Origin of the sequence: Roseateles saccharophilus (assembly GCF_031458095.1) — a bacterium.
Taxonomy (GTDB): Bacteria; Pseudomonadota; Gammaproteobacteria; order Burkholderiales; family Burkholderiaceae_C; genus Pelomonas; species Pelomonas saccharophila_A.
Map to the genome: position 1 here is coordinate 619681 of NZ_JAVDXU010000003.1, position 56134 is coordinate 675814.

At 69.6% G+C, this 56134-nt stretch carries 51 protein-coding genes (2 of these 51 running past the window's edge); 27 read left to right on the forward strand and 24 right to left on the reverse strand.

Annotation, left to right across the window (positions count from 1 at the left end):
- The 3 genes from pgm to garD form a co-directional block, all read right to left on the reverse strand.
- On the reverse strand, positions 1–865 hold the 5' portion of the coding sequence (pgm, locus tag J2X20_RS21800; protein ID WP_310269400.1) for a phosphoglucomutase (alpha-D-glucose-1,6-bisphosphate-dependent). 791 nt of this gene lie to the left of the window's left edge; 865 of the gene's 1656 nt are visible here — the first part of the coding sequence; the start codon lies at positions 863–865; the stop codon falls past the left edge of the window.
- A 70-nt stretch (positions 866–935) separates the two neighbouring features.
- Positions 936–2096: a hypothetical protein gene (locus J2X20_RS21805; RefSeq protein ID WP_310269402.1), complete on the reverse strand. Its 1161-nt coding sequence runs from the start codon at positions 2094–2096 to the stop codon at positions 936–938.
- Between the two features lie 20 nt (positions 2097–2116).
- Positions 2117–3706 carry a galactarate dehydratase gene (gene garD, locus J2X20_RS21810; RefSeq protein ID WP_310269405.1) on the reverse strand — a complete coding sequence of 530 codons (1590 nt, stop codon included), beginning with the start codon at positions 3704–3706 and terminating at the stop codon, positions 2117–2119.
- A gap of 117 nt (positions 3707–3823) precedes the next feature.
- On the opposite strand from garD, the gene J2X20_RS21815 reads away from it, so the two are divergent.
- The 7 genes from J2X20_RS21815 to J2X20_RS21845 all read left to right on the forward strand — a co-directional run bounded on the left by J2X20_RS21815 (position 3824) and on the right by J2X20_RS21845 (position 12056).
- Positions 3824–4549, forward strand: a complete 726-nt coding sequence (locus J2X20_RS21815) for a FadR/GntR family transcriptional regulator (protein WP_310269407.1) — start codon at positions 3824–3826, stop codon at positions 4547–4549.
- A 111-nt stretch (positions 4550–4660) separates the two neighbouring features.
- Complete coding sequence (gene kdgD, locus J2X20_RS21820; protein WP_310269410.1) at positions 4661–5572, forward strand: 5-dehydro-4-deoxyglucarate dehydratase; 912 nt, start codon at positions 4661–4663, stop codon at positions 5570–5572.
- 34 nt (positions 5573–5606) lie between these two features.
- On the forward strand, positions 5607–6566 hold the full coding sequence (locus J2X20_RS21825) for a Bug family tripartite tricarboxylate transporter substrate binding protein (RefSeq protein WP_310270007.1): 960 nt from the start codon (positions 5607–5609) through the stop codon (positions 6564–6566).
- Between the two features lie 114 nt (positions 6567–6680).
- A complete protein-coding gene (gudD, locus tag J2X20_RS21830; protein ID WP_310269413.1) occupies positions 6681–8009 on the forward strand; it encodes a glucarate dehydratase in 1329 nt (442 codons plus the stop codon).
- Positions 8010–8061: 52 nt separating this feature from the next.
- Entirely contained in the window at positions 8062–9045 is a 984-nt protein-coding gene (locus J2X20_RS21835) for a Bug family tripartite tricarboxylate transporter substrate binding protein (RefSeq protein ID WP_310269416.1), read from the forward strand.
- 143 nt (positions 9046–9188) lie between these two features.
- A complete protein-coding gene (locus J2X20_RS21840; protein ID WP_310269419.1) occupies positions 9189–10628 on the forward strand; it encodes an aldehyde dehydrogenase family protein in 1440 nt (479 codons plus the stop codon).
- Between the two features lie 63 nt (positions 10629–10691).
- A complete protein-coding gene (locus J2X20_RS21845; RefSeq protein ID WP_310269421.1) occupies positions 10692–12056 on the forward strand; it encodes an MFS transporter in 1365 nt (454 codons plus the stop codon).
- Here the strand turns inward: J2X20_RS21845 and pelA are convergent.
- Positions 12040–13335: a pectate lyase gene (gene pelA / locus J2X20_RS21850; RefSeq protein ID WP_310269424.1), complete on the reverse strand. Its 1296-nt coding sequence runs from the start codon at positions 13333–13335 to the stop codon at positions 12040–12042. The two genes, J2X20_RS21845 and pelA, sit on opposite strands and share 17 nt — an antisense overlap.
- A gap of 92 nt (positions 13336–13427) precedes the next feature.
- On the opposite strand from pelA, the gene J2X20_RS21855 reads away from it, so the two are divergent.
- Positions 13428–14795: a metallophosphoesterase family protein gene (locus J2X20_RS21855; RefSeq protein ID WP_310269426.1), complete on the forward strand. Its 1368-nt coding sequence runs from the start codon at positions 13428–13430 to the stop codon at positions 14793–14795.
- A gap of 191 nt (positions 14796–14986) precedes the next feature.
- Positions 14987–16426 carry a S41 family peptidase gene (locus J2X20_RS21860; protein WP_310269430.1) on the forward strand — a complete coding sequence of 480 codons (1440 nt, stop codon included), beginning with the start codon at positions 14987–14989 and terminating at the stop codon, positions 16424–16426.
- An 80-nt stretch (positions 16427–16506) separates the two neighbouring features.
- On the opposite strand, the gene J2X20_RS21865 is transcribed toward J2X20_RS21860, so the two are convergent.
- Entirely contained in the window at positions 16507–16896 is a 390-nt protein-coding gene (locus tag J2X20_RS21865; protein WP_310269433.1) for a nuclear transport factor 2 family protein, read from the reverse strand.
- Positions 16893–17360, reverse strand: a complete 468-nt coding sequence (locus J2X20_RS21870) for a VOC family protein (protein WP_310269436.1) — start codon at positions 17358–17360, stop codon at positions 16893–16895. Before J2X20_RS21870 ends, J2X20_RS21865 begins: the two co-directional genes overlap by 4 nt.
- Before the next feature lie 46 nt (positions 17361–17406).
- Here J2X20_RS21870 and J2X20_RS21875 point away from each other — a divergent pair, with 46 nt between their 5' ends.
- Positions 17407–18024, forward strand: a complete 618-nt coding sequence (locus tag J2X20_RS21875) for a TetR/AcrR family transcriptional regulator (RefSeq protein WP_310269438.1) — start codon at positions 17407–17409, stop codon at positions 18022–18024.
- Positions 18025–18034: 10 nt separating this feature from the next.
- On the opposite strand, the gene J2X20_RS21880 is transcribed toward J2X20_RS21875, so the two are convergent.
- A complete protein-coding gene (locus tag J2X20_RS21880) occupies positions 18035–19201 on the reverse strand; it encodes an MFS transporter (protein ID WP_310269441.1) in 1167 nt (388 codons plus the stop codon).
- Positions 19202–19274: 73 nt separating this feature from the next.
- On the opposite strand from J2X20_RS21880, the gene J2X20_RS21885 reads away from it, so the two are divergent.
- From J2X20_RS21885 to J2X20_RS21915, 7 genes are all read left to right on the forward strand, one after another.
- Positions 19275–20192 carry a LysR family transcriptional regulator gene (locus J2X20_RS21885; RefSeq protein WP_310269442.1) on the forward strand — a complete coding sequence of 306 codons (918 nt, stop codon included), beginning with the start codon at positions 19275–19277 and terminating at the stop codon, positions 20190–20192.
- Between the two features lie 15 nt (positions 20193–20207).
- Positions 20208–20957, forward strand: a complete 750-nt coding sequence (locus J2X20_RS21890) for a HesA/MoeB/ThiF family protein (protein ID WP_310269445.1) — start codon at positions 20208–20210, stop codon at positions 20955–20957.
- A 69-nt stretch (positions 20958–21026) separates the two neighbouring features.
- A complete protein-coding gene (locus J2X20_RS21895; RefSeq protein WP_310269448.1) occupies positions 21027–21911 on the forward strand; it encodes an LOG family protein in 885 nt (294 codons plus the stop codon).
- Complete coding sequence (gene rocF, locus J2X20_RS21900; RefSeq protein WP_310269451.1) at positions 21908–22828, forward strand: arginase; 921 nt, start codon at positions 21908–21910, stop codon at positions 22826–22828. Before J2X20_RS21895 ends, rocF begins: the two co-directional genes overlap by 4 nt.
- Before the next feature lie 10 nt (positions 22829–22838).
- A complete protein-coding gene (locus tag J2X20_RS21905) occupies positions 22839–23672 on the forward strand; it encodes a metallophosphoesterase (protein WP_310269452.1) in 834 nt (277 codons plus the stop codon).
- Positions 23673–23701: 29 nt separating this feature from the next.
- Positions 23702–25120 (forward strand): amidohydrolase family protein, encoded by a 1419-nt coding sequence (locus J2X20_RS21910; RefSeq protein ID WP_310269455.1) that lies wholly within the window; start codon positions 23702–23704, stop codon positions 25118–25120.
- Positions 25121–25127: 7 nt separating this feature from the next.
- Positions 25128–25664, forward strand: coding sequence for a hypothetical protein (locus J2X20_RS21915; protein WP_310269458.1), 537 nt, complete (start codon positions 25128–25130; stop codon positions 25662–25664).
- A gap of 165 nt (positions 25665–25829) precedes the next feature.
- Here the strand turns inward: J2X20_RS21915 and J2X20_RS21920 are convergent, their stop codons facing one another.
- The gene (locus tag J2X20_RS21920; protein ID WP_310269462.1) at positions 25830–26642 is read right to left on the reverse strand and encodes a DUF429 domain-containing protein; all 813 of its coding nucleotides are present in this window, start codon (positions 26640–26642) and stop codon (positions 25830–25832) included.
- Positions 26643–26680: 38 nt separating this feature from the next.
- On the opposite strand from J2X20_RS21920, the gene J2X20_RS21925 reads away from it, so the two are divergent.
- Positions 26681–28387, forward strand: coding sequence for a GGDEF domain-containing protein (locus J2X20_RS21925; protein WP_310269466.1), 1707 nt, complete (start codon positions 26681–26683; stop codon positions 28385–28387).
- Here J2X20_RS21925 and J2X20_RS21930 read toward each other — a convergent pair whose 3' ends face one another.
- Positions 28388–29311, reverse strand: coding sequence for a LysR family transcriptional regulator (locus tag J2X20_RS21930; RefSeq protein ID WP_310269469.1), 924 nt, complete (start codon positions 29309–29311; stop codon positions 28388–28390).
- Between the two features lie 102 nt (positions 29312–29413).
- Here J2X20_RS21930 and J2X20_RS21935 point away from each other — a divergent pair, with 102 nt between their 5' ends.
- Positions 29414–30073 carry an NAD(P)-dependent oxidoreductase gene (locus tag J2X20_RS21935; protein WP_310269472.1) on the forward strand — a complete coding sequence of 220 codons (660 nt, stop codon included), beginning with the start codon at positions 29414–29416 and terminating at the stop codon, positions 30071–30073.
- 190 nt (positions 30074–30263) lie between these two features.
- On the forward strand, positions 30264–31304 hold the full coding sequence (locus J2X20_RS21940) for an asparaginase (protein WP_310269476.1): 1041 nt from the start codon (positions 30264–30266) through the stop codon (positions 31302–31304).
- 12 nt (positions 31305–31316) lie between these two features.
- Here the strand turns inward: J2X20_RS21940 and J2X20_RS21945 are convergent, their stop codons facing one another.
- Positions 31317–31808, reverse strand: a complete 492-nt coding sequence (locus J2X20_RS21945; RefSeq protein WP_310269479.1) for a RodZ family helix-turn-helix domain-containing protein — start codon at positions 31806–31808, stop codon at positions 31317–31319.
- A gap of 229 nt (positions 31809–32037) precedes the next feature.
- Between J2X20_RS21945 and J2X20_RS21950 the strand changes: the two genes are divergently transcribed.
- From J2X20_RS21950 to J2X20_RS21965, 4 genes are all read left to right on the forward strand, one after another.
- A complete protein-coding gene (locus tag J2X20_RS21950) occupies positions 32038–32694 on the forward strand; it encodes a TetR/AcrR family transcriptional regulator (RefSeq protein ID WP_310269482.1) in 657 nt (218 codons plus the stop codon).
- Positions 32695–32939: 245 nt separating this feature from the next.
- Positions 32940–34388: an efflux transporter outer membrane subunit gene (locus J2X20_RS21955; RefSeq protein WP_310269485.1), complete on the forward strand. Its 1449-nt coding sequence runs from the start codon at positions 32940–32942 to the stop codon at positions 34386–34388.
- Between the two features lie 5 nt (positions 34389–34393).
- Complete coding sequence (locus J2X20_RS21960) at positions 34394–35494, forward strand: efflux RND transporter periplasmic adaptor subunit (protein ID WP_310269488.1); 1101 nt, start codon at positions 34394–34396, stop codon at positions 35492–35494.
- Positions 35495–35506: 12 nt separating this feature from the next.
- Complete coding sequence (locus J2X20_RS21965) at positions 35507–38593, forward strand: efflux RND transporter permease subunit (RefSeq protein WP_310269491.1); 3087 nt, start codon at positions 35507–35509, stop codon at positions 38591–38593.
- A gap of 3 nt (positions 38594–38596) precedes the next feature.
- On the opposite strand, the gene J2X20_RS21970 is transcribed toward J2X20_RS21965, so the two are convergent.
- The 7 genes from J2X20_RS21970 to hutC form a co-directional block, all read right to left on the reverse strand.
- On the reverse strand, positions 38597–38989 hold the full coding sequence (locus J2X20_RS21970; protein WP_310269495.1) for a cupin domain-containing protein: 393 nt from the start codon (positions 38987–38989) through the stop codon (positions 38597–38599).
- Positions 38990–39053: 64 nt separating this feature from the next.
- A complete protein-coding gene (locus tag J2X20_RS21975; RefSeq protein ID WP_310269498.1) occupies positions 39054–40610 on the reverse strand; it encodes a methyl-accepting chemotaxis protein in 1557 nt (518 codons plus the stop codon).
- A 60-nt stretch (positions 40611–40670) separates the two neighbouring features.
- A complete protein-coding gene (gene hutF / locus J2X20_RS21980; protein ID WP_310269501.1) occupies positions 40671–42041 on the reverse strand; it encodes a formimidoylglutamate deiminase in 1371 nt (456 codons plus the stop codon).
- Entirely contained in the window at positions 42029–42829 is an 801-nt protein-coding gene (hutG, locus tag J2X20_RS21985; protein ID WP_310269505.1) for an N-formylglutamate deformylase, read from the reverse strand. The genes hutF and hutG overlap by 13 nt, the downstream gene beginning before the upstream one ends.
- Positions 42826–44025 (reverse strand): imidazolonepropionase, encoded by a 1200-nt coding sequence (hutI, locus tag J2X20_RS21990; protein WP_310269508.1) that lies wholly within the window; start codon positions 44023–44025, stop codon positions 42826–42828. The genes hutG and hutI overlap by 4 nt, the downstream gene beginning before the upstream one ends.
- Complete coding sequence (locus tag J2X20_RS21995; RefSeq protein ID WP_310269513.1) at positions 44022–44558, reverse strand: HutD/Ves family protein; 537 nt, start codon at positions 44556–44558, stop codon at positions 44022–44024. The genes hutI and J2X20_RS21995 overlap by 4 nt, the downstream gene beginning before the upstream one ends.
- 69 nt (positions 44559–44627) lie before the next feature.
- The gene (gene hutC, locus J2X20_RS22000) at positions 44628–45347 is read right to left on the reverse strand and encodes a histidine utilization repressor (RefSeq protein ID WP_310269517.1); all 720 of its coding nucleotides are present in this window, start codon (positions 45345–45347) and stop codon (positions 44628–44630) included.
- A gap of 68 nt (positions 45348–45415) precedes the next feature.
- Here hutC and hutU point away from each other — a divergent pair, with 68 nt between their 5' ends.
- The 3 genes from hutU to J2X20_RS22015 are packed head-to-tail and all read left to right on the forward strand — an operon-like array spanning position 45416 to position 49840.
- Positions 45416–47092 carry a urocanate hydratase gene (hutU, locus tag J2X20_RS22005; protein WP_310269520.1) on the forward strand — a complete coding sequence of 559 codons (1677 nt, stop codon included), beginning with the start codon at positions 45416–45418 and terminating at the stop codon, positions 47090–47092.
- Positions 47089–48594 (forward strand): histidine ammonia-lyase, encoded by a 1506-nt coding sequence (gene hutH, locus J2X20_RS22010; RefSeq protein WP_310269524.1) that lies wholly within the window; start codon positions 47089–47091, stop codon positions 48592–48594. Before hutU ends, hutH begins: the two co-directional genes overlap by 4 nt.
- A 43-nt stretch (positions 48595–48637) precedes the next feature.
- Positions 48638–49840: an alpha/beta hydrolase gene (locus J2X20_RS22015; protein WP_310269527.1), complete on the forward strand. Its 1203-nt coding sequence runs from the start codon at positions 48638–48640 to the stop codon at positions 49838–49840.
- Here the strand turns inward: J2X20_RS22015 and clsB are convergent.
- The 7 genes from clsB to J2X20_RS22050 all read right to left on the reverse strand — a co-directional run.
- Positions 49834–51096: a cardiolipin synthase ClsB gene (clsB, locus tag J2X20_RS22020; protein ID WP_310269530.1), complete on the reverse strand. Its 1263-nt coding sequence runs from the start codon at positions 51094–51096 to the stop codon at positions 49834–49836. The two genes, J2X20_RS22015 and clsB, sit on opposite strands and share 7 nt — an antisense overlap.
- Positions 51093–51884, reverse strand: coding sequence for an endonuclease/exonuclease/phosphatase family protein (locus J2X20_RS22025; protein ID WP_310269533.1), 792 nt, complete (start codon positions 51882–51884; stop codon positions 51093–51095). Before J2X20_RS22025 ends, clsB begins: the two co-directional genes overlap by 4 nt.
- A gap of 79 nt (positions 51885–51963) precedes the next feature.
- Entirely contained in the window at positions 51964–52434 is a 471-nt protein-coding gene (nudB, locus tag J2X20_RS22030; protein ID WP_310269536.1) for a dihydroneopterin triphosphate diphosphatase, read from the reverse strand.
- Between the two features lie 20 nt (positions 52435–52454).
- Positions 52455–53252, reverse strand: coding sequence for a CsgG/HfaB family protein (locus tag J2X20_RS22035; protein WP_310269539.1), 798 nt, complete (start codon positions 53250–53252; stop codon positions 52455–52457).
- Between the two features lie 137 nt (positions 53253–53389).
- Positions 53390–55180, reverse strand: coding sequence for an aspartate--tRNA ligase (gene aspS, locus J2X20_RS22040; protein WP_310269542.1), 1791 nt, complete (start codon positions 55178–55180; stop codon positions 53390–53392).
- 96 nt (positions 55181–55276) lie between these two features.
- Positions 55277–55951: a DUF502 domain-containing protein gene (locus tag J2X20_RS22045; RefSeq protein WP_310269545.1), complete on the reverse strand. Its 675-nt coding sequence runs from the start codon at positions 55949–55951 to the stop codon at positions 55277–55279.
- A 10-nt stretch (positions 55952–55961) separates the two neighbouring features.
- Positions 55962–56134, reverse strand: partial view of an FmdB family zinc ribbon protein gene (locus J2X20_RS22050; protein WP_310269548.1) — the 3' portion only. 133 nt of this gene lie beyond the right edge of the window; the window shows 173 of its 306 coding nt (coding positions 134–306); its start codon lies beyond the right edge, outside the window — the gene reads right to left on this strand; its stop codon occupies positions 55962–55964.

The window sequence follows — 56134 nt, forward strand, 5'->3', positions numbered from 1 at the left end:
AGGGCGAGGAAGGGTCCATGCGGATCTGGCCGTCCCAGTCCAGCGTCATGAAGGCGAAGCGCGGGTCCACCACATTGCTGACGACGGTCAGCGCCAGGCCGTAGCGCTCGGCAATGGCCGGCCAGTAGTCCACGCCCGCGCCGCCCAGTGGGTCGACACCCAGGCGCAGGCCGGAGGCGCGGATGACATCGAGGTCGATGGCCTGGCCCAGTGCCGCCACGTACTGACCCAGGTAGTCGTGCTCGTGGCAACCGGGTGTGGCGAGCGCCCGCTCGGCGTCACTGCGCAGCACGCCCTTGAGCTCGCGCTTCAGGTAGTCGTTGGCCGCGGCCTGGATATCCGTCGTGACGTCGCTGTCCGCCGGGCCGCCATGCGGCGGGTTGTACTTGAAGCCGCCATCGCGCGGCGGGTTGTGCGAGGGCGTCACGACGATGCCGTCGGCGCGCTGCCAGCCCTCGCGGCCGCGGTTGTATTCGAGGATGGCGAAGGACACCGCCGGGGTCGGCGTGAACTGCCCGGCCGGCGCCAGCATGACGTCCACGCCATTGGCCGCCAGCACCTCCAGGGCGCTCAGCGTCGCCGGCTCGGACAGGGCATGCGTGTCGGCGCCAAGGAAGAGCGGGCCGGCGATGTTGTGCTGCTTGCGGTGGTCGCAGATGGCCTGGGTGATGGCCAGCACATGCCATTCATTGAAGGAGCCATCCAGGGCCGAGCCGCGATGGCCGGATGTGCCGAAGCTGACCTGCTGCTCGGGGCAGGAGGGATCGGGCCGGCGGGAGAAATAGGACTCGCGCAGCGCCTCGAGGTCGACCAGGACATCGGGCGGCGCCGGCTGGCCGGCGAGTGGATGGTGTTCAGCACTCATGTCCCGCATGCTGCCCAGCGCGGCGGGGCGACGCTGCCGGACTGTTACACCTGAGCTTGCAGGCCCTGGCCTACAGGGCCGGGTCGGAACGCTTCTTCCTGATTCGCTTGAGGCCGGCCTTGGCCAGGCCCAGCGTGCGCTTCGCGGCGTCTTCGACCTGCTCCGGCGCGGGCAGCTTGTCCTGGGCCCAGGAAGCCGCCTTCTGCACGGTCTGCTGGACCTGCGCCGCGGCCGTGCCTGTCGCGGCCTGCAGCTGCCCTGGCGTGGGCAGGCGTTCGCGCGTCCAGGCAGCGACGTCCTTGGCCGAAGTGCCCAGTTGCTCGGCACCCGACCTGGCACCCTGCAAGGCCTTGCTCGCCACGCTGCCGGCGACGGCCTGTAGCTCCTCGGCCGACGGCAGGCGCTCGCGCGTCCAGCCGGCCGCCTCCCTGGCCGAGCTGCCCAAGTGCTCGGCCGCCTTGCCCGCTCCCGACCTGGCCACGACCCAGACCTTGGTGAGCGGGCCGTCCGGCTCCTGCAGCAACAGCGTCAGGCTGGCGGCCAGCGCCGCCTCCTCGGCCTCGGACAGCGGTCCACCGGCCTCCAGCAGCTTGCGCAGGAACTCGCCGAGATCGGTGGCGATGGCCTTGTGATTGCAGTCGGGGTTGGCATGCAGGAAAGACGACAGCTCGGCCGCCATCTCCTCGACCGAACCCTGCAGCACGCCGGGCTCGATGCCCTCGATGGCGCGGGTCACGAAGTTCGCGTCCAGGCCCCATTCATCGACCAGATGCTTGACCAGCGCGGCGCGTTCGGTTGCCTCGATCTCGCCATCGACGGCGGCCAGCCGCAGCGACAGCGGCGCGATCAGGTCAAACAAGGCCAGGCCCAGCGTGTCCAGCGGCGTGTTCAGGAACTTCGGAATCTCAATGACGCGGGCCCCCTTGGTGTCGCCCAGCCAGCGATAGAGGCCGTAGCAGGCACCGCCCGAGGCCAGCGCGGCGATGGCGACCCAGCCGACCGGCGTGGCAGCCGCACCCAGCCCGAGTGCCGCCGCCTTCGCCACGGCCGCACCCCCACCGGCGGCGCCCAGCACGTCCCAGATTTCGCGCGTGCGGTTGATCATGCGCAGGGACTTGTAGGCGTTCTCGCCGATGGCCAGCTTGGCCTTGAAGCGCAGCGGCTCGGCGACGACTTGCGTGACGCCATCGAGCGCGCTCCCGGGTTCGGTGGGGTTGGGCGGGGTGCTCATGGCACCGCAGCATAGAGGGATCAGGTGACAGGCGCCGGGTTGAAAAGCACCAGGCTGTTGTGCAGCTTCCAGTGCTCGGCCCAGGTCTTCCTGCGGCCGCTGGCCACGTCCAGCAGCAGCTGGAACATGGCCCAACCGGTCTCCTCGATGCTGGCCTCGCCATCGGCGATGCGGCCAGCGTTGATGTCCATCAGGTCGTGCCAGCGGCGGGCCAGGTCCGTGCGCGTGGCCACCTTGACGACGGGGCATTCGGCCAGGCCATAGGGCGTGCCGCGGCCGGTAGTGAAGATGTGCAGATTCATGCCGGCGGCCAGCTGCAGCGTGCCGCAGATGAAGTCGCTGGCCGGCGTGGCGGCGTAGACGAGGCCGCGCTGGTCGCGCCTCAACTTGTCGCCGGGCGACAGCACGTGCGAGATGGCCGAGCTGCCGCTCTTGATGATGGAGCCCATGGCTTTCTCGGCGATGTTGGACAGGCCACCGGCCTTGTTGCCGGGCGTCGTGTTGGCCGAGCGGTCGACGCGGCCGCGGTCGAGGTAGCGGTCGTACCAGCCCAGCTCGCGAATGATGGCCTCCGCCACCTCGGGCGTGGCAGCGCGGCTGGTGAGTTGCTCGACGGCGTCGCGCACCTCGGTGTTCTCGCTGAACATGATGGTGGCGCCGGCGCGCACCAGCAGGTCGGCACAGAAGCCCACGGCCGGGTTGGCCGTCACGCCGGAGAAGGCATCGCTGCCGCCGCATTGCACGCCGACGACGAGTTCGCTGGCCGGCACCGTCTCGCGGCGGCGGGCGTTCAGGCGCTCGAGGTGGGGCCTGGCACTGCTGAGGATGTCGTCGAGCATGGACATGAAGCCCACGTGAGCATCGTCCTGCAGACAGATGGTCTCGGGGCCGGCGCTGGCATCGCGCCCGTCGGTGATGGGGAAGCTGCCCGGCGGCAGCAGGCGCGCCGGCTGCAGCTTCTCGCAACCCAGGCTCACCACCATGACTTCACCGCCGAAATTGGGGTTCAGCGAGATGTTCTTCAGCGTGCGGATGGGAATGACGGCGTCCGGCGCATCGATGGCCACGCCGCAGCCATAGCTGTGCTCCAGCCCAATGACGTCGTCCACATTCGGATAGAGCGGCAGCAGTTCGGCCTTGATGCGCGCCACCGCCTGGGCGACGACGCCGGCCACGCATTGCACCGTCGTCGTGATGGCCAGGATGTTGCGCGTGCCGACAGATCCGTCGGCATTGCGATAGCCCTCGAAGCTGTAGCCCTCCAGCGGCTCGGCGACGGGAGGCTTGACCGTGGCAATGGGCAGGCCCTCCAGCGCGCGGGCCGACGGCATCTGCAGCAGGCGCTCATGCACCCAGCTGCCGGCCGGGATGGGCTTGAGCGCATAGCCGATGGGCACCGCGTAGCGCAGCACCACTTCGCCCTCGGCAATGTCACGCAGCGCGACCTTGTGGCCTTGCGGCACCTTGTCCCGCAGCACCAGGCCGGCGCCGGGAATCCCCTCGGGCAGTCGCGTGCCTTCCTGCAGCCCGCCGTCATTGGCGACGATGGCGACGTTGTCTTCGTCGCGCATGCGCAGGGTCAGCGGCGGGCGGGGGGAAACAGCATTCATATCCGGCGGTGGAGTGGCTACAGTGCGATCAGGTCTTGTTGTACGTCGTCTAGTTGTCGTACAACTTACCTGACTTTAGACGCCCTGCTCGCTTCAAAACTCCGGGAAAACCCGCGAATGCACGCCCCCATCACCCGCCGCCGGCCCCGCACCCTGGCCCTGGAACTGGTCGAATCGCTCGGCAACCGCATCCGTGCGGGCCAGCTGCAGGCCGGCGACAAGCTGCCCACCGAGGCGGCCATCATGGGCGAATTCGAGGTCAGCCGCACCGTCGTGCGCGAGGCGATTTCCAAGCTGCAGGCGGCCGGCTTGGTGGAGACGCGCCACGGCATCGGCACCTTTGTTATCGGGCCGGGCGATGGGCCCTCGTTCAAGATCACGCCGGAGCAGTTCAGCACCCTGCAGGACGTCATCGCCGTGCTGGAGCTGCGCATCGGCCTGGAGACCGAAGCCGCCGGCCTGGCCGCCCAGCGCCGCAGCGAAGCCAATCTTGTCGCCTTGCGCAGGGCTCTGGATGCGGTGATCGCCGCGGTGGAAGCCGGCCAGGACTCGGTGGCGGCCGACTTCCAGTTCCACCTGGAGATTGCCCGCGCCACCCAGAACAGCCATTTCGCCGACCTGATGGCCACGCTGGGCGCCCAGATCATCCCGCGCGCCCGGCTGGAGGCGGCGACCGACATGAGTGCCGAGCGGCTGGCCTATATGCGCCGCGTGAACACTGAGCACGAGAACATCCTGGACGCCATCGCCAACCAGGACGCCGAATCGGCCCGCGCGGCCATGCGCACCCACCTGTCCAACAGCCGCGAACGCCGCCGTCGCGCCCAGGCCGAAGCCGCCTGATCGACGCGTAAAGCAGCTCGCACCACGGGTTATCCCTAGTCTTGTCGGATTTGACCCAAGTTGTACGATGACCTACAACTTAGCTCATTCCCCTCACCGGAGACCCCGCCCATGTCGCCCCAAGAACTCAAAGCCGTCCTGCAAGCCGGTCTGCTGTCCTTTCCGCTGACCGACTTCGACGCCCAGCTGAACTTCGCGCCCAAGCCCTATGCCGAGCGCCTGGAATGGCTGCAGCCCTATGGCGCCTCGGCCCTGTTCGCGGCCGGCGGCACGGGCGAGTTCTTCTCGCTGGAACCGGGCGAGTACAGCGAGGTCATCCAGGTGGCTCTGGACACCTGCCGCGGCCGCACGCCCATCCTGGCCGGCGCTGGTGGCGGCACGCGAGTGGCCATCCAGTACGCCCAGGAGGCCGAGCGTCTGGGCGCCCAGGGCATCCTGCTGCTGCCCCATTACCTGACGGAAGCGAGCCAGGAAGGCCTGATCGCCCACGTCGAGGCCGTCTGCAGGAGCGTCAAGTTCGGCGTCGTCGTCTACAACCGCGGCGCCTGCAAGCTCACGCCGGCCTCGCTGCAGGTGCTGGCCGAGCGCTGCCCCAACCTCATCGGCTTCAAGGATGGCCTGGGCGACATCGAGAAGTTCGTCGCCATCCGCCAGACCCTGGGCGAGCGCTTCGCCTATCTCGGCGGCCTGCCCACGGCCGAGGTCTTTGCCGGTGCCTACAAGGCCATGGGCTGCCCGGTCTACTCGTCCGCCGTCTTCAACTTCATCCCCAAGACGGCGATGGAGTTCTACAACGCCCACGCGGCCAATGACACGGCGACGACCGACCGCCTGATCCGCGACTTCTTCCTGCCTTATATCGCCATCCGCAACAAGGCCGAGGGCTATGCCGTGTCCATCGTGAAGGCCGGCGCGACGCTGACCGGCCACAGCGCCGGCCCGGTGCGCCCGCCGCTGTCCGACCTGCTGCCCACCGAGGTCGACGCCCTCGGTGCGCTGATCTCCAAGCTCGGCCCGCAATAAGCCTCTCGCAAGACAACACCGGAGACAAACGATGATGAAGAAACTGCTGACCGCCTTGCTGCTCGGCGCCGCCGCCACCGTGGCGACCGCCCAGGCCTGGCCCGCCAAGCCTGTAACCCTGCTGGTGCCCTTCCCGCCCGGCGGCTCCACGGATGCCATCGCCCGCCTGCTGGGCAACAAGCTGCAGGAGCAGCTCGGCGGCAGCTTCGTCATCGACAACCGTGGCGGTGCCGGCGGCACCATCGGCACCGCCGCCGTCAAGCGCGCGCCGGCCGATGGCTACACCATCCTCGTCTCGTCGCTCGGCCCCCTGGTCATCGGCCCGCATCTGCTGAAGAACCTGCAGTACGACCCGACCAAGGATCTGGACTACATCACCGTCGCCGTGCAGGCGCCCAACGTGCTGGTCGTGCCCGCGGCCTCGCCGCACAAGAGCATGGCCGACGTGCTGGCCTACGAAAAGGCCAACCCCGGCAAGATGAGCTTTGCCTCCAGCGGCAACGGTTCCAGCGATCACATCACCGCCGAGCTGTTCTGGCTGCAGACCGGCACCTCCGGCCTGCACATCCCCTACAAGGGCGGCGGTCCGGTCATGACCGACCTGCTCGGCAACCAGGTCGACTCGAGCTTCATGAACATCAACACCGCCCTGCCGCAGATCAAGGCCGGCAAGCTGCGTGCTCTGAGCATCACGAGTGCCCAGCGCTCGCCGGTGCTGCCCGACGTGCCGACCATGGACGAGCTGGGCATCAAGGGCCTGCAGGTCTATTCCTGGCAAGGCGTGGCGGCACCCAAGGGCCTGCCCGCCGACATCAAGGCCAGGCTGCACGCCGGCATCGTCAAGACACTGAACGCGCCCGATGTGAAACCCAAGCTGCTGGAGCAGGGTTTCGAGGTCGTGGCCAACACGCCCGAGCAGTTCACGGCCTTCCAGGCCAGCGAATTCGCGCGTTGGAAAAAGCTCATCGAAGAACGCAAGATCACGGCGGATTAAGCCCACCCCCGAGGCGCTCACGCGCCTCCCCCTCAAGGGGGCGCACCCGATGGCCTGGCAAAGCCAGCTCCATGGGTGCCACTCGGTGGGGCACTACATCTCTGAAGTACTGATATGACCTCGACCCCCGTCATCAAAGAGCTGCGCGTCGTGCCCGTCGCCGGGCGCGACAGCATGCTGCTCAACCTCAGCGGCGCGCATGCGCCCTTCTTCACGCGCAACATCCTCATCCTCACGGACAGCGCCGGGAACACCGGCGTCGGCGAGGTGCCCGGCGGCGAGAAGATCCGCCAGACGCTGGAAGACGCACGCAGCCTCGTTGTCGGCCAGCCCATCGGCGCCTACAAGGGCCTGCTGCAGGCCGTGCAGAAGACCTTCGCCGACCGTGACGCCGGCGGCCGCGGCCTGCAGACCTTCGACCTGCGCACCACCATCCATGCCGTCACGGCCATCGAGTCGGCGCTGCTGGACCTGCTGGGCCAGCATCTGGAGGTGCCGGTCTGCGCCCTGCTCGGCGAAGGCCAGCAGCGCAGCCATGTGCCCATGCTGGGCTATCTGTTCTACGTCGGTGACCGCCGCAGGACCGACCTGCCCTACGACAGCCAGCCCGACGCCGCCGACCCCTGGCTGCGCCTGCGCCATGAAGAGGCCCTGACGCCCGAGGCCATCGTCAGGCTGGCCGAGGCCGCCCAGGCCCGCTACGGCTTCCAGGACTTCAAGCTCAAGGGCGGCGTGCTGCGCGGCGAGGACGAAGTCGAGGCCGTCAAGGCCCTGAAGGCGCGCTTCCCCCAGGCCCGCATCACGCTGGATCCCAACGGCGGCTGGCTGCTGCAGGATGCGATCCGCCTGATGCGCGACATGCACGGCGTGCTGGCCTATGCCGAGGATCCCTGCGGCGCCGAGGGCGGCTTCTCGGGCCGCGAGGTGATGGCCGAGTTCCGCCGCGCCACCGGCCTGCCCACGGCCACCAACATGGTCGCGACCGACTGGCGCCAGATGGTGCATTCGCTGTCGCTGCAATCGGTAGACATCCCGCTCGCCGACCCGCACTTCTGGACCATGGCGGGTGCCGTCCGCGTCGGCCAGACCTGCCGCGACTTCGGCCTGACCTGGGGCTCGCATTCCAACAACCACTTCGACGTCTCGCTGGCCATGTTCACGCATGCCGCCGCCGCCGTGCCCGGCCGCGTCACCGCGATCGACACGCACTGGATCTGGCAGGACGGCCAGGAGCTGAGCACCAACCCGCTGCAGATCGTCGGCGGCGAGGTGGCCGTGCCCACCACGCCGGGCCTGGGCGTGACGCTGGACATGCAGGCCGTCGAGGCCGCGCACCAGCTCTACCTGCAGCATGGCCTGGGCAGCCGCGACGACGCGATCGCGATGCAATACCTGGTGCCGAACTGGACCTTCGACAACAAGCGTCCCTGCATGGTGCGCTGAAGCCACGCCGGCCAATAGGTCACTAGGCCGGCGCCTCACGGAGACCTTCCCCATGATCAAGCTCCCCCGCCTCGGGCTGGCACTGCTGGCCGGCTTTTCCCTGTCAGGCCTGTCCAGCCTGGCCGCCGCCGCGCCGGCGCCCGCCGCCTGGCCCACCCTGCCCATCCGGCTGGTCGTGCCCTACCCGCCGGGCGGCTCGTCGGACATCATCGCCCGCGCCATCAGCACCCAGCTGGGCGCGGCGCTGAAGCAGACCGTCATCGTCGACAACCGACCGGGCGCCAGCGGCAACATGGGCGCGGACGCGGTCGCCAAGTCCACCGACGGCCACACCCTGCTGCTGTGCGACGTCGGGGCGCTGGCCATCGCCCCCTCGGTCTACACCAAGCTGCCCTTTGATCCGACCAAAGACCTGCGCGGCGTGACCATGCTGGCCTACTCGCCCCACCTGCTGGTGGTCCACCCTGGCGTGCCGGCCAACAACCTGAGCGAACTGGTGGCATTGTCCAAGACCCGGCCGCTGAACTTCGCCGTCACTGCACTGGGCAGCGCCCCCCACCTGGCCGGCGTCGCCGTCGAGCAGGGCAGCGGCGCCAAGTGGACCTACATCCCCTACAAGGGCGGCGCGCAGTCGGTGGCCGACACCATGGCCGGCCAGACCGACCTGACGATGAACGGCATGCTGGCCACGCTGCCCCATGTGCAGTCCGGCAAGCTCAAGGTGCTGGCCGTGTCCAAGGGCACGCGCGTGCCGCTGCTGGCCAGCGTGCCCACCGTGGCCGAGCAGGGCCTCAAGGGCTTCGAGTCTGGCACCTGGCAGGGCGTGCTGGCGCCGGCCAGCATGCCGCCGGCCGTGCTCGCCAGGCTCAACGCCGTGCTGACGGAGATCATCCGCTCGCCCGAGGTGCGCGAGCGCCTGGTCTCGCAGGGCGCCGAGGTGCGCACCATGACGACAGCCGAGTTCGCCAGCTTCTTCGACGCCGAGCGCAAGCGCTGGGCCCAGGTGGTCGCCAAGGGCGGTGTCAAGCTGGATTGACATGACCGCGCCCCGCCTGCTGCTGATCGGCAAACTGATGGCAGCGCGTTCAAGAAGCTCATAACCTCGGCCGCGGTGGGCCTCAGCGAGGCCCAGTTGGCGGCGCCCGCGCCGCCCTTCCTTTTCTTCATCGTGGAGTCCCCATGAAACCGAACTACATCGCCGGCGCCTGGACCGAAGGTCCGCACGCCTCCCGCAACATCAACCCCTCCGACACGCGCGACCTCGTCGGCGAGTACGCCCAGGCCGACGCCGCCCAAGCTGACCTCGCCATCGCCGCCGCGACCGCCGCCTTCCCGGCCTGGAGCCTGTCGACGCCGCAGCAGCGCTTCGACATCCTCGACGCCGTCGGCACCGAGATCCTGGCCCGCCGCGCCGAGCTGGGCGACCTGCTGGCCCGCGAGGAGGGCAAGACCCTGCCCGAGGCCATCGGCGAAGTCGTGCGCGCCGGCAATATCTTCAAGTTCTTTGCCGGCGAGGCCCTGCGGCCGGGCGGCGAAAGCCTGCCTTCGGTGCGCCCCGGCGTCGGCGTGGAAGTCACGCGCGAAGCCATCGGCGTCGTCGGCCTCATCACGCCCTGGAACTTCCCCATCGCCATCCCCGCCTGGAAGATCGCGCCGGCCCTGGCCTGGGGCAATTGCGTCGTCTTCAAGCCCGCCGACTTGGTGCCCGGCTCGGCCTGGGCCCTGGCCGAGATCCTGTCGCGCTCGGGCCTGCCGGCCGGTGTCTTCAACCTCGTCATGGGCCGCGGCTCGGTCGTCGGCGAGAAGCTGCTGAACGACCCGCGCGTGGCCGCCATCAGCTTCACCGGCTCGGTCGGCACCGGCCAGAAGGTGGCCGCAGCCTGTGTCTCGCGCATGGCCAAGTTCCAGCTCGAGATGGGCGGCAAGAACCCCATGGTGGTGCTGGACGACGCCGACCTGAATGTCGCGGTGAATGCAGCCGTCAACAGCGGCTTCTTCTCCACCGGCCAGCGCTGCACCGCCTCCTCGCGACTCATCGTCACCGAAGGCATCCATGACCGCTTCATCGCCGCCATGGTCGAGAAGATGAAGGCGCTGAAGATCGACGACGCGCGCAAGGCCGGCACCGACATCGGCCCCGTCGTCGACGCCAGCCAGCTCGGCCAGGACACCGACTACATCGGCATCGCCAAGGCCGAGGGCGGCCAGCTGCTGCAAGGCGGTGAGCGCCTCGAACGCAATGCCGACGGCGCGCCGGGCTTCTATCTGACGCCGGCCCTGATCACCGGCACGACGGCCGAGATGCGCATCAACCGCGAGGAAGTGTTCGGTCCGGTCGTCAGCGTCATCCGCGCGCGCGACTACGAAGAAGCGCTGCATCTGGCCAACGACACGCCTTTTGGCCTCTCGGCCGGCATCGCGACCACGTCGCTGAAGCACGCCACCCACTTCAAGCGCCATTCCCAGGCCGGCATGGTCATGGTCAACTTGCCGACGGCGGGTGTCGACTATCACGTGCCCTTCGGCGGCCGCAAGGGCTCGAGCTACGGCCCGCGCGAGCAGGGCCGCCATGCCGCCGAGTTCTACACCACCGTGAAGACGGCTTACACCCAAGCCTGATCCCCACCATTCGGCATCACCGCCCGGCAAGAGGCGGAGCCGCTGCATTGCCCGGAGACATTGATGAACACCGCCACCGCCTCGCTGGCCCACGCCGGCAGCGCCAACCGCACCCGCAAGCGCTTCGCCATCCTGGCCATGCTCTTCGTCGTCACGACGATCAACTACGCCGACCGCGCCACGCTGTCCATCGCCGGCCCGGCCCTGTCCAAGGAGCTGGGCATCGACGCGGTCACCATGGGCTATATCTTCTCGGCCTTCGGCTGGTCCTATGTCATCGCCCAACTGCCTGGCGGCTGGCTGCTGGACCGCTTCGGCTCCAAGCTCGTGTACGCCTGCAGCATCTGCATCTGGTCCGTCTTCACACTGCTGCAGGGCGGCATCAGCTTCATCACGGCCAACGTCGGCCTGGCGGTCGTCACGCTGTTCGCGCTGCGCTTTCTCGTCGGCGCGGCCGAGGCGCCGTCCTTCCCGGCCAACGGCCGCATCGTGGCCTCCTGGTTCCCCGCCAACGAGCGCGGCACGGCCTCGGCCATCTTCAACTCGGCCCAGTATTTCGCCACCGTGCTGTTCGCGCCGCTGATGGGCTGGATCACGCACAGCTACGGCTGGCCGGCCGTCTTCGTCGTCATGGGCCTGCTGGGCATCGTGCTGAGCCTCGTGTGGATGAAGACGGTCCACACGCCCAAGAGCCACCCGGGCGTCAATGCCGCAGAGCTGGACTACATCGCCGCCGGCGGTGCCCTCGTCAACATGGACCAGCCCGGCACGCAGAGCCGCAGCTTCGCGCCCAACACACCCAAGCTGGGCTACATCAAGCAGCTGCTGGGGAACCGCATGTTGATGGGCGTCTACATCGGCCAGTACTGCATCACGACACTGACCTATTTCTTCCTGACCTGGTTCCCCGTCTACCTGGTCAAGGAACGCGGCATGTCCATCCTGAACGCTGGCTTCGTCGCGGCCCTGCCGGCCATCTGCGGCTTTGCGGGCGGCGTGCTCGGCGGCCTGGTCTCGGACGCGCTACTGCGCCAGGGCAAAAGCCTGACCCTGGCACGCAAGACGCCCATCGTCATCGGCATGCTGCTGTCCACGTCGATGATCCTGTGCAACTACGTCGATAGCGCGGCGGTCGTCGTCGCCATCATGTCGCTGGCCTTCTTTGGCAAGGGCCTGGGCGCGCTGGGCTGGGCCGTCGTGTCCGACACCTCGCCCAAAGAAATCTCGGGCCTGTCGGGCGCCCTCTTCAACACCTTCGGCAACACCGCCGGCATCACGACGCCCATCGTCATCGGCTATCTGATCAAGGGCACGGGCTCTTTCAACGCGGCCCTGGTCTTCGTCGCGGCCAATGCGCTGGTCGCGGTGTGCTGCTATCTCTTCGTCGTCGGCGAGATCAGGCGCTTCGAGCTCAGAAAGAGTGCTTGAGCGCCCAACTCTCGTAGGCCTGCAGCGTCTTGAGGGGCCACGTGCCCCACCAGGCATAACCGTTGCGGCGCTCCAGGCTGAGGTCGTTGACGTCGTCGTGCAGGCTCTTGTCGCGGTCGCCGAACACGGGCTTGAGCGTCCTGGCGTCGTAGTAGCGCGCCCACAGCGGACCGGCGCCAGGCTGGGCGACCAGGCGCTTGCCCTGGGCCTCGTCGACCTTGACCCAGGTGCGATCCCGCGCCGCGAGGGCCTTCAGCGTCGCGACGCCGCCCTTGACGGCCTCGACGACGGCCGGCGAGGGGTTGGGCAGGCTCATCAGATAGGCCAGGGCCCGGGCGCTCTCGCCGCTGCTCAGGGCGGGCGGCTCGTAGTTGCGGGCCGAGGCCGGTGCCAGCGTCAGCGCGTCGTGCTGCTGCGCCCACAGCGTGGGCCGGCCGTCGACGCGGATCTGCGTTGCCAGCAGCAGCTGCACGGCGCTCGCCTCGGCCGCCGCGGTCTGGGCCTTCAGGCCGGCGGGCAGAAAGTCCAGGTCCTTCTCACCATGGGCGGCCTCGCCCATCAGCTCGGCCACCTCCACGAGGGCGTTGTCGTTCAGCGTGATGGCATCGTGATAGCCGCCCTGCAACGGCCACACCTGGGGCCAGCCGCCGTTGGGGAATTGCGCGGCCAGCAGATAGCGCAGGCCGCGCTCGGCCGCTTGGCGATAGACACCGCCCGCTTCGCCAGGGAACTGCGCTGCCACCCGGGCCAGGAAGCGGATCTCGGTGATGGTGGCGTCGTTGTCTATGGTGCCGACATAGCTCCACTGCGCGTCCTGGGCGAGATCGAAGTCGCCGGGCCTCGCGCGCTTGCTGCTGTTGTCGGCCACATAGGCCTGGCCGCGCTGGCGCGGCGCGCGGTCGCGCGGCTGGTTCTTGCCCCAGCCACCGGCCGGCGTCTGGTAGCTCAGCATGTTGCGCGCCACCAGCAGTGCCGCTTCGCTGCCATACCAGGCCGCCGGCTTGTCCAGCGGCATGCTGGCTTCACCGTGCCCGCCCTCGGGCGGCGTGGGCCAGGTGACCAGGCCCTGGCGTTCGGCGGCCAGGGCGGCGCGGTCGGCGGCACGCTGGGCCTCGGAGCGGGCCAGATAGGCCTGCCAGGCCGTGCGCTCGGCCACCGGCAAGACGGCGACGCGCTCGGCCGTCAGCGCATCCGCCGGCGGGATGGTGCCGATGCGGGCCGCAAAGGCCACCGGCGCCAGGGCCAGGGCAAGCAGAAGGAAGCGGCTGGAGACGGACATGGGGGTGGCCAGGGTCGGAATTGACGCAATCTAAAGGCCCGCGGCCGCGGCGGCACCGCTAATCTCACACCGCTCACACAGTTGATTGCTTCATGAAACACCTCGCCCTTCCCGCCCTGCTGGCCCTGGCCGCCTGTGCCGCGCCCCCTGCGCCGCCGCCCGCGCCACCGCTCGTCGTCGGCCTGCAGCAGGCCTGGGTGCAGGCCGTCGCCGGCCCGGCCTGGGCCGTGCGTGCCCTGACGGCCGATGCAGCCTGCCCGCACATCAGTTGGTCCGGCGGCGGCGCCGCAATGACGGAGCGCAGCGCCCCGGGCGAGGAAGGCCCGCCACCCGGCAACAAGGAGCCCGAGCGCAAACCGACCTCGTTCACGCTGCGCGCCTGCGAGGCCCCCTGGCCCGCCGGCGTGGCCAGCCTGCAGCTGGGCGGCGTGACGCTGCAGGCCCCGGTGGCCGAGCTGCGCCGCATCGTCGTCATCGGCGACACCGGCTGCCGCCTCAAGGCCTCGGACCGCGACTTCCAAGGCTGCAATGACGCCTCGGACTGGCCTTTCCCGCGCGTGCTTGCCCTGGCTCTGAGGCTCAAGCCCGACCTGGTCGTCCATGTCGGCGACTATCACTACCGCGAAAGCCCCTGCCCGGCCGGCATGGCCGTGTGCGCCGGCAGTCCCTGGGGCTATGGCGACGACACCTGGCAGGCCGACTTCTTCCAGCCCGCGCGCGCCCTGCTGGCCGCCGCCCCCTGGGTCTTCGTGCGCGGCAACCACGAGGCCTGCACCCGCGCCGGCCAGGGCTGGCTGCGCTATCTGGACGCCGGGACCGGCCCGGCCCGCGCCTGCTCAGCCGCAGGCCCGGGCGTCAACGACGGCGACTTCACGGCACCGTTTGCCGTGCCGCTGTCGCCGCGCAGCCAGCTCATCGTCTTCGACTCCTCCGAGATCGGCAGCCGCACGCCGCCCCGGGATTCCCCCGCCTGGGCGCGCTGGCGCCAGCAGCTCGACCATGTCGCCGACCTGGCCCAGGGCAGCGCCCAGAGCCTCTTCGTCAACCACCACCCGAGCCTGGCCTTCAGCCCCAGCCTGACCGGTGCCCCGAGCACGGTCCGTTCCGGCCTGACCCCGCTGCTGCAGGACGCCATCCCGGGCCGCCTCTTCCCGCCCGGCGTGCAAGCCAGCCTTCACGGCCACATCCACATGCACCAGGCCCTGGGCTTTGCCAGCAATCACCCCGTCACCCTGGTCATCGGCAACGGCGGCTCGGCTGCCTCGGGCCGGGTCGATGCCGCCGCGGCCCTGTCCTATGAGCTGGCGCCCGGCGCCCGTCTGGAGACCGTGCGCACGCATACCGAGTTCGGCCTGTCGCTGCTGACGGCCACGCCGGAGGGCTGGCAATTGCAGGCCTTCGACGCCCTGGGCCAGCCGCTGTCGACCTGCCGCCTGGCCGGCCAGAAACTCAGCTGCTGAGGACACAGCTTGTCACCCCTGACTTTTGGCAGGCCGCACGAGAAGTAACGCCCGCGCATTCCATCACTCCATACCCGATTTGAAGGGTTTCCGGCAGGTAAATCGGTACTGCGCATAAATCACCGCCGGCTAAACTGGCCCCACCTGTCTAGCTGTTTCGGCAGGACCACGTTGATAGAGGACTCGGCTACATGAGCTCCAGATTGAAAGTCGCCGGTTGGGTTGCCCTCGGTGCCGTCGCGGGTGCCCTCACCACGATGCAGTTGCAGGCCAATGCGCGCAGCACCCTGTCTCCGCTGCCCCTGGACGAGATGCAGCAGCTCGCCGCTGTGTTCGGCCTCGTCAAGAGCGACTACGTCGAAGCCGTTGACGAGAAGAAGCTCATCAACGACGCCATCGCCGGCATGGTCTCCGGCCTGGACCCCCATTCCCAGTTCTTCGACAAGAAGACCTTCAAGGAATTCCGCGAAGGCACGACCGGCAAGTTCGTCGGTGTGGGCATTGAGATCGGCATGGAAGACGGCCTGGTCAAGATCGTCTCTCCCATCGAAGGCTCGCCCGCCTTCCGCGCCGGTCTGAAGAGCGGCGACATGATCAGCAAGATCGATGACGCAGCCGTGCGCGGCCTGACCATCGACCAGGCCGTCAAGAAGATGCGCGGCGAACCGGCCACCAAGGTCAGCCTCACCATCTACCGCAAAGCCGAGAACCGCAGCTTCCCGGTGACCATCACCCGCGAGGAGATCAAGGTCCAGAGCGTGCGCGCCAAGGTCGTCGAGCCCGGCTATGCCTGGATCCGCGTCAGCCAGTTCCAGGACCGCACCGTCGACGACTTCGCCAAGAAGCTGGAAGACATTTACAAGCAGGAGCCCAACCTGAAGGGTCTGGTGCTGGACCTGCGCAACGACCCGGGTGGCCTGCTGGACGGCGCCATCGCCATCTCCGCCGCCTTCCTGCCCAAGGGCGTGGAAGTCGTTTCGACCAATGGCCAGATCGCCGAATCCAAAGCCAGCTACAAGGCCGATCCGGACGACTACCGCCGCCGTGGCGGTGACGACCCGATCAAGCGCCTGCCCGCCGCGCTGAAGAACGTGCCCCTGGTCGTCCTCGTCAACGAAGGCTCGGCCAGCGCCAGCGAGATCGTCGCCGGCGCCCTGCAGGACCACCACCGCGCCACCGTCATGGGTGCCCAGACCTTCGGCAAGGGCTCGGTGCAGACCGTGCGCCAGCTCGGCCCGGAAAGCGCCCTGAAGATCACCACGGCGCGCTACTACACGCCGAGCGGCCGCTCCATCCAGGCCAAGGGCATCGTGCCCGACGTGCTGCTGGACGAAACCGCCGAGGGCAATGTCTTCGCCGCCCTGCGCACCCGCGAGGCCGATCTGGAAAAGCATCTGAACAACGGCCCCGAGGCGGAAGAGAGCGAAGCCCGCCAGAAGGCCCGCGAGGAAGCCCGCCAGAAGCTGGAGGCCGAATATGCCAAGCGCGCCGAGCCGCCCAAGCCCCTGCCCGAGTTCGGCTCGACGGAAGACTTCCCGCTGGTGCAGGCCCTGAACAAGCTCAAGGGCCAGCCCGTCATCGCCTCCAAGTCGGCCGTCGAACGCAAGGCCGAAGCCAAGACGTCGGAATAACTACAAAGACTCCTGACCTCTTGAAAGCACAAGGGCCTCGCAAGAGGCCCTCTTTTTTTGTCTGGCCGCTGGCCCTGCCTTCAGCCGGCCGGCGCCAGATGGGTCAGCACGCAGCGCCACTGGCCCTGCACCAGACGGTAGACATCGGTGATCCATTCATCGGCGCTGATGGGGGCGCCCCTGAAAGTGCCGGTATTGCTGCCACGCCCGGTGACGACCGCCATGTCGCCGTAGACGCTGGCCCGCACCACCCGCTTGGTCATCGATTCGTGCGTCAGCGCGCCGCTGCGGATGGCATGCAGGATGGCCTCGCGCGGGATGGGGCCCTTCTGCGGCGTCACCAGCGTCCAGTCCGGCGCGATGCATTGGGCGATGCGCTCGACATCGTTGCTGACCATGGCCTCATTGAAGCGGTCCTCGACCGCCTGGAATGCCTGCAGCAACTCGGTATCGGCGGGACTGCCGGTCATGACGGGCTCCCCGCGGCCATCGCGTCCCAGCGGCGCTGCATTTCCTCAGGCCCTACCTCCTCGGCCTTGCTGGCGACGAACCAGCTGTAGCCAAACGGATCGGCGATCAGGCCGCTGCGGTGGCCGTGGAACTCGAGCTTGACGGCGCGCAGCAGGGTGGCGCCATGCCGCACGGCGTTCGCGACGAAGGCGTCGGCGTCGGCCACGTCGAGGTGGAGCTTGACCGGCGAGCCGCCGAGCGTCTCGGGCCCGACGGCGCCGAAGTCGGGATACTCATCGGCGATCAAGACCCGCGTGGCGCCGAACAGCAGCTCGGCATGGCCGATGCGGCCATCGGACGGGTCGAGCAGCTTGAAGTCCAGCTGGGCACCCAGGGCCTGGACGTAGAAGTCGATCGCGGCCTGGGCGCCCCGGACCGCCAGATAGGGCGACAGGCTGGCCGGTGAAGTTGCGGCTGCGGGCATGATGGATCCTCCGGTGAGTGCGAATTAGATTACGATACGTCACGTAATGAGTCAAGCATCCCCTCCCGAGGCGCCGCGCAAGCCCGGCCGCCCACCCAGCGAGGAGGCGCGCCGCCTCGCGCTGGCGACCGCCTACCGCATCCTCATCGAGGAGGGTCTGGGCCGGCTGACCATCGAGCGCGTGGCGGCCGAGTCGGGCGTCAGCAAGCCGACGATCTACAGGACCTGGACCAACGCCCAGGACCTGGCCATGGCCGCCTTCATGGCGCATCCGCCCTCCGATGAGCCGCTCCCGCGGGCCCACTCCGTGCGGGCCCGGCTGCGTGCTCACCTCGCCGGCGTCATCGCCACCTTCGCCACACCACGCGGGCGGCAGATCACCTTGACCATGGCCTCGGCAGATCCCGACAGTGAACTGGCCAAGGCCTTTCGCAATCAGGTGATCCTGAAGAGCCGTGAGGCCGGCCGCCAGATCATCGAGGCGGCCATGGCGGCGCGCGAGATCCGCTCCGGCATCGACATCGAGGTGGCCCTGGACATGATCTACGGGCCGCTGTTCTTCCGCCTGCTGGTGGGCCACCGGCCGCTGTCACTGCAGCTGGCGGAGCAGTTGGTCGAGACGCTCTTCACCGGTGTGGGCGCGGCGCCGGATTCGCCCGGCTGACGCGCAGGGCTCATCGCCGCCCGGCAACGGCCAGGGCACCCAGTGCCGCCACCGCGCCCAGGGCCGGCACGGCGCGCCAGCCGAAGGAGGCCAGCAGCGTCGAGCCCAGGGCCGCACCGCTGGCCATGCCGACGAACATGGTGCTGACGAGCACGGCGTTCAGCCGGCTGCGCGAGGCCGAGTCCAGGCTGTAGACCACGCTCTGGTGCGACACCAGCGCCGCCTGCACGCCCAGGTCGAAGACGATGGCCACGCCCACCAGCAGCCACAGCGAGGCCGGGGCCAGGGCCTGCACGGCAAAGGCGATGAAGACCAGCAGCGCACCGATGCGGATGACGGCCTGCGGGCCGCGCCGGTCCGCCAGGCCGCCGGCCAGCGGCGCCGCCAGGGCTCCCGCCGCGCCGGCCAGGCCGAAGGCGCCGGCCACCGCGCTGCCCTGGCCGAAGTCCGGGCCCGCCAGCACCAGGGCCAGGGTCGACCAGAAGGCGCTGAAGGCCACGCTCAGCAGGCCCTGGGCGATCGCCGCGCGCCGCAGCGGCGCATGACGCATCCACAGCCCGGCCATCGACGCCAACAGCGAGCCATACCCCGCCGACGTCGCCGGCACGAAGCTCGGCAGGCTGCGCCACAGCAGCGGGATCAGGGCAGCCACGGCAATGGCCGCCACCGCGTAGACCGCACGCCAGCCCGCCGCAGCCGCCAGCGAACCGCTGGCCACCCGCGACAGCAGGATGCCCAGCAGCAGCCCCGTCATGACCTGGCCGACACGCTTGCCGCGCTCGGCCTCGGGTGCCAGCGCCGCCACGGCGGGCACGATGTCCTGGGCCAGGGTCGCGGCCAGGCCGATGGCCACGCTGGCCACGCACAGGGCCGCAAAGCCCGGCGCCAGCGCCGCCAGCGACAGGGCCAAGACCAGCGCTGCAGCCTTGATGACGATGATGCGGCGGCGGTCGAAGCGGTCACCCAGCGGCGAAAGCAGCAGGATGGCGGCGCCGTAGCCGAGCTGGGTCAGCGTGGGCAGCAGGCCGATCGCGGCACTACCGACGCCGAACTGCCCGGACAGCAGGCCCAGCAGGGGTTGCACGTAATAGATGGACGCCACGGCCAAGCCGGTGGCCGTGGCGAGCAGCAGGGACAGCGCGGGACTGAGCACGGTGATCTGGGGTGTGGACTTCATGGGTCGGCAGTGTGGCGAGTCGTAAAAACCCTTGCTAGACGCAGAGCCCGCACGACTGCCATACGCTTGACGCATGAGCACGACCTTCGACCGCCTGCTGCTGATGCAGACCTTCATCCGCATCGTCGAGGCCGGCAGCCTGTCGGCCGCGGCGCGCCAGCTCGGCACCACCCAGCCCACGGTCAGCCGCCGCCTGCAGGCCCTGGAGCGCCAGCTCGGCCAGCCCCTGGTGCAACGCTCCACGCACGCGCTGCGCCTGACCGAGACCGGCCAGCGCGCCTACGCAAGGGCCAAGGCCCTGGCGGTGGATTGGGAATGCTTCGAGCAGTCGCTGCGCGCCGAGCCCGGCCTGCCCGAGGGCCTGCTGCGCGTGCAGGTGCCGCATGCCTTCGGCCAGGAGCATCTCATCCCCTCTCTCGTCCAGGCGCTGAAGGCCGCGCCGGGCCTGCGCGTGGACTGGCTGCTCAACGACGCGCCGCCCAACTTCATCGAGCAGGGGCTGGACTGCGCCATCCGCGTCGGCGGCAAGGCTGAGGGCTCCGTCGTCGCCATCGAGCTGGCCCGCGTGCCGCGCGTGCTCGTGGCCGCGCCGGCGCTGGTGGAGGGGCGGCGCATCGCCACGCCCGACGACCTCGCCGAGCTGCCCTGGGTGGCGCTGTACACCTTCTACCGCCAGGAGGTGGCGCTGAAGCGCGAAGGCGACGGCGAACGCGCCCGCATCGCCATCCGTCCCGTGCTGGCGACCGACAGCCTGTATGCGACGCGCGAGGCCGTGCGCCTGGGCCTGGGCGCGGCCCTGCTGTCGGGCTGGTCGGTGCGCGAGGACATCGCCCAGGGCCGCCTGGTTCAATTGCTGCCGCCCTGGCGCGGCGAGGCGCTGCCGGTGCACCTGCTCTATCCCAACCCGCCGGCGCCACCGGCCCGGCTGCGCTATTTCATCGAGGCCATGCGGCGCAGCATGGCCGGGCCGCTGTGGCCAGATATGCGCTAGGGCTATCCTGCTCCCATGAACGACGACGACCTGCTGCGCTACTCGCGCCATCTGCTGCTCGACGAGATCGGCATCGAGGGCCAGCAACGCCTGCTCGACGCCGGCGCCCTCGTCATCGGCGCCGGCGGCCTGGGCTCGCCGGTGGCCCTGTATCTCGCCTCGGCCGGCGTCGGCCGCATCACTCTGGTCGACCACGACACGGTGTCGCTGACCAATCTGCAGCGCCAGATCGCCCACGACATGGCCAGCCTGGAGCTTCCCAAGGTCGAGTCCGCCGCCGCCCGCATGGCGGCCCTGAACCCCGGTGTGCGGGTGCGCGCCCTGGCGTGCAAGGCCGACGCAGCGCTGCTCGACGACGAGGTCCCGCAGGCCGATGTCGTCATCGACTGCACCGACAACTTCGCCACCCGCCATCTCGTCAACGCGGCCTGCGTTCGCCACGGCAAGCCGCTGGTCTCGGGCGCGGCCATCGGCTTTGACGGCCAGATCAGCGTCTATGACAGCCGCTCGGGCGAGACGCCCTGCTATGCGTGCCTGTTCCCGCCCGAGTCCGGCTTCGAGGACGTGGCCTGCTCCACCATGGGCGTGTTCGCGCCGCTGGTGGGCATCGTCGGCAGCCTGCAGGCGGCCGAGGCGCTCAAGCTGCTGGCCGGCATCGGCGAGCCCCTGGCCGGGCGGCTCTTGATGCTGGACGGCCGCCGCATGCAATGGAGCGAGATCGCCATGCAGCGCGACCCCGAATGCTCGGTCTGCGGCGCTGGATGAAATCCCGTAAGCGCCTCTGAATGGGGCGGAAAATTCGGTCCTGACCTGCCCACAATGTCTCTTCGCCCCATGAAGCCCACCGACGTCCCGACGCGCAACTTCCCGACCGCCAAGGAGGAGTGCCGCGACCTGCCTCCCCACCCCGACTACGACGGCCCGGGCGCGGCCTACAACCTGGCCTTCAAGGACGAGAGCTTCCTGCTGCGCCAGGACATGCGCGCCGTGCGCATGCAGCTGGAGCTGATGAAGCCCGAGCTGCTGCAGAACGAGCAGGGCGTCAAATCCACCATCGTCATCTTCGGCAGCGCCCGCATCCTGTCGGCCGAAGCCGCCCAGGCCCTGCTGACGGTGGCCGAGGACCGCGGCGACGAGGCCGGCGCGGCACGCGCCCGCCGCCACATCGCCATGAGCCGCTACTACGAGGAAGCGCGCCGCTTCGCCCAGATCGCGACGGCCGCCTGCGTCGAGCGCGGCAACCATGTCGTCATCGCCACCGGCGGCGGCCCCGGCATCATGGAAGCCGGCAACCGCGGCGCCTACGAGATGGGCGGCAAGAGCGTCGGGCTGAACATCGTGCTGCCGCACGAGCAGTACCCCAACCCCTACATCACGCCGGAACTGTGCTTCCGCTTCCACTACTTCGGCCTGCGCAAGATGCATTTCCTGATGCGCGCCGTGGCCCTGGTCTGCTTCCCCGGCGGCTTCGGCACGCTGGATGAACTCTTCGAGACGCTGACGCTGATCCAGACCCGCAAGAGCCGGCCGCGCCCCATCCTGCTGTTCGGGCGCGAGTTCTGGACCAAGCTGATCAACATCGAGCTGCTGATCGAGACCGGCATGGTCAATCCCGCCGACGCCCAGCTCTTCCACTACGTCGAGACCGCCGAGGAAGCTTGGGGCCTGCTCGAATCCCAACCCGAACTCGCCGCGCCCGCGAGCGCCGCCACGCCATGACCAAACTCCGCAATGTCTCCCTGATCGGCGCCCCCACCGACATCGGCGCCGGTGCCCGCGGCGCCAGCATGGGCCCCGAGGCCATGCGTGTGGCCGGCCTGGCCGAAGCCCTGCGCGCCCGCGGTGTCGATGTCGTCGACCGCGGCAACCTCAGCGGCCCTTCCAATCCCTGGCTGCCGCCCACCGACGGCTACCGCCATCTGCAGGAAGTGGTGGCCTGGAACCAGACCGTGCACGAGGCCGTCTACAACGAGCTCAAGACCGGCCGCATGCCCATCCTGCTGGGCGGCGACCATTGCCTGGGCCTGGGCTCCATCAGCGCCGTGGCGCGCCACTGCCGCGACGCCGGCAAGAAGTTGCGCGTGCTGTGGCTGGACGCCCATGCCGACTTCAACACCAGCGAGCTGACCCCCAGCGGCAACATCCACGGCATGCCGGTGGCCTGCCTGTGCGGCTTCGGCCCCAAGGAGCTCATCGAGATCGGCGGCCATGTGCCGGCCATCTCGCCGAAGTGGATCCGCCAGATCGGCATCCGCAGCGTTGACGAGGGCGAACGCGCCTTCGTGCACGAGCACGACCTGGAAGTGTTCGACATGCGCTTCATCGACGAGATGGGCATGCGCCACACCATGGAGCTGGCCCTGGCGACTCTGGACGACAACACCCATCTGCACGTCAGCTTCGACGTCGACTTCCTCGACCCCGTCATGGCGCCCGGCGTCGGCACGACGGTCGGCGGCGGCCCGACCTACCGCGAAGCGCATCTGTGCATGGAGATGATTGCCGACACCGGCCGCATGGCTTCCATGGACCTGATGGAGCTGAACCCGGCGCTGGACGAGAAGAACCGCACCGCCCTGGTGGCCGTGGACCTCATCGAGTCCCTCTTCGGCAAATCCACGCTGATGCGCAAGTGAGGCTGCACGCATGGACGCCACGCCCTATCTGCTCGTCCAGCTCAGCGACCCGCACATCACCCATCCGGGCAAGCTGATCTGCGGCCGTGTCGACACCGCGGCCGCGCTGCGCCACGCCGTCGAGCGCGTGCTGCAAATCCGGCCGCGGCCCGTGGCTGTGCTGGTCAGCGGCGACCTTGTCGATGCCGGCCACCCGGCCGAATACGCCCAGCTGCGCGAGCTGCTGCTGCCGCTGATCGAAGCCCGCCTGCCGCTGGCCCTGCTGCCCGGCAACCACGACGCCCGCGGCCCGCTGCAGGAGGCCTTTGCGGGCCTCGCGAACGTGCACCGCGGCGAGCCCGGCGCGGCCGCCATCCAGTACGCGCTGGACCTGCCCGGTCCGCTGCGCCTCGTCGTGCTGGACAGCCTGATGCCTGGCCGGCCCGAAGGTGGTTTCGATGACGCACGGCTGGCGCAAGCCCAAGGCCTGCTCGCCGAGCGCCACGGCATTCCCACGCTCGTCGCCCTGCACCACCCGCCCCACACCACCGGCCTCGCCGCCATGGATGCGATGGCCCTGCAGCAGGGCCTGGCCGGCTTCGAGGCGCTGATCTCCCGCCACCCGCAGGTGCAGCGCGTGGTCTGTGGCCATCTGCACCGCATGACGCTGGGCCAGGTGGCTCACGCCCCCGTCATCAGTGCGCCCTCCACCGCCCATCAGGTGGCGCTGGACCTCGCGCCCGACGCACCCCTGGCCATCGCGCTCGAACCCGCCGGCTGGCTCATCCATGCCTGGGGCCCCGGCCTGCCCCTGGTCAGCCATCTCGCCCACGCCGGCCACCCCGAGGTCATCCCCGATCTGTGAGCGCGGTGCCCCATGCGAGGATGGCTTGCATGAAGAAGACAAGCCTCCTCGTCGCTGCCCTGCTGTCCTCGGCCGCCCTCGCGCAGACGCCGCCGCCCAGCGACACCGAGCGCTACACCCTCTTCCAGGCCCCGGTCACGCTGCTGCGCAATGCCCAGCTCTACGACGGCACGGGCAGTGCGCCACGCGAGCACATGAGCGTGCTGATTCGCGACGGCCGCATCGCGGACGTGAAGCCCGATGGCGAACTCAAGGCCCCGGCCGGCGCGCTGGTGAAGGAGCTGAACGGCGGCGCGCTGATGCCCGGCTTCGTGCTGCTGCACGAGCACCTGTTCTACCCGACCGAACGCGGCAGCTACGGCGCCTTCTTCCAGAGCTTCCCGCTGCTCTACCTCGCCGGCGGCGTGACGACGATGCGCACGGCCGGCAGCATGAGCCCCTATGCCGACCTCAACACCTGGAAGGACATCCGCGACGGCAAGGCACCGGGGCCCGACCTGGACGTGACGGCCCCCTTTCTGAACGGCATCCAGGCCTTCGTGGCCCAGGTGCCGCGCCTTGTGAATGCCGAGGACGCCGTGCGCCAGGTGGGCTACTGGGCCGACGTCGGCGCGACCTCGTACAAGGGCTATATGCACCTGACGCGCGAGCAGCTCGATGCCATCGTGAAAGCTGCGCATGAACGCAAGGCCAAGGTCACTGCTCATCTGTGCGCGGTGACCTATGCCGAGGCGACCGCCATGGGCATAGACAACCTGGAGCATGGCTTCTTCGCGTCCACGGACTTCGTCGACGGCAGGCAGCCAGACGTCTGCCCCAGCGGCGACGCCGCCCCCAAGTCCCTCGACGCGCTGGCCGTCGACGACCCGCGCATGGCCGCCCTGCAGCGCCAGATGATCGACAAGAAAGTCGCCCTGACGTCGACGCTGACCATCTTCGAGACTTTTTCCTACGGCCGCCCCATGGCCCCGGCCGCGGCACTGGACCTGCTGATGCCGCAACTGCGCGAGCAATACGTGAGCCGCTACACGGCCATCCAGCGCGGCGGCCCCAACCCGCATGGCCGCATCTTTCCGAAGAACATGGTCTGGGAGAAACAGTTCCATGACGCCGGCGGCCTGCTCGTCGCCGGCACCGACCCGACGGGCTATGGCGGCGTCATCCCGGGCTGGTCGTCGCTGCGCCAGTTCGAACTGCTGCGCGAGGCCGGCTTCGACACGGCAACCACCGTCAAGGTCATGACGTCCAATGGCGCCACCTATCTGGGTCGCAGCGCCGACATCGGCCGCATCGCCCCGGGCCTGCGCGCCGACCTGATCGCTTTTGCCGCGCCGCTGGATGCGGCCAAGCCGGCCCTGCCCGAAGTGGCCTGGACGATGAAGGCCGGCCGGGCCTGGGACCGGGCCAAGATCCTGAATGCCTGGAAGGGCCAGGTCGGTCTGCGCTGACGACGTCATGCATCGCACCCCTCCCCGCTGGGCCGCGCTGGCCTTCCTGTTGGTCGGCGGCTATGTGCTGCTGCTGTCGCTGGGCATCGTCGAGTTTCATCCGCGCCCCGGCGCGCGTCGCGCCCTGCTGGCTTCGCCCCAGCACGGCTCGGTCACGCTGTTCGGGCTGGCCCTGATCAGCTTCGCCCTGAGCATCGCCTTCCCAATGGCGCCCAAGCGCTGGCTGAAGCTGAACGGCGCCCTGGGCGGCCTCACTTTCATGGCGGCCATGCTCTGGTTCATCTGGTTCACCGGCATGCCGACGGTGGAGAAGCTGCTCTTTTCAACGCCGCTGGCCATCGCCCTCATCGGCATCGCCTGGGTCAAGCTCACGGGCGCGGAAACCATTCCCGACCTGGATGCCCTGGAAGCCGCCCAGGTGCTGCGCCGGCACGGCCGACCCGAGCAGGCGGAAGCGGTGCTGCTGCGCGCCATCCGTGACCAGCCCTGGCGTGCCGCGGAGCTGCAGCGGGCGCTGGAGATTGCGCGTCGGCAGCAGGAATGAAAGCCGGCCGGCGCGGGTAGTGCTGGCATGCAAAAGATCTTGGTGCCCCTCGCTCGCGTGCAGCGACAGCGTCCCGAACAGCGCACTGGCGCAGAGCTGGCGTCGGTTCATACGGCTTCCTTCGTGGGGCGAAGTGTCAGGGTCGCGCCGACGGAGCCAGGCCTTTCATGCGCCGGCTATCCATCCCTCCAAGGCATCCGCGCCCTCGGGCCAACCATAGCGCGGCTGCTGCGCGGCCCAGGCGGCCTGCAGCATGGCCAGCACGGCGTCCAGGCTGTCCCCGCTGGCGTCCGCCACCAGTTCGTCGCGCTGGGCATGGCTGAGCTTGAGGCGCAGGCCAAGCCGCGTGCGGCCTTGCTCCAGGCCCTCGACGATGTCCTTGCGCGCGATCAGCCGCTCGGGCGTCTGCGCGGCCTTCGCATCGCTCTTGTAGGAGCGCCGCGCGATCAGCTCGCGCGCCAGCAGCCCCGGGTAGGCCTCCAGCGCCACGCGGCTCTCGTCGCCGGCCAGATGACCCGCCAGATGCACGCCCGCCGCGATCAGCCGCGGCACGCCGGCATGCAGCATCCAGGCCACCGGCGGGTTGACCCACTTCATGCTCGGGCTGGCGCCGGCCGGCCCGTCACAGGCGCGATGGGCGAACTTGGACCCGGCCGGCCGCGCAGCGCAGAAAGCAGCAAAGCGCTCGCGGATCTCCGCGCGGCTCAGGCCGGCGTAATGCGCCATCAGGGCGGCATAGTCGGTCGGCCAGCCCAGCTGCTCGATAAGCTCGCGTGGCAGGCCGAAAGGCAGGTCGAAACCAGCCACCCAGGGCCCGGGCTGAGCGAGCCAGGCGGAAAACTCCTCCAGGCTGTGTAGCGCTACCAGCCGCGTCAGACGCACCACGGCGCCGTGGCGCAGGCCTTCCGCCGCGACGATGGGCTTGACCTTGCGGGGTGCACTCGTGAAGTCGACCCCGAAAACAGCGATGTCCGTCATGGCCGGCATTCTGGGCCTAGGCAGAATCGACGGATTCCATGTCAGCCCTGCTCGACCTCCCCGCCCCGCCTGCCGAGAACGCCGGTTTCAACGCCGCAGACTTCGACGCCGCCTTTGCCGTCGCACGCCAGCGCGCGGCCGCGGGGGCCTACCAGGTGTCCAGCGAGGCCTTGGAGGAATTGCTGCTGATCTGCCCGGCGGCCGAGTTGCGTCGGCGCGCCGAGATCCTGGCCCTGCTGGCCCATCAATACCCGCGCGTCGGCAAGCTGACGGCCAGCGCGCGTTGCGCCACCGAGGCCCTGGCCCTGGCCGAGCGTCTGAGCGACGACATCCTGCTGGCCGATGCATTGACCAGCCAGTGCTATGTCTACGGCCAGCTGCTGATGGGCCGCGAGGCCCTGGAATCGGGCATGAAGGCCCTGGCCGCCGCGCGCCGCGCCGCTGACCCGGTGCGCGAGGCCTGGGCGCTGAACCGTGTCGGCATCGCGTATTCCAGCCTGGAGAACCCGGTCCAGGCCTGTGCTTCGGCCGGCCAAGCCCTGGAGATCGCGGCCCGCACCGACTGCGCCGAGGTGCTGTTCTCCTGCCACAACAACCTGGCCTATTTCTGGCTGCGCCGCGTCGAGGAGGCCCGGACCCTGGGCGACAGCGCCGCCCTGGCCGATGCCGTGGCCAACGCGCGCCGCACTGCCGACCAGGCCACCACGCTGGCCCGCCGGTCCGGCAGCCCCTTCCAGGTGGCCGTGGCCGTGTCCAACCTCGTCAATGCCTTGCTGGCCGGCGGCCTGCTCGACACCGCCCTGCCCTTGCTCAACGAGTTCGGCCACCTGGCCCATGACCATGGCTACCGCACCCTGGCCGTCGAGGCCGATGCCCAGCGCGCCGTCTTCCTGCGCCTGAAGGGCGAGCCGGTGCAGGCCGCCCGCATCCTCGAGGCCCTGCTGCATGCCGCCACCGAGCCGCCGCCCAAGCTGCGCCGCCTGCTGATCCGCTCCCTGTACGAGACCCACAAGGCCTGCGGCCAGTACCGCGAGGCCCTCGGCTGGCTGGAGGAACTGGTCGGCCTGGACCGCCAGATCTCGCGCGACAACCTGGTGCTGCAGACCGAGGTCATCCTGATCCGCGACCAGGTCGAGCAGGCCCAGGCCCGCGCCGACAGCGCCGTGGCCGACGCCCGCCGCGAACGTGCTCGGGCCGCCCACCTCGAGACCGAGCAGGCGCGCCTGCGCGAACACGCCATGGCCCTGGACCGCGCCGCCCACGAGGACGTGCTGACCGGCCTGCACAACCGCCGCCACGCCGAGTTCGCCCTGCCCCTGCTCGTCGAGGGGGCGCGCATGGCCGGCCAGGTCATCAGCGTCGCGGCGCTGGACGTCGATCATTTCAAGAGGATCAACGACACCCATGGCCATGCCGTCGGCGACGCCGTGCTGCAGCAGCTCGCCCAACTGCTGCGCCACCGCCTGCGCAGCGCCGACCTGATGGCGCGCATCGGCGGCGAGGAGTTCCTGGCCGTGCTGGTCGGCATCGCGCCCCAGCAGGCCGCCGAGATCTGCGAGCGCCTGCGCCTGGCCGTCGTCGAGCACGACTGGGCGGCCATCACGCCCGGCCTCATCGTGCGTATCAGCGTCGGCATCTCGGGTGGCGCACCGCTGCAACACCAGGGCGACAGCCTGCTCAACCGTGCCGACCAGGCGCTGTATGCGGCCAAGCGGGGTGGGCGCAATCGCGTCCACGTCGACTGACTAGGCCGCCAGCCCCGGCAATGTCGCGAAATAGCGCTTCAGCGCCTCCACCGCCACCCTCACCTTGGCCGGCTCGCCCTCACGCCGCGGCGTGACGGCCACCACCGGCAGCGGCGTGAAGCGCCATTGCGGCAGCAGCCGCACCAAGGTGCCGCGCGACAGCTGGGCCAGCACGTCGGCATAACCCAGTCGGGCGATGCCCAGCCCCTGCTCGCACATCTGCTGCAAGGCCACATGGTTGTTGCTGGCAATGCGCACGGGGACCTGCACGCGCTGCGCCTCGCCACCAGCGCCGTGCAACAGCAGGGCGATGGTTGGCGCCGCCTCGCCGGCCTCCTGGGTTTCGCGGGCCCAGGCAATCCAGTCGAAACCCGGCAGGTCCGCCGGCATTGACGGCAGGCCGTGGCGCTCGACATAGGCGGGCGCCGCGCACAGCACCATCTCGATCTCGCACAAGGGCCGCGCAATCCAGTTGGAGTCAGCAAGCTGGCCGACGCGCACCGCGATGTCGATGCGGGCATCGATGAGGTCGATCATCGCGTCGTCCACCAGCAGGCGCAGCCTCAGGCCCGGTGCTTGCGCCAGCACCGGTGCCAGCGCCTGGGCAATATGGGCCGCAAAGCCCACGGGTGCTGCGACGCGCAACTCGCCGCTGGGCGCGTCTCGCGCCTGCACCAGCGAATCCGCCGCTGCGCGTGCGGCCTCGACGAGGCGCAGGCAATGCGGGTAGCAACGCTCACCGGCCTCGGTCAGCGTGAGCTTGCGCGTCGAGCGGTGCAGCAGCGTCACGCCCATCTGGCGCTCCAGCGCGCGCAGGGTCTGGCTGACGGCCGAGGCGCTCATGCCCAGCCGCCGCCCGGCCCCGCTCATGGAGCCGGCGGCGACGGTCTCGGCAAACACGGCATAGGGCTTGAGTTCGTCCATCTTTAAGCGTCACTTCAAGGTGATAGCGATTTTGGCCGTCTTATCGCCAGATCGTGAAGCTCCTATCGTTCACCCATCGCTTTCAACCCCTTGGAGACCCTCATGAACATCGCTCTCATCGGCGCCACCGGATTCGTCGGCGCCGCCGTCCTCGCCGAGCTGCTGCAACGCGGCCACCAAGTCACCGCCCTGGTGCGCGACCCCGCCAAGCTGCAAGCCCGCACCGGCCTGACAGCCGTCGCCGCGGACGCCTACGACGCCAGCGCCGTGGCGTCGGCCGTGCGCGGCCACGACGCCGTCGTGTCGGCCTTCAACCCGGGCTGGAACGAGGCCGAGCTGTATGACAAGTTCCTGCGCGGCGCCAACGCCATCACCCAGGGCGTCGAGGCCAGCGGCGTCAAGCGCCTGCTCGTCGTCGGCGGCGCCGGCAGCCTGTTCGTGGCGCCCGGCGTGCAGCTCGTCGACACGCCGGAATTCGCCAGCCATGTGCCCGCCAACATCGTGCCCGGCGCCCGTGCCGCCCGCGACCACCTGACCGCGCTGCGCGGCAACACCACGCTGGACTGGACCTTCCTGAGCCCGCCGGCCCTGCTGGCCCCGGGTGAGCGCAGCGGCAACTACCGCAGCGGCGGTGAGCAGCTGCTGATGGCGGGCGAGGCGCCTGCCGGCATCTCGGTGGCCGACCTGGCCGTGGCGATTGCCGACGAGATCGAGCAGCCGCGCCATCTGCGTGCCCGCTTCACCGTGGCGGCGTTGGCGTAGGGCAGCGCTGACGTGCGCATGCGGCCTTGCCCACCTGCGCAGGGGCCGCGGCTCGGCTAGATTGAAGTTGTCGCGAGCCGGAGTTGCAGCTGAAGAGCTGCTCTACAGGCGCTGACCGACACCGGGGCCCGATGCCGAGTGCATCGGGCCTTACTTCGTGGCCCGTCCGTTTCGGCCGATGATGCGCGGCATGAACCCCGTCCTCGTCGAAGTCCTGCGCGGCAGCGCCGTCGAATCCCGCCATGCCGGCGCCCTGGCCATCGTCGATGCCTCGGGCGCCGTGCACACGGCCCTGGGCGATGTCGACCAGCCCATCTTCCCGCGCTCGGCCGTCAAGTTGCTGCAGGCTTTACCGCTGGTCGCCAGCGGGGCCGCAGAGACATTCGGTCTCAACGACGCTGAGCTGGCGCTGGCCTGCGCCTCGCACAGCGGCGAGCCCGAGCATGTGGCCACGGCCGCCGGCGTGCTGGCCAAGCTGGGGCTGACGGCCAACGCGCTGGAATGCGGCACCCAATGGCCCAGCCGCGAGCCGGTGCTGCGCGGCATGGTGGCGCGCGGCGAGCTGGCCACGCCGCTGCACAACAACTGCTCGGGCAAGCATGCTGGCTTCATCTGCGTCGCCTGCCATATGGCAATTGGGGCGCGCAACGCCGGCACCGAGCCAGCCGCGTTCGCACGCGGCTATGTCGCAGCGGAACACCCGGTCATGCGTGAAGTCTCCGCGGCGCTGTCGGCGGCCACGGGCATTGACGTCGAAAAGGCACCGCGCGGCACCGACGGCTGCTCCATCCCGACCTTCGCCCTGCCCCTGCGCGCGCTGGCGCTGGCCTTCGCCCGTTGCGGCAGCGGCCAGGGCCTGTCGGACGCCAACGCCCGCGCCGCGCGCAGGCTGCGCCAAGCCGTCGCCGTGGCGCCCTTCATGGTCGGCGGCACGGACCGTTTCGACACCCGCGTCATGCAGGCCTATGGCGAGCGCGTCTTCTGCAAGATCGGCGCCGAGGGCGTCTACTGCGCGGCCCTGCCGGAGCTGGGCCTGGGCATCGCGCTGAAGATCGACGACGGCGCCGTCCGCGCGGCCGAGGCCGCGTTTGCAGCGGTCGCCCAGGCCCTGCTGAAGACCGAGGACGAGCTGTTGCGCGGCTACAGCCACTTGCAATTGCGCAACTGGCGCGGCATCGACGTCGGCTCGCTGCGGCCGGCGCAAGCGCTCAGCCAGGCGCTCGCGCCCTAGTCAGCTTGCGCCTCAGTGGCGGTCGCGGCGCGGCGGCAGTGCCTGATCGGCGTTGTTGTTGCTGGTCGATGTATCGGTCGTGGTCGTCGTGGCCGTGCTCGACGTCGTCGTGTCGGTGCTGCTCGGATACGCCGGCGTGCTGGGCTGGGTCGTCTGGGCGGGCATGGGCGGCGCAGCGCTGACGTCCGTCACCGGCGCAGCGGGTGGCGTGGCCTCACTGATGGGTTGGGCAGGCTGGGGGTCGATGCTGGCAACAGGCGCTGCCGGGGCTGGGGTTTCGGCTGGCATGGCCACCGTCGTCGTGTCGATGGCATTGGGCTGGCTCGTCGCATCCAGCGGATTGGTCGGTGTGGCCTGAGCCAGGGTGGGCGTCGTATCCGCGTCCTGCGACTGGGCGACATGTTCGTCGCTGGAGCGCGTCGAGGCGCAGCCGGCAATGCCGATGATCAAGCCGGCAGTCGCGACCGCCACGGTGGTCGACAAGGGGGTGAATTTCCTGCTCATGATGACTCTCCAGAGTTGATGAAGCGGTTCACGCTGCCATCCACGGGCAACGCGGCGCGGCCGACGCCGCCCTGAAGGCAGGCAAAGACCGTTCCCAGACCGTCAAGCGCCCCCTTGCCGGTTGGTGCCGATCTGATGCCTTGCGCGCCGCCTTGTCCGTCGCCAGCCGATAAAAAACGATACAAAACGCGACCAAGCAAGCGCTTGATTGGCTTTACAGTCCGACCCCATGCGCGCTGAAAAGCCCTCCTCCACCGCCCCCCTGCCGCCGCGCGAGCGCCTGTTACAGGAGTCCATGCGCCTGTTCGGCGAGCGCGGCTTCGACGCCGTGACGACACGCGAGATCTGCGCCGCCGCCGGGGTCAACCCGGGCGCCATCCACTACCACTTCGGCGACAAGGACGGCCTCTACCGCGAGGTGCTGCGCCTGCCGGTCGTCGACCTGCAGCAGCAGCTGGCCGGTTTCGACGATCCGGGCTTGAGCCTGCACGAATCCATCCGCCGCTTCCTGCAGCCCTTTTTGTTCGACGACGGCGCCTGCAGCGCCCAGATGTTCTTCCGCGAGATGCAGGCGCCCAGCCCCATCTTCATGGAGACAGTGGCCCAGGAAGTCGGCCCCCTCTTCGACCGCTTCGCCCGCCTGCTGGCCCAGCACGCCGGCCTGGCCGAGCCGACGGCCGCCATCCACCAGCTCGCCATGGGCCTGCAGGCCATGGCCCATGACTACTCCATGACCCGGCCCATGCTGGACGCCTTCCACCCCGAACTGCTGGCCGACGACCCCCTGCTCGAGCAGACCTGCCACCGCCTCGCCGACTGGGGCTGTGCGCTGGTGGCCTACGAACGCGAGAAACATGAAGCCCCTCGTCCAGCCTCACACCGCTGAACGCGGTGCGCCTGACCGGTCTTGCAGACCGCGCAGCGGCCAAGCCCGCTGCCCTTCGGCAGGCACGGTGAGTCCACTGGACTCGCCGTGTCCGGCCTCAGCCCCCGTGGGGACGGCGATGCCCGCGGCATTGAGCCGCGAGCACATCGCCATGGCGGGCCGGCTAGGGAGCGGCCCGGCGCTCGGCCCGAAATACCCGGTTTTCACGTGGAGCAGGTAACGCGAACACGCAATGGACAACTGAAATGAACCACCCACGCAAACTTCTCGTCGCGTCCCTGCTGGCCCTACTGAGCGCCTGCATGACGGCGCCGCCTGCCGCCGCGCCGGCTTCGACCGCCATCCCCGCCGCCTGGCGCTCGCCCCTGCCCCACGGCGGCAGCACGGCGGCGCTGAACGACTGGTGGAAGGCCTTCGACGACCCGCTGCTGGCCCGCCTCATCGAGCGCGCCCAGGGCCGCAGCCCGACGCTGGCCCAGGCCGCCGCCCGCCGCCGCCAGGCCGAGGCGAGCGCCACCCAGGCCCGCGCCGCCCTGCTGCCCCAGGCCACGGCCAATGCCCAAGCCCAGCGTGGCCGCAATCTCAATACCGTGCCCGGCATGAGCACGCAGGGCAGCGCCCAGTTCAATGCCAGCTGGGAGGTCGACCTCTTCGGCGGCCTCCGCGCCGCCGCCGCGGCCGAGAAGCTGCAGGCCCAGGCCGCGACGTCGGACTGGCATGCTGCCCGCGTCAGCCTGGCCGCCGACGTGGCCCAGGCCTATGTGCAGCTGCGCCTGGCCCAGGCCCATGAGGAATCGTCGGAACTGGACAACCGCTTTGCCGAACAGATTGCCGCCTGGGGCCGTGAGCAGCAGAAGGCCGGGCTGATCAGCGTCAGCGACGCCGCCCTGCTGAACACCGACCGCGCCGTGGCCTCGGCCACCCGCAGCCAGTGGCGGGCCGAGGCCCAGATCGCCTTGCAGAGCCTGGCCCTGCTGTGCGGCGAGCAGGCCCAGGACCTGGCCAAGGAGCTGGCGCCGCCGGCCATCAACGACACCGGCTTCGAGCTGCGCCGCAGCCAGCCCAAGGTGCCGGGCTTTGACGTCGGCGCCCCGCCCGCCCAACTGCTGGCCCAGCGACCCGATGTCGCCGCCGCTCACCAGCGCTGGCTGGCTGCCCTGCAGCAGCAGCGCAGCGTCGAAGCCCAGCGCTGGCCGCAGCTCAGCCTTGGCGCCCTGGCCGGCGAGTCGCGGCTGCGCGTCGGCGGCTCCAGCAGCAACACGTCGATGTGGGCCATCGGCCCCTCGCTGAGCCTGCCCCTCTTCGATGGCGGCCAGCGCAAGGCGCGCGCCGAGGGCGCCGAAGCCGCCGCTGACGAAGCCGCGGCGGCCCTGCAGGCCCGTTGGCAGACGGCCGTGGCCGAGGTGGAAGAGTCGCTGCAACGCGTGGCCGCTGGTGCCGAGCGCGAGCGCGAGGTGGATGCCGTCAAGCGCGAGTGGGAAGGCATTGCGCTGCGCTCCTTCTCCCAGGCCCAGGCCGGCCTGCAAAGCGGCGTGCAGCGCAACACCACCTTCCGCAACGCGCTGGCCGCCTACGACGCCGTGCTCAGCGTGCGCGCCGAGCACGCCCTGGCCTGGATCCGCCTCTACCGCAGCCTGGGCGGCGGCTGGACCGCTGAAGCCCCAACGAACACGAACACCGCCTCCGCGCGCTGAACGCCATGAAGATCCGCATCCGCTACACCACCGCCGTCACCGCCGCCCTGACCGTCGCCCTCGCCGCTGCCTTTGTCGCCGCCCTGTCCAGCCCCGCCTTCGCGGCCGATGCTGCCGCCAGTGCGGCACCCAAGCCGGCCCTGACCGTCAAGCGCGTTGTGCCCCAGGCCGGCACCTGGGCCCAGACCCTGTCGGGCACCGGCTCCATCGCCGCCTGGCAGGAGGCCATCATCGGCGCCGAGATCGGCGGCCAGCGCCTGGCCGCGCTGGAGGTCGACGTCGGTGACCGCGTCAGGAAAGGGCAGTTGCTGGCCCGCCTGAGCCCCGGCACACTGGAAGCGGACCTCGCCGCCAGCAAGGCCGCGCTGCTGGAAGCCGAGGCCTCGGCCCGTGAGGCCCACCAGACCGCCGAGCGCGTCAAGACCCTGCAGGGCAGCGAAGCCCTGTCGCCGCAAGCCATCGACCAGGCCCTGGCCGCCGACGGCGCCGCCCAGGCCCGTGTCGCCGCCGCCAAGGCCCGCGTGCAGGCCGACGAGCTGCGCCTGTCCTACACCCGCATCACGGCGCCGGACGACGGCGTCATCAGCGCCCGCGTCGCCACGCCGGGCGCCCTGGTGCAGCCGGGCCAGGAACTGTTCCGCCTGCAGCGCCAGGGCCGCCTGGAATGGCGGGCCGAGGTGCCCGGCGCCGAGCTGGCCCAGCTCAAGGTCGGCCAGACCGTGCGGGTGCAGCCCAGCGGCGCCCCGGCCCTGGAAGGCCGAATCCGCCGCGTCGCGCCGCAGATCGACGCCCAGACCCGCAACGGCCTGGTCTATGTCGACCTGAAGGCCGGCGAGGCTCTGCGCGCCGGCCTGTTCGCCCGCGGCGACTTCGTGCTCGGCGAGAGCAGCGCCCTGACGCTGCCGCAAACGGCCGTGCTGCTGCGCGACGGCTTCAGCTATGTCTTCCGCATCGACGGCACCAAGGTGCGCGAGCAGAAGGTGCAGATCGGCCGCCGCGAGGGCAACCGCGTGGAGGTCAAGTCCGGTCTGGCGGCAGGCGTGGCCGTCGTCGAGTCCGGTGTCGGCTTCCTGGTGGACGGCGACACGGTCCGCGTCGCGCCCTAAGGAGACAAGACGATGTTCAACGTCTCCCGCTGGTCCATCGCCAACCCGGTGCCGGCCATCATGCTCTTCATCATGCTGACGGCGGCCGGCCTCTACGGCTTCAAGCAGATGAAGATCCAGCAGTTCCCCGACATCGAGCTGCCCACCATCGTCATCAGCGCCTCGCTCCCGGGCGCCGCGCCCGCGCAGATGGAAACCGAGGTCGCCCGCAAGATCGAGAACTCGGTCGCCACGGCCACCGGCGTCAAGCACATCTACACCAAGGTGCAGGACGGCATCGCCACCGTCACCGTCGAGTACCGGCTGGAGAAGCCGTTGCAGGAGGCCCTGGACGACACCCGCGACGCCGTCGCCAAGGTGCGCGCCGACCTGCCGGCCGACCTGCGCGACCCGGTCATCACCAAGATGAACCTGTCGGGCATGCCCATCCTGACCTACACGGTCTCGAGCAACCGCATGGACGACGAGGCCCTGTCCTGGTTCGTCGACAACCAGGTTGCCAAGCGCATGCTGGCCGTGCGCGGCGTGGGCTCGGTGGCCCGCGTCGGCGGCGTCAGCCGCGAGCTGCGCGTGGAGATCGACCCGGCCCGCCTGCTGGCCCTGCGCGTCAGCGCGGCCGATGTGTCGCGCCAGCTCAAGCAGGTGCAGCAGGAAGCCCCCGGCGGCCGCGCGACGCTGGGCGGCGCCGAGCAGTCGCTGCGCACCATCGCCACCGTGCAGACGGCGGCCGAGCTGGCCGCGATGAGCATCCCGTTGTCGGACGGCCGGCACGTCCGCCTGGACCAGGTCGCCACGGTCAGCGACACCCTGGCCGAGCGCCGTGCCGGTGCCTTCCTGAACGGCAAGGCCGTGGTCGGCTTCGAGATCGTGCGCGCCAAGGGTGCCGGCGAGGTGGACGTGGCCGAGCGCATCCGCGCCGCACTCGAGGAGCTCAAGGCCGCCCATCCCGACATCACCGTCACCGAGGCCTTCAACTTCGTCGACCCCGTCATCGAGAACTACAACGGCAGCCTGTCGCTGCTGCTGGAAGGTGCCCTGCTGGCGGTGCTGGTGGTGTGGTTCTTCCTGCGCGACTGGCGCGCGACCCTGGTCAGCGCCACCGCCCTGCCGCTGTCGGCGATCCCGGCCTTCCTGGTCATGCACTGGATGGGCTTCACGCTCAACGTCGTGACCCTGCTGTCGCTATCCCTCGTCATCGGCGTGCTGGTAGACGATGCCATCGTCGAGATCGAGAACATCATGCGCCATCTGACGATGGGCAAGACGCCGCTGGAGGCGGCCCGCGAGGCCGCCGACGAGATCGGCCTGGCCGTCATCGCGACGACCTTCACGCTGATCGCCGTCTTCCTGCCCACCGCCTTCATGAGCGGCGTGGTCGGCAAGTTCTTCGTGCAATTCGGCTGGACGGCCTCCATCGCCGTGTTCTTCTCCCTGGTCGTCGCCCGCATGCTGACGCCGATGATGGCCGCCTACATCCTCAAGCCCCCCAAGAAGGCCCACAAGGAGCCCTTCTGGATGGCCAGCTACATGAAGACGGCGCGCTGGGCCTTCACGCACAAGGGCAAGACCCTGGCCATCGCCGCGGCCTTCGGCGTGGCGGCCTGCGCACCGCTGTTCATGGGTGCCATCCCCGGCGCCTTCATCCCGCCGGATGACTTGAGCCAGACCCAGATCAGCATCGAGCTGCCGCCGGGCAGCACCTATGAGCAGACGGCGGCCATCGCCGAGCAGGCGCGCGCCGCCGCGGCCGCGCACAAGCAGGTCAAGCTGGTCTACACGGCCGTGGGCGGCGGCAATGCCGGTGGTGACCCCTTTGCGATGAGCGGCGCCGCCGAGGCCCGCAAGGCCACGCTGACGCTGAACCTGACGCCGCGCCATGAGCGCCGCGGCATCAGCAAGCAGCAGATCGAGCGCGAGCTGCGCGAGAAACTGGAGGGCATTGCCGGCGCCCGCATCAAGGTGACCTTCGGCGGCTCCAATGACAAATACCAGCTCGTGCTGGCCGGCGAGGATGGTGACGCCCTGGCCGCCCATGCCGCCAAGGTCGAGAAGGAGCTGCGCGGCCTGTCCGGCATCGGTCAGGTGACCAGCAGCTCCAGCCTGCAGCGCCCCGAACTCATCGTGCGCCCCGACGCAGCGCGTGCGGCCGACCTGGGCGTATCCACGGCCGCGATCGCCGACACGCTGCGCATTGCGACGGCCGGCGACTACGACCAGTTCCTGCCCAAGCTCAACCTGTCACAGCGCCAGGTGCCCATCGTCGTGCGCCTGCCCGACGCTGCCCGCGCCGACCTGGCCCTGCTCGGCCAGCTGACCGTGCCCGGCGCGCGCGGCCCGGTGCCCCTGCAGCAGGTGGCCGACCTGACCATCACCAGCGGCCCGGCCCAGATCGACCGCTTCGACCGGCTGCGCAACGTCAACTTCGAGATCGAGCTCAACGGCATGCCGCTCAGCGAAGTGCAGGCGGCCGCCGCGGCCCTGCCCAGCATCGCCAACCTGCCGCCGGGCATCAGCAAGGCAGAGATCGGCGACGCCGAGGCCTTTGCCGAGCTGGGCCAGGGCTTTGCGCTGGCCATGGGCACGGGCGTGGCCTGCATCTACATCGTGCTGGTGCTGCTCTTCCACGCCTGGGTGCAGCCGGTGACCATCCTGGGCGCCCTGGTGCTGTCCATCCCGGGCGCCATCCTGGCCCTGTTCGTGACCGGCACCGACCTTTCAATGCCGGCCATGATCGGCATGATCATGCTGATGGGCATCGCGACCAAGAACTCCATCCTGCTGGTGGAGTACGCCATCGTCGCCCAGCGCGAGCAGGGTCTCTCCAGGCTGGACGCGCTGCTGGACGCCTGCCACAAGCGCGCCCGGCCCATCGTCATGACGACCCTGGCCATGGGCGCCGGCATGATGCCCATCGCCCTGGGCTTCGGCACCGACCCGAGCTTCCGCGCCCCCATGGCCGTCGTCGTCATCGGCGGGCTCATCACCAGCACCTTCCTGAGCCTGCTGGTGATCCCGGTGCTCTACGAGGTGGTGGACGATTTCATCCAGCGCGTGAGCCGCAAGCGTGGCAAGGCACAGGTGGAAGCGGCGCCTGCCTGAAGATCAGCCCGGCGGCATGTCAGCGTCGTCGACATACTCGCCGGCCTCATCGAGGCCGCGCGTGCCGACGATGAGGTAGGAGCAAGGCTGGGCCGAGCGGTTGGAGACGGTGTGGCCATTGCGCACGCCGGCGGGCCAGCAGGCCGAATCGCCGGGGTGCAGCGTGTGGGCGCCATCGTCCTCCGTCACCGTCACCTCGCCGCTGACGACGAAGAGATATTCATCGACATGGCGATGCCAGTGGCGGATCGACGCCTTGGCACCCGGCTGCAGGACCTGCAGGTTCACGCCGAACTGCGTGAGGCCGCCGGCGTCTGCGAGGCGGGCCGTGTCGACGCGGCCCCAGCCGGGCTTGGAATTCGTTTCGACGGGAACGGCGGCTTTGCGGACGATCATGAGGTGGCTGCGAGTGGATGGCGGCCCGGCGACAGCCGGGCGCGCACCATAGCGCAACCCGGCCTCAGCTCAGCCTGAACACCGCCACCGACTGGGAAAGTTCGTCGGCCTGTTGCTGCAGGCTCTGGGCCGCAGCGGCCGACTCCTCCACCAGCGCGGCGTTCTGCTGCGTCATCTGGTCCAGACGCGAGATGGCCTGGCCGATCTGGCCGATGCCGGTGCTCTGCTCGCTGGTGGCATGGCTGATCTCGGCCACGATGTCGGACACGCGGGCGATGGAGGCATTGATCTCCTTCATCGTCTCGCCGGCCTGGGTGACCAGGGCCGAGCCGCTGTCGACGTTCTCGGTGCTGCGCGTGATCAGGGCCTTGATCTCCTTGGCCGCTTCCGCCGAACGTTGGGCCAGGGTGCGCACCTCGGCCGCGACGACGGCAAAGCCCCGCCCCTGCTCGCCGGCACGCGCCGCCTCCACGGCCGCGTTCAGGGCCAGGATATTGGTCTGGAAGGCGATGCCGTCGATGGTGCCGATGATGTCGCTGATCTTGTGGGACGAGCTGCTGATGCGGCCCATGGTGGCGACCACCTCGCTGACTACCTCGCCGCCGCGGCGCGCCACCTCGGCGGCGTCACCGGCCAGCTTGTCCGCCTGGCGCGCCGACTCGGCGTTGTGCGTGACGCTGGCCGTCAGCTCCTCCATCGCCGAGGCCGTCTCCTGCAGATTGGACGCCGCCTGCTCGGTGCGCGAGCTGAGGTCATGGCTGCCGACCGCGACTTCCTTGGACGCGTGGGCGATGCTGTCGGTGGCCCCGCGCACCTGGCGCACGACGGTCACGAGGGAGTCCTGCATCGTCGCCAGGCCCCGCATCAGCTTGGCCGTCTCGTCGCGGCCGCGGGCCTGGACCTCGCCGGTCAGGTCCTGGCGCGAAATGCGCTCGGCCGCGGCGACGGCGCGCTGCAGCGACGTCAGGATGGACTTGGAGTTGGCATGCAGCAGCAGGGCCAGCACCGCGACGGCCCCCACCAGCAGCGCGATCAGCCCGGTGCGTGACGAGGCAAAGCGCGCGTCGATCTGCGCGATCTGCTGCTCGGAGTTTTCGTCGATGAGCTTGGTCAGTGCCGCGAGCTCCTTGTCCAGGGTCCGCACCGGCCCCTTGACGGGCTCCATGCCCTTGTTGGCCTCGGCCGTGTCGGGGAACTCGCCCTTGGCAACGCGTTCGGCGAAGGGCTGGAAACCCTCACGGTAGGCTTTCAGCGCGCGCTGCGACTCCGCGACGGCCGCCAGGATGTCCTTGTTCAGCTGCAGGCCGGCCACCTTGTCCAGGGCCGCGCGCGCCTTGACCTCGGTCTCGTCCCATTCCTTGCGGTATCTGGCGACAGCCACCGCGTCGGCCATGTTGATCAGGCTGTCCTTCTCATAGCGCCGCAGATTGCCGACGGCGGCACGCGCGCTGGACAACTGGGCCAGGGCTTCCACGTCGTTGTCGACGAAGCGCTTGAGCAGGCCGCTGGCGTCGGACTGGGCCATCAGGCCGGAGCCGCCGATCAGCAGCATGCCCAGGCCAGCCAGCACGCCCACGGCGGCCAGCCTTGCCCGGATCGGGAATTGGTTCATGTCGATCATGGCAACCTCCTCACCCCTCCGTTGGGATGGGGAAGCGTAGCCATTTCTGATCGATTTGGGTTAGTTGGTGGCCCAAATCTCACGCATGGCGGCCTCGAAGGCATCCCCCACCCGGGTGGGGGCCCGCCAGGGCCGCGCCCGGCCGGCCACCCAGACCGACTGCCAGGGCGAGCCATTGCTGCCGAAGACGACGGCATCCAGCAGGGCTTCGTCGGGCAGGCCGCGCAGGGCGTCGGCCTCGCGGTTCAGCACCAGGCAGTCCGCCCGGGCACCCGGCGTCAGTCCCCAGGCCGTGAAGCCGGCCGCCCGGGCGCCGCCGTGGACCGCAGCGTCGAAAAGCCGGGCCGCGCTGGACGGCTGGCTGCCCGGCGCCGACGCGACGTTGCGCTGGCGCAGGACGAGGCGCTGGCCGTATTCCAGCCAGCGCACCTCCTCCACCCAGCCGCGCGTGACCTGGCTGTCGGAGCCGACCGTCAGCGGCACGCCGCCCGCCAGCCAGCGCGGCAGGTCGGCCAGGCCGTCGCCCAGATTGGCCTCGGTGCCCGGGCAGATGACGACGCCGGCGCCGCTGCGGGCCACGGCCTCGATCTCGGCCGGCTCGGCATGGGTGGCGTGCACCAGTTGCCAGCGCGGGTCCAGATGACCCTCGTCGGCCAGCCACTGGATGGGCCGGCGGCCGGTGGCCTGGAGGCAATCGGACACCTCAGCCGTCTGCTCGGCCACGTGGATGTGGACGGGCAGATCGGCCGCGCCGACGAGGTCGCGCAGACGGGCGATGTCCTGGGGCGAGGCGCCGCGCAGCGAATGCAGGGCCACGCCGGCATTCACGCGCGGCAGGCCCGCGGCCATGATGCGCTGGCTTGAGCGCCAGACCCAATCGGCGTCGGCGGCGAAGCGGTGCTGGTCGGGCCTGAGACCGTCGGCCGCAAAACCGCTGCGGGTGTAGACCACGGGCAGCAGGGTCAGGCCGATGCCGACTTCCTCAGCGGCCGAAGCCAGGGCCCAGGCCATGTCGAGCTCGTCGTCGAAGGCCTGGCCTTGCGCAGGGTGGTGCAGATAGTGGAACTCGCAGACCTGGGTGTAGCCGCCGCGCAGCATCTCGGCATAGAGCTGGCTGGCCACCGCGTGCAGCTGCTGGGGCGAGATGCGCAGGGCCAGGGCATACATGCGGTCGCGCCAGCTCCAGAAGTCGTCCTGTCCCGCCTCGCGGCGCTCCGCCAGGCCGACGAAGGCGCGCTGGAAGGCGTGGCTGTGGGCGTTGACGAGGCTGGGGATGACGGGGCCGCCCAGCTTCTCGGCATCGGCAGGCGCCGGCAGGTTGACGGTGATGTCGGACCAGCAGCCATTGGCGTCGACGCTGAGCAGCACATCGCGCTGCCAGCGGCCGTCCACCCAGGCCAGGGCGGCATGAAGGCGCTTCAAGGCTGCCATGCCAGCATCTCCTTGAGCATCTTCTCGATCAGCGGCGTGACCTGGGCCGCGCGCGCTTCGTCATAGGCCGTGCGCGGGTCGGCGGCCTCGTCCATATAGCAGCGTTGGCACATCTCCAGCTGCACCGCATGCCAGCCCTCGGCGGGGCGGCCGTAATGGCGGGTGATATAGCCGCCCTTGAAGCGGCCGTTGACGACCTGGCTGAACTGGCTCTGGCCAGCCAGCAGCGCGCCCAGCCGGGCCGTGATGGTGGGAGCGCAGGCGGCGCCGTCGGCCGTGCCGAGGTTCAGGGCCGGCAGCTCGCCGTCGAACAGCCACGGCAGCACGGAGCGGATGCTGTGTCCCTCGAAGAGCATGGCCCGGCCATGCTCGGCCCGCAGCCGCGTCAGCTCGGCCGCCAGGGCCTCGTGATACGGCCGCCAGTAGGCCTCGACCCGCGCATCGACATCGGCCGCGCCGGGCTCGCCGCCGTCGCGGTACAGAGGCTCGCTGGTGAAGAAGCGCGTCGGCACCAGGCCGGTGCCGCCCGAGGCGCCGGGGTAGAGGGGTGCGTCATCGGAGGGACGGTTCAGGTCGATGACATAGCGGCTGTAGCGCGGCACGATGAGGCTGGCACCAAGCGCTTCGGCCAGCGGGCGGTACAGGCGCTCCAGATGCCAGTCGGTGTCTTCGCTGGCCAGGGCGCGCGGCACGAAGCGGTCGTGCAGCTCGGCCGGGATCTCGGTGCCCGCATGCGGCAGGCTGATCAGCAGCGGCGCGCGGCCCTGCCGAAGTTGAAACACGCTCATGCTTCTCCCTGTCTTCTTCCCTGGAAGACCCGCTCTGTCAGCGGGTTATGTCCAAAGCATGCTGCCAGCTCGCGCGGATGCGCGCTATCCCAGACACAGAAATCGGCGCGCTGGCCGGCCACCAGCTGGCCGCGATCGCGCAGGCCGAGGGCGCGGGCGCCGTTGACGGTCAGGCCGCGCAAGGCTTCCTCGGGTGTCAGCCGGAACAGCACGCAGGCCATGTTCAGCATCAGCAGCGGCGACAGCGTGGGCGAACTGCCGGGGTTGTGGTCGGTGGCAATGGCGATGGGCACGCCGGCTTCGCGCAGCGCCGCGATCGGCGGCAGCTGGGTCTCACGCAAGGCGTAGTAGGCGCCCGGCAGCAGCACCGCCACGGTGCCGGCCTCGACCATGGCCTGGATGCCGGCAGGGCTGAGGTATTCGAGATGGTCGCAGCTCAGCGCGCGATAGCCGGCGGCCAGCTGGGCGCCGCCCTGGTCGCTCAACTGCTCGGCATGCAGCTTGACGGGCAGGCTGAGGCGCCTGGCCGCGTCGAAGACGCGCGCCACCTGGGCCGGGCTGAAGGCGATGTTTTCGCAGAACGCATCCACGGCATCGACGAGGCCGGCATCGAACAGATCCGGCAGCCATAGGCAGACGGCAGCGATGTAGTCGTCGGCATCGGCGAACTCAGGTGGCAGCGCGTGGGCGGCGAGATAGGTGGTGCGCACGTCGACGCCCAGCCCAGCCAGCTGGCGCGCGACGCGCAGCATGCGGGCTTCGGTGGGCGCTTCCAGGCCATAACCGGACTTCACTTCCAGCGTCGTCACACCTTCGGCCATGAGAGCCTGGGCGCGCTTGCGGGCGGAAGCCAGCAGGTCGGCCTCTCCGGCGGCACGCGTGGCGGCCACCGTCGACTTGATGCCGCCGCCAGCCCTGGCGATGTCGGCATAGCTGGCGCCATGCAGGCGCTGCTCGAACTCATGGGCGCGGCTGCCGCCGTAGACGAGATGGGTATGGCAGTCCACCAGGCCGGGCGTGACCAGGGCGCCGCGCAGCTCGACGACCTCGTCGGCCGCCGGTGCCTCGGCGCCCGTACCCACCCAGCGCAGCACCCCGTCCTCGACGAGCAGGGCGCCGTCCTCGATGAGACCCCAGCCGCTGTCGCCGGCCAGCGTCGCCAGCAGGCCGCCGCGCCAGAGCCTGGAGCCCTTCACTCGCCGCTCCAGGTCAGCCACCAGGCGTTGCCCTCGCCGGTGAAGACGCAGCTCTGGGCCACGGGATCCTCGCACCAGGCCAGGGTCAGCGGCGCCATCGGCATGGCGCGGTGGCCATGCTCGAGCAGGCCGCCGCTGACGGTGAACAGGCCGACCCAGGGCGTCCTGGGCAGCAGCACATGGTGGGCCGATTCGACCTCCAGGTTGCCGCGCCTTTCCATCACGTTGAAGACCTCGGTCTCGCCCTTGATGAGTTCGGCCTCGGGGGCCAGCCCGCCGTCGAAGCGCAGGGGCTCATCGCCCACGCTCTGCGGCCAGTCGAACAGGCGCAGGCCCGAGCCGCGGATGACGGCCAGCCAGCGATGCACACCGGGGAAGGCCGAGAACGGCCCGTCGCGTTCGACGCGTGCAACGCTGATGCGCAGCGCCCAGTCATGGGCGTGCGGCCAGGCCAGCAGCTCCCGCGTCGTGCCGCCTGCGTTCTTCCAGGCCTGCGGCTGCACATCGGCCGCACTGACCCTGCTCCAACTCATGTTCTTTTCCTTGCGCTCAACCCCGTCGTGCGGGGACGGAGCATTTTCCGCAGCTCCATGCGGCTCGTCTCATGCCGCGAAGCTCCCTTGCAATTGGTAACGTACACCCGGGTGGGTCAGTTTCACGCTGGTTACGGCCACGCCGCGGCTGTAGGTGATGCGTTTGACGACGAGGCAGGGGTCGCGGCGGTTGATGCCGAGCAGCTTGGCCTCGACCTCTCCGGGCAAGGCTGCCTCGATCATGTAGCGCGCCTCGGACAGCGGCGCCACGTCCAGCAGATAGTGGGTCGGCGTGATGCGGGTGAAATCCTGCGCCAGGTAGTCGGGCGCGCAGGCCGGGTTGACGGCGCGCTCCTCGCACTGGATGGCGATGCCATTCTCCAGGTGCACGATGAGGCTCAGGAAGACCGGCGCGCCGCGCTTGAGGCCGAGCTCCGCCGCCTGCTGGGGCGTGGCCTTGCCGCGGGTCAGGGCGTGCACGCGCGCCTCGTGGCTGCCGCCGCGCTCGACGATCTCCTCATGCACGTCGCGCACATTCAGTGTCGACGAGATGCGGTGCAGCTGGGCCACGAAGCTGCCCACACCCTGCACACGCTCGATCAGGCCTTCCTGCACCAGCTCGCGCAGGGCCCGGTTCACCGTCATGCGGCTGACTTCGAACTGGGAGACAAGAGCACCCTCGCTCGGCAGCAGATCACCCGCCACCCAGTGGCTGCTGGCGATGCCTTCGCGCAGATGGTTCTTGACCTTGAGGTATTGCGGTTCTGGGCTGGTGGCGGATCGCGGCATGGTCGGCATCCTAGTTGACTTGACTTGTATAGACAACTAGAGTCCGCCCACTTCGTCGGAGAACTCCCATGACCGCCCTGCCCCGCCCCGTGAAGGCCCCCACCGGCACCCAGTTGCACTGCAAGAGCTGGCTGACCGAAGCGGCCTACCGCATGATCCAGAACAACCTCGATCCCGCCGTGGCCGAGAACCCGGACGCCCTGGTCGTCTATGGCGGCATCGGCAAGGCGGCGCGCAACTGGGATGCCTTCGACGCCATCCTCAAATCGCTGCGCGAGCTGAACGACGATGAAACCCTGCTGGTGCAGTCGGGCAAGCCGGTGGGCGTGTTCCGCACCCATCCGGATGCGCCGCGCGTGCTGCTGGCCAACTCCAATCTCGTGCCGGCCTGGGCCAACTGGGAGCATTTCCACGAGCTGGACCGCAAGGGCCTGATGATGTACGGCCAGATGACGGCCGGCAGCTGGATCTACATCGGCAGCCAGGGCATCGTGCAGGGCACCTACGAAACCTTTGCCGAGGCCGCGCGCCAGCACTACGGCGGCGTCGCCAAGGGCCGCTGGGTGCTGACGGCCGGCCTGGGTGGCATGGGCGGCGCCCAGCCGCTGGCGGCCACCTTCGCGGGCTTCTGCTCGCTGAACATCGAGTGCCAGCAGTCGCGCATCGACTTCCGCCTCAAGACCCGCTACGTGGACGAGCAGGCCTTCGACCTCGACGACGCGCTGGACCGCATCGCCAGGTACACCGCCGCCGGCGAGGCCAAGTCCATCGCGCTGCTGGGCAATGCGGCGCGCCTGATTCCGCAGCTCGCCGAGCGCTGCAAGCAGGGCACGGCCATCAAGCCCGACCTCGTCACCGACCAGACCTCGGCCCACGATCTGATCAACGGCTATCTGCCGGCCGGCTGGAGCGTCGAGCAATGGAAGGCCGCAGCAAGCGACCCGGCCCAGCACGCCGAGCTGAAGGCCGCCGCCGCCAAGAGCTGCGCCGACCACGTGAAGGGCATGCTGGCCTTCCAGCAGATGGGCATCCCGACGGTGGACTACGGCAACAACATCCGCCAGGTCGCCAAGGACGAGGGCGTGGCCAACGCCTTCGACTTTCCCGGCTTCGTGCCCGCCTATGTGCGGCCGCTGTTCTGCGAGGGCAAGGGCCCCTTCCGCTGGGTGGCCCTGTCGGGCGATCCCGAGGACATCCGCAAGACCGATGCCAAGCTCAAGGAGCTGTTCCCGCAGCACGCGGCGCTGCACCGCTGGCTGGACATGGCCGCCGAGCGCATCGCCTTCCAGGGCCTGCCGGCACGCATCTGCTGGCTGGGCCTGGGTGAGCGCCACCTCGCCGGCCTGGCCTTCAACGAGATGGTCAAGAACGGCGAACTGAAGGCGCCCATCGTCATCGGCCGCGACCACCTGGACAGCGGCTCCGTCGCCAGCCCGAATCGCGAAACCGAAGGCATGAAGGATGGCTCGGACGCCGTCTCCGACTGGCCGCTGCTGAACGCGCTCTTGAACACCGCCGGCGGCGCCACCTGGGTGTCGCTGCATCATGGTGGCGGCGTCGGCATGGGCTACTCCCAGCACTCGGGCGTCGTCATCGTCTGCGATGGCACGGACGCGGCCGCCAAGCGCATCGAGCGCGTGCTGTGGAACGACCCCGGCACCGGCGTCATGCGGCATGCCGATGCCGGCTACGAATCCGCCGTCGCCTGCGCCCAGAAGAACGAACTCAATCTCCCGTCGCTATGAAACTCATCCCCGGACAACTGACGCTGGCCCAGCTCGCCGACATCGCCGCCGGCCGCGCCGCGCTGCAGCTCGATGACTGGAGTGCCGTCGACAAGAGCGCCGCGCTGGTGGCCGCCGCTGCGGCAGGCGACGCGCCGGTCTACGGCGTCAACACCGGCTTCGGCAAGCTGGCCAGCACCCGCATCGCCAAGGACCAGCTCGCCCAGCTGCAGCTCAACCTGATCCGCAGCCATGCGGTCGGCGTCGGCGCACCGATGTCGCCCGAGGTCATGCGCCTGATGCTGGCCACCAAGGCCGGCAGCCTGGCGCGCGGCTTCTCGGGCGTACGCCGCGAGGTCGTGCAGGCGCTGCTGGACGCCCTCAACGCCGGCTTCGTTCCCTATGTGCCCTGCCAGGGCTCGGTCGGCGCGAGTGGCGACCTGGCGCCTCTCGCACACATGACGCTGGCGCTGATGGGCGAAGGCGAAGCCCTGGTTGCGGGTCAGCGCGTGTCGGCCCGCGACGAACTCGCCCGCCTGGAGCTCAAGCCCCTGACCCTGGCCGCCAAGGAAGGCCTGGCCCTCATCAACGGCACCCAGGCCAGCACGGCCCTGGCCCTGCATGCCCTGCTGCGCTTCGAGGGCCTGTTCGCCACCGCCTTGTCCAGCGGCGCGATGACGCTGGATGCGGCCCGCGGCAGCGACGGTCCTTTCGACGCCCGCATCCACGAGGTGCGCGGCCAGCCCGGCCAGATCGAGGTCGCCGGCGTCTACCGCGAACTGCTCGCCGGCAGCGCCATCCGCGCCAGCCACCGCGAGGGTGACGAGCGCGTGCAGGACCCCTATTGCCTGCGCTGCCAGCCCCAGGTCATGGGCGCCTGCCTCGACCAGGCCCGCCACGCCGCCCAGGTGCTAGTGCGCGAGGCCAATGCGGTGACGGACAACCCGCTGGTGTTCGAAGACGTGATGGTCTCGGGCGGCAACTTCCACGCCGAGCCGGTGGCCTTTGCGGCCGACAACCTGGCCCTGGCCATTGCCGAGGTCGGTGCCATCGCCGAGCGCCGCATCGCCATGCTGATCGATCCGGCCATCTCGCGCCTGCCGCCCTTCCTGACGGCCGACGCCGGCCTGCACAGCGGCTTCATGATCGCCCACGTGACGGCCGCGGCCCTGGCCAGCGAGAACAAGAGCCTGGCCCACCCGGCCAGCGTCGACAGCCTGCCGACCAGCGCCAACCAGGAGGACCATGTCTCCATGGCCACCTTCGCCGCGCGCCGCCTGCACGCCATGATCGACAACACGGCCCATATCGTCGCCATCGAGATGCTGGCCGCGGCCCAGGGCATCGACTTCCTGCGCCCGCTGCAGAGCTCGGCGCCGGTGGAAGCCCTGCACACGCGGCTGCGTGCCGACTGCGCCAGCAGCCCCGCCGACCACTACCTGGCGCCCGACATCGAGCGCGCCGCGGCCCTGGTGCAGGCCGGCGTGCTGGTGTCGCCCCATGCGCCGCGCTTCGATGCCTGAATGACTTCCGGCGGCGCCAGCCGCCCTCGTCTATCTTGGCGGCATGCGCCCCTTCATCGCCGCCCTGCTGCTGGGCCTGTTCGCCGCGTCCAGCCAGGCGGAGACGACCCTGCATTTCGCCATCGACCTGACGGCCGAGATCGCCGCCGGCCGCTTCGACCCGGCCCGTGACCGCCTCGGCCTGCGCGGTGGCGCAGCGCCGCTGAGCTGGGACCGTTCCCTGCTGGCCGAACCCGGCGGCAAGCCGGGCCGCTATCGGCTGCAACTGACCCTGCCCGACGATGCGACCGGAGGCCAGCCGCTGGCCTACAAATTCCGCATCGAGCGAGGGGCCGGTCAGGACGGCAGCGAGGGCTGGGAGCCCGGACGCAACCACGCCCTGCTGCTCAATGGCGGGCAAGTCATGGTCGCGCGCCTGTTCGGCGCGCCGGCCGGCGACGTGCCGGTCTCGCGCGTGGGCCGCATCGAGCGCCTGGGCGTCGTGGCGTCCACGCATGTGAGCCCACGTGAGGTGCAGGTCTGGCTGCCGCCGGGCTATGCCGAGCATGCGCAGGCGCGCTACCCGGTGCTCTATCTGCACGATGGCCAGAACGTCTTCGACGCCCAGGCCGCCGGCAGCGAATGGCAGGTGGACGAGGCGGCGCAACGCGGCGTGGCGTCGGGCCGCCTCAAGCCCTTCATCGTCGTCGCCGTGTCCAGCAATGAAGCGACGCGCATGGACGACTACACGCCGACGGTGATGACGCTGTCGGCCGAACGCCTGGGCAAGCAGGCGGCGGAGCGGCGCGGCGGCGGCGCGGCGGCCTATGCCCGCTTCCTCGTCGAGGAGCTGAAGCCCGTCATCGACGCGCGCTACCGCACCCAGCCAGGCCCGGCCGACACGGCCGTGGGTGGCTCGTCGCTGGGCGGTCTGGTCTCGATGTGGCTGGCCCTGCACCGGCCCGAGGCCTTTGGCGCGGCCCTGGTCGTCTCGCCCTCGGTCTGGTGGGACGACCGTTTCTTGTTGCGCGACGTGGCCGCCACGACGGCCGCGCCGCGGCCACGGCTGTGGCTGGACATGGGGGTCCAGGAAGGCGACCAGGCGGTGCAACTCGCCCGCGAGCTGAACGATTCGCTGCGCCGGCGGGGCTGGAGCGACGGCGCGCTGCGCTTTGTCGAAGACCCCAGCGGCCGCCATGACGAGGGCAGCTGGGCGCGCCGCGTGCCGGCGATGCTGGACTTTCTGTACCGGGCGGACGCTCAGTAACGTCCAGCAGCACCTGCCACACGCAGGAAGACATAGGCGAACCACACCACGACCGCCCGGTGCATCAGCGCGCGCAAGCCGGTGCCGGCGCGCTCGCCAACACGTTGCGACACCGCAATGGCCATCTCGATCTCGCCCGCCAGCCGGCTCGCGAAGCCGGCGTCCTGCACGACGACATTGGCCTCCAGGTTGACGAGCAGGGACAGCGGGTCGATGTTGGAGCTGCCCACCGTCGCCCATTGCCCGTCGACGACGGCGACCTTGGCATGCAGAAAGGCCGGCGTGTACTCGTAGATCTCGACGCCATGGCCGAGCAGGTCGGCGTACAGCGCCTCGGCCGCCCAGCCGGCCAGCCGATAGTCCAGCTTGCCCTGCAGCAGCAGGCGTACACGCACGCCGCGGTCGGCCGCCCTGCGCAGGGCCTGGCGGATGCGCTGGCCGGGATAGAAGTAGGGGCAGATGATGTCGACGCTGGCGCGGGCCCCGCGGATGGCGTCGGCGTAGGCATGCTCGATGGTGCGGCGGCGGCGCAGGTTGTCGCGCAGCACGAAAGCCGCGCTCACGGGCCGCAGCCTGGATACCGGCTCGGCCAGGCGCTGCGGGCCGCGCCAAAGCTGGGTCAGCCACAGGCCGAAGCGGCGGCGCAAGGGCACATAGTCCAGCAGCGCGTCATCGAACTCGCGACCCAGCCAGGCGCGCGACCAGATCGAACGCACGCTCTGCGCCACCAGGTCGACCAGGCCGCCGCGAAGCTGCACCGCGAAATCCAGCCGCGGCAGTTCGCTGCGGCCGTGATGGATGTCGAAACGATCATCGATGACATTGATGCCGCCCACGAAGGCGATGTCGCCATCGACGACGCATAACTTCTGGTGCAGACGGCGCAACTGGCCCGGCTGGAACCAGCGCCACCAGCGGTCCATGGGCCGGAACACGGCCAGAGCCACGCCACTGCCGGCAAAACGCCCGCGCAGGCTGCGGATGCTGCCATTGCTGCCGAAGCCGTCCACGACGACGCGCACCCGCACGCCGCGCCGGTCGGCCGCGATCAAGGCGTCCGCCAGGGCGAGCGACGTCTCGTCGTCGTGAAAGATATAGGTCGCCAGCCAGATCTCACTGCCGGCGTGACGGATGGCGGCCAGCATGCGCGGGAAAAGCTGATCGCCGCCACGCAACAGCTCGACCTCGTTGCCGCCGACGAAGCCGGGATCGACGGCATGGTGCCGGCGGCGCCGCTTCGTGCCGAGTCGCCTCATTCCAGCGCCAGTTCCACCACCAGGGGCAGATGGTCGGACATGCGGGCCCAGCTGGGCCCGCGCGGCACCTGCACGCCGGTGCAGCGCAGGCCCCGCATATAGACGCGGTCCAGCGCGAACACCGGCAGGCGCGATGGGAAGGTGGGCGCCCGAGCCCGCCCGTGCGGCGCCGTGGCGCGGCGCAGGCCGTGGGCACGCATGGGCGTGTCCAGGCGCTCGCCCCAGTCGTTGTAGTCGCCGGCCACAAGGAAGGGCGCGCCCTCGGGCACGTTGTCGCGCACAAAGGCGGCGAGGCGGTCGACCTGGCGCATGCGGCTGGAATGGATCAAGCCGAAATGCGCCACGACCACATGCACGACCGTGCCATGCCAATGCACCGGCACATGCAGCAGGCCGCGTTGCTCCAGGGAGTGGTCCGACACGTCGTGGTGGCCGATGTCGCCCATGGGCCAGCGCGACAGCAGGGCGTTGCCGTGTTCGCCGAACTTGGTGATCGCGTTGGTGCGGTAGGCCACCTCATAGCCTTCGGGCGCGAGGAACTCGGCCTGGCCTTTTTCCGGCCAACCGAACCAGGTGCGGTCGAAATAGGCCGCCTCGCGATGGTGGAAGAGGCGCACCTCCTGCAGGCAGACGAGGTCGGCGTCCAGGGCCTCGACGCCCATCTGCAGGTTGTGGATCTCCAGGCGCTTGGCCGGCCCCAGGCCGCGCACGCCCTTGTGGATGTTGTAGGTGGCCACGCGCAGCACTTCGCCGGGCGGATGGGGGGTGGGGCGGGCGACGGATCTCATGGCATCTCAGCGGTGCCCGGCCGCCCGAAACCGCTGAACACCCCCTCGGGGGGCAGAGAACGGAGTGAGCGTGGGGGTTTCATAAGGTGGCGGCGCTGAAGCGCGGCAGCTGCAGCACGGCTTCGGCGTTGGACGGTGAGAAGCAGCGGTCGGCCGCCTCATGCCAGGGCAGCCAGAGCCACGATAGATGCTCGCGCGGCGCCAACGTCGGCGTCAACTTCCCGGGCAGCTGTAGGCCGAAGACGTGTTCGGTATTGCGCGTGACGCCCGGCGCATAGCGATGCCGCCAATGCGGGTAAATCTCGTAAACATTGGCGAGGTTCCAGTCGCGCAACTCGCCCCCGACGGCGGCGATGTCGAAGCCGGTTTCCTCCAGCACCTCACGGCGCGCGGTCTCGGCCAGGTCCTCGTCGGGCGTGTCCTTGGAGCCGGTGACGCTCTGCCAGTAGCCGGGATGGTCGGCCCGCTCGATCAACAGCACCTGCAGATCGGGCGTGTGGATGACGACGAGGACGGACTCGGGGATCTTGTAGGGCTTGGCCAACTGCATGGCCAAAGCATAGCCCTGGGTCAGCCGCCCTGGGCCTTGCGGCGTGCCACCTCGGGCGGCAGCTCCTTGGCCTGCAGCTCGCGCACCTGGGCGACGAGCTGGTTGTGGGCGTCCAGGAAGGCTGCGGCGATGACCTTGCCCTCGTTGGAATTGCTCCAGCCCGCGCCCGCCGCACCGCCGAGCTTGCCGAGCACGGCGCCGCCCACGCCCAGGTCGGCGACCTCGACCGAACCGGTGGACGCAGCCACCTGCTCGGTGGTCTCGTTGTCGGTCAGCAGCAGGGCCGCCTGGGCCTGCTTGAGCTTGACCTGTTCGGCCGCACCGACGAGCTTGTTCAGATAGGGAATGGCCTGCAGGATGCCGCCGATCTGGCGGCCGGCGTCCTGCTCGCTGAAGGTCAGGCTGGGCGTCAGGCTGTATTGGGCCTCATAGCCCTTGCCCTTGCTGACCGTGTTGCCCTGCTGGCGCAGGATGCCGGCTTCCTTGAGCTCCTGCTCGCGCACCGTGGCCTTGAGGCCGGCAGCACGGTCGACGACGCGGAAGCAACCGCTCTGCTGGGCCAGCAAGCGCACCAGGGGCACGGGGCTGGAGGGCAGCTGGTAGCCGGAATAGGCATAGCCGTTGGGGTTTTCGACCAGGGCCAGGGTCGCGACCGGCGCGTCGCACTTGACGAGCTCACGGCTGGCCTTGTGGGCGCCGGCGGGGCCGGCCGAGCCGCTGATGACCGACCCGCCGTCACCGAGCGTGGTGGACGACTTGCCGCAGCCTGCGATCAGCAGGACGGTGGCGATGGCCAGAAGGGAGCGGACGGGGTTCATGCGGGTCACCAGAGGAAGAGACGCGAGAGTCTGCCCCCGCCATGGCTCCGCCATGCCCTAGGAATGGGGGACATCCCCCCGGAGCAGGGGCGTAAAAAAGCCCCACCGGGGTGGCGCTCTCATCGGGGCAAGACGAATCAGGCCGACGGCGTCGCGTTGCGCAGACGGATGTGCAGTTCGCGCAATTGCTTCTCGTCGACCAGGGACGGGGCGCCGGTCAGCAGGCACTGGGCGCGCTGGGTCTTGGGGAAGGCGATGACGTCGCGGATGGACTCGGCCTTGGTCATCATCGTGACGATGCGGTCCAGGCCGAAGGCCAGGCCGCCGTGCGGGGGCGCGCCGTATTGCAGCGCGTCCAGCAGGAAGCCGAACTTGATGCGCTGGTCTTCCTCGCTGATGTTCAGCGCAGCAAAGACCTTGGCCTGCACCTCGGCGCGGTGGATACGCACCGAACCGCCGCCCAGTTCCCAGCCGTTGAGCACCATGTCGTAGGCCTTGGCGATGCACTTGCCCGGGTCCGACGTCATCAGGTCCTCGTGGCCGTCCTTGGGCGCCGTGAAGGGGTGGTGAACGGCCGCCCAGCGGTTGTTCTCCTCGTCGTGCTCGAACATCGGGAAGTCGACCACCCACAGCGGCGCCCACTTGTCCTCGAACAGGCCGTTGGTCTTGCCGAACTCGCTGTGGCCGACCTTCAGGCGCAGCGCGCCGATGGCGTCGTTGACGACCTTGGCCTTGTCGGCGCCGAAGAAGATCAGGTCGCCGTCCTGGGCGCCGGTGCGCTTGAGGACTTCGGCGACGGCTTCGTCGTGCAGGTTCTTGACGATGGGCGACTGCAGGCCTTCGCGGCCCTTGGCCACTTCATTGACCTTGATCCAGGCCAGGCCCTTGGCGCCGTAGATCTTGACGAACTCGGTGTAGGCGTCGATCTCGCCGCGGCTCATGGACGCGCCACCCGGCACGCGCAGCGCGACGACGCGGCCGCCCGGCGTGGTGGCCGGGCCGGAGAAGACCTTGAAGTCCACCGTCGTCATGGCGTCGGTCAGCTCGGTGAACTCGAGCTTGACGCGCAGGTCGGGCTTGTCGGAGCCGAAGCGGTGCATGGCTTCCGCGTACTTCATCGTCGGGTAGTCGCCCAGTTCGACGTTGAGCGCCTTGCGGAAGACGTGGCGGATCATGCCCTCGAACATCGAGCGGATCTCTTCCTCGGTCAGGAAGCTGGTCTCGATATCGATCTGCGTGAACTCGGGCTGGCGGTCGGCGCGCAGGTCCTCGTCGCGGAAGCACTTGGTGATCTGGTAGTAGCGGTCAAAGCCCGACACCATCAACAGCTGCTTGAACAGCTGGGGCGACTGCGGCAGCGCGAAGAAGTGGCCGTCATGCACGCGGCTGGGCACGAGGTAGTCGCGCGCGCCTTCCGGCGTGCTCTTGGTCAGCATCGGGGTCTCGATGTCGACGAAACCATGCTCGTCCAGGAACTTGCGGACTTCCATCGCGACGCGGTAGCGCAGCATCAGGTTGTTCTGCATGTACGGGCGGCGCAGGTCCAGCACGCGATGCGTGAGGCGGGTCGTCTCGCTGAGGTTTTCCTCGTCGATCTGGAAGGGGATGGGCACCGACGGGTTCAGCACCTCGATCTCGTGGCAGAGCACTTCGATCTTGCCGCTGACGAGGTTGGCGTTCTCGGTGCCGGCCGGGCGCGCGCGCACCTTGCCGACGATCTTGAGGCAGTACTCGCTGCGGACGTCTTCGGCGATCTTGAAGCTGTCGGCGCGGTCGGGGTCGCAGACGATCTGCACCAGGCCTTCGCGGTCACGCAGGTCGATGAAGATGACGCCGCCGTGGTCGCGGCGGCGATGGGCCCAGCCCATCAGGGTCACGGTCTGGTCGAGCAGCTTTTCGCTGACTTGGCCGGCATAACAGGTACGCATGGGATTTCTCCGAATTCTTTTTCAGGGGTGTTCTTGGGGCGCTGGCGAGCTCGCTCGGCTCTCAGGATTGAACGCCTGCCGGGGCGCTCAACCCAGCTAATTTCGGCCCGGCTGGTTCAGCACCTCAGCCAGCGGCGCATCCGGATGCGGCATGGGGGCGACGGTGCCCATGGAGATGATGTATTTCAGCGCCTCGTCCACCGTCATGTGCAGAGGCTTGACGTCAGCGCGGGGCATGATGAGGAAGAAGCCCGAGGTGGGGTTGGGCGTCGTCGGCACATAGAGGCTGACATGTTCCTGCGCCAGGTGGCAGGCCACTTCGCCGCTGGGCGTGCCGGTGACGAAGGCGATCGTCCAGGAGCCCTCACGCGGATACTGCACCAGCACGGCCTCGCGGAAGGCGTTGCCGCTGCTGGAGAACAGCGTGTCCGACACCTGCTTGACCGAGCTGTAGATGCTCTTGACGATGGGGATGTGGGACATCATCCGGTCCCACTGCGTCAGCAGCCACTGGCCAAAGATATTGGCGACGAAGACGCCCGTGGCCAGCAGGCCGCCGGCCAGGATGACCAGGCCCAGGCCAGGCACATGCTGCAGCGCCCGGATGCCTTCGCCCCAGGCGCTGGGCATGACCAGGGCCAGCGCAGTGAGCAGCGAGCCGAAAACGCCATTGACGACGTCCAGCACCTGGGCCAGCACCCAGATGGTGATGGCCAGCGGCAGCCAGACCAGCAGGCCGGCGACCAGATATTTGCGAAGTGAGGCGCCCACGTTGTCCCGTTCAGTGGCAGGCGCAGGAGCCGCCGCAGGGGGTGGAAGACGGCGATGCCGAGGCTTCAGCCTTGGGGGCATCGCCGCCAGCCGCCGCCGGGGCTGCAGCAGCACCCGTCGCAGCAGCGGTGGCGCCGCCCTTGAAGTCGGTCGCATACCAACCGGAGCCCTTCAGCTGGAAGC

Excerpts from the sequence above, each read along its gene's own strand:
- J2X20_RS21910 (WP_310269455.1), top strand. The coding sequence starts at position 23,702 with ATGAAGAAGACAAGCCTCCTCGTCGCTGCCCTGCTGTCCTCGGCCGCC.
- J2X20_RS21950 (WP_310269482.1), top strand. The coding sequence starts at position 32,038 with ATGCGCGCTGAAAAGCCCTCCTCCACCGCCCCCCTGCCGCCGCGCGAG.
- J2X20_RS21885 (WP_310269442.1), top strand. The coding sequence starts at position 19,275 with ATGAGCACGACCTTCGACCGCCTGCTGCTGATGCAGACCTTCATCCGC.
- garD (WP_310269405.1), bottom strand. The coding sequence starts at position 3,706 with ATGAATGCTGTTTCCCCCCGCCCGCCGCTGACCCTGCGCATGCGCGAC.
- J2X20_RS21945 (WP_310269479.1), bottom strand. The coding sequence starts at position 31,808 with ATGAGCAGGAAATTCACCCCCTTGTCGACCACCGTGGCGGTCGCGACT.
- J2X20_RS21970 (WP_310269495.1), bottom strand. The coding sequence starts at position 38,989 with ATGATCGTCCGCAAAGCCGCCGTTCCCGTCGAAACGAATTCCAAGCCC.
- J2X20_RS21805 (WP_310269402.1), bottom strand. The coding sequence starts at position 2,096 with ATGAGCACCCCGCCCAACCCCACCGAACCCGGGAGCGCGCTCGATGGC.
- gudD (WP_310269413.1), top strand. The coding sequence starts at position 6,681 with ATGACCTCGACCCCCGTCATCAAAGAGCTGCGCGTCGTGCCCGTCGCC.
- J2X20_RS21855 (WP_310269426.1), top strand. The coding sequence starts at position 13,428 with ATGAAACACCTCGCCCTTCCCGCCCTGCTGGCCCTGGCCGCCTGTGCC.
- hutG (WP_310269505.1), bottom strand. The coding sequence starts at position 42,829 with ATGAGCGTGTTTCAACTTCGGCAGGGCCGCGCGCCGCTGCTGATCAGC.
- J2X20_RS21865 (WP_310269433.1), bottom strand. The coding sequence starts at position 16,896 with ATGACCGGCAGTCCCGCCGATACCGAGTTGCTGCAGGCATTCCAGGCG.
- kdgD (WP_310269410.1), top strand. The coding sequence starts at position 4,661 with ATGTCGCCCCAAGAACTCAAAGCCGTCCTGCAAGCCGGTCTGCTGTCC.
- J2X20_RS21935 (WP_310269472.1), top strand. The coding sequence starts at position 29,414 with ATGAACATCGCTCTCATCGGCGCCACCGGATTCGTCGGCGCCGCCGTC.
- J2X20_RS21930 (WP_310269469.1), bottom strand. The coding sequence starts at position 29,311 with ATGGACGAACTCAAGCCCTATGCCGTGTTTGCCGAGACCGTCGCCGCC.
- rocF (WP_310269451.1), top strand. The coding sequence starts at position 21,908 with ATGACCAAACTCCGCAATGTCTCCCTGATCGGCGCCCCCACCGACATC.
- J2X20_RS21975 (WP_310269498.1), bottom strand. The coding sequence starts at position 40,610 with ATGATCGACATGAACCAATTCCCGATCCGGGCAAGGCTGGCCGCCGTG.
- J2X20_RS21895 (WP_310269448.1), top strand. The coding sequence starts at position 21,027 with ATGAAGCCCACCGACGTCCCGACGCGCAACTTCCCGACCGCCAAGGAG.
- J2X20_RS21845 (WP_310269421.1), top strand. The coding sequence starts at position 10,692 with ATGAACACCGCCACCGCCTCGCTGGCCCACGCCGGCAGCGCCAACCGC.
- J2X20_RS21955 (WP_310269485.1), top strand. The coding sequence starts at position 32,940 with ATGAACCACCCACGCAAACTTCTCGTCGCGTCCCTGCTGGCCCTACTG.
- J2X20_RS21905 (WP_310269452.1), top strand. The coding sequence starts at position 22,839 with ATGGACGCCACGCCCTATCTGCTCGTCCAGCTCAGCGACCCGCACATC.
- J2X20_RS21815 (WP_310269407.1), top strand. The coding sequence starts at position 3,824 with ATGCACGCCCCCATCACCCGCCGCCGGCCCCGCACCCTGGCCCTGGAA.
- J2X20_RS21890 (WP_310269445.1), top strand. The coding sequence starts at position 20,208 with ATGAACGACGACGACCTGCTGCGCTACTCGCGCCATCTGCTGCTCGAC.
- hutC (WP_310269517.1), bottom strand. The coding sequence starts at position 45,347 with ATGCCGCGATCCGCCACCAGCCCAGAACCGCAATACCTCAAGGTCAAG.
- J2X20_RS21965 (WP_310269491.1), top strand. The coding sequence starts at position 35,507 with ATGTTCAACGTCTCCCGCTGGTCCATCGCCAACCCGGTGCCGGCCATC.
- J2X20_RS21840 (WP_310269419.1), top strand. The coding sequence starts at position 9,189 with ATGAAACCGAACTACATCGCCGGCGCCTGGACCGAAGGTCCGCACGCC.
- J2X20_RS21925 (WP_310269466.1), top strand. The coding sequence starts at position 26,681 with ATGTCAGCCCTGCTCGACCTCCCCGCCCCGCCTGCCGAGAACGCCGGT.
- nudB (WP_310269536.1), bottom strand. The coding sequence starts at position 52,434 with ATGCAGTTGGCCAAGCCCTACAAGATCCCCGAGTCCGTCCTCGTCGTC.
- J2X20_RS21920 (WP_310269462.1), bottom strand. The coding sequence starts at position 26,642 with ATGACGGACATCGCTGTTTTCGGGGTCGACTTCACGAGTGCACCCCGC.
- J2X20_RS21825 (WP_310270007.1), top strand. The coding sequence starts at position 5,607 with ATGAAGAAACTGCTGACCGCCTTGCTGCTCGGCGCCGCCGCCACCGTG.
- aspS (WP_310269542.1), bottom strand. The coding sequence starts at position 55,180 with ATGCGTACCTGTTATGCCGGCCAAGTCAGCGAAAAGCTGCTCGACCAG.
- J2X20_RS22015 (WP_310269527.1), top strand. The coding sequence starts at position 48,638 with ATGCGCCCCTTCATCGCCGCCCTGCTGCTGGGCCTGTTCGCCGCGTCC.
- hutH (WP_310269524.1), top strand. The coding sequence starts at position 47,089 with ATGAAACTCATCCCCGGACAACTGACGCTGGCCCAGCTCGCCGACATC.
- J2X20_RS21870 (WP_310269436.1), bottom strand. The coding sequence starts at position 17,360 with ATGCCCGCAGCCGCAACTTCACCGGCCAGCCTGTCGCCCTATCTGGCG.
- pelA (WP_310269424.1), bottom strand. The coding sequence starts at position 13,335 with ATGTCCGTCTCCAGCCGCTTCCTTCTGCTTGCCCTGGCCCTGGCGCCG.
- hutF (WP_310269501.1), bottom strand. The coding sequence starts at position 42,041 with ATGGCAGCCTTGAAGCGCCTTCATGCCGCCCTGGCCTGGGTGGACGGC.
- J2X20_RS21915 (WP_310269458.1), top strand. The coding sequence starts at position 25,128 with ATGCATCGCACCCCTCCCCGCTGGGCCGCGCTGGCCTTCCTGTTGGTC.
- J2X20_RS21960 (WP_310269488.1), top strand. The coding sequence starts at position 34,394 with ATGAAGATCCGCATCCGCTACACCACCGCCGTCACCGCCGCCCTGACC.
- J2X20_RS21875 (WP_310269438.1), top strand. The coding sequence starts at position 17,407 with ATGAGTCAAGCATCCCCTCCCGAGGCGCCGCGCAAGCCCGGCCGCCCA.
- J2X20_RS21995 (WP_310269513.1), bottom strand. The coding sequence starts at position 44,558 with ATGAGTTGGAGCAGGGTCAGTGCGGCCGATGTGCAGCCGCAGGCCTGG.
- hutU (WP_310269520.1), top strand. The coding sequence starts at position 45,416 with ATGACCGCCCTGCCCCGCCCCGTGAAGGCCCCCACCGGCACCCAGTTG.
- clsB (WP_310269530.1), bottom strand. The coding sequence starts at position 51,096 with ATGAGGCGACTCGGCACGAAGCGGCGCCGCCGGCACCATGCCGTCGAT.
- J2X20_RS21860 (WP_310269430.1), top strand. The coding sequence starts at position 14,987 with ATGAGCTCCAGATTGAAAGTCGCCGGTTGGGTTGCCCTCGGTGCCGTC.
- J2X20_RS22035 (WP_310269539.1), bottom strand. The coding sequence starts at position 53,252 with ATGAACCCCGTCCGCTCCCTTCTGGCCATCGCCACCGTCCTGCTGATC.
- J2X20_RS22025 (WP_310269533.1), bottom strand. The coding sequence starts at position 51,884 with ATGAGATCCGTCGCCCGCCCCACCCCCCATCCGCCCGGCGAAGTGCTG.
- J2X20_RS21940 (WP_310269476.1), top strand. The coding sequence starts at position 30,264 with ATGAACCCCGTCCTCGTCGAAGTCCTGCGCGGCAGCGCCGTCGAATCC.
- J2X20_RS21835 (WP_310269416.1), top strand. The coding sequence starts at position 8,062 with ATGATCAAGCTCCCCCGCCTCGGGCTGGCACTGCTGGCCGGCTTTTCC.
- J2X20_RS21880 (WP_310269441.1), bottom strand. The coding sequence starts at position 19,201 with ATGAAGTCCACACCCCAGATCACCGTGCTCAGTCCCGCGCTGTCCCTG.